General features: G+C 65.6%; 48 protein-coding genes, 2 pseudogenes and 1 riboswitch (2 of these 51 cut by a window edge). Of the genes and pseudogenes, 28 read left to right on the top strand and 22 right to left on the bottom strand.

The window, feature by feature from the left end; all coding sequences use genetic code 11:
- On the top strand, positions 1–276 hold the 3' portion of the coding sequence (locus BFE01S_RS22930) for a hydroxyisourate hydrolase (RefSeq protein WP_028227511.1). 81 nt of this gene lie to the left of the window's left edge; the window shows 276 of its 357 coding nt (coding positions 82–357); its start codon lies beyond the left edge, outside the window; it ends in the stop codon at positions 274–276.
- A 68-nt stretch (positions 277–344) separates the two neighbouring features.
- Here the strand turns inward: BFE01S_RS22930 and BFE01S_RS22925 are convergent, their stop codons facing one another.
- Positions 345–1,922, bottom strand: a complete 1,578-nt coding sequence (locus BFE01S_RS22925; RefSeq protein WP_028227510.1) for an amidase — start codon at positions 1,920–1,922, stop codon at positions 345–347.
- Between the two features lie 214 nt (positions 1,923–2,136).
- On the opposite strand from BFE01S_RS22925, the gene BFE01S_RS22920 reads away from it, so the two are divergent.
- The 3 genes and pseudogenes from BFE01S_RS22920 to BFE01S_RS43325 all read left to right on the top strand — a co-directional run bounded on the left by BFE01S_RS22920 (position 2,137) and on the right by BFE01S_RS43325 (position 4,139).
- Complete coding sequence (locus BFE01S_RS22920; RefSeq protein ID WP_028227509.1) at positions 2,137–2,382, top strand: hypothetical protein; 246 nt, start codon at positions 2,137–2,139, stop codon at positions 2,380–2,382.
- A gap of 445 nt (positions 2,383–2,827) precedes the next feature.
- Positions 2,828–3,247, top strand: a complete 420-nt coding sequence (locus BFE01S_RS22915; protein ID WP_028227508.1) for a hypothetical protein — start codon at positions 2,828–2,830, stop codon at positions 3,245–3,247.
- 126 nt (positions 3,248–3,373) lie between these two features.
- Positions 3,374–4,139, top strand: a pseudogene (locus BFE01S_RS43325) (IS5 family transposase).
- A gap of 189 nt (positions 4,140–4,328) precedes the next feature.
- On the opposite strand, the gene BFE01S_RS44520 reads toward BFE01S_RS43325, so the two are convergent.
- Positions 4,329–4,529, bottom strand: a complete 201-nt coding sequence (locus tag BFE01S_RS44520) for a hypothetical protein (RefSeq protein ID WP_042338272.1) — start codon at positions 4,527–4,529, stop codon at positions 4,329–4,331.
- 137 nt (positions 4,530–4,666) lie between these two features.
- On the bottom strand, positions 4,667–6,700 hold the full coding sequence (locus BFE01S_RS22900; RefSeq protein WP_028227506.1) for an arabinofuranosidase catalytic domain-containing protein: 2,034 nt from the start codon (positions 6,698–6,700) through the stop codon (positions 4,667–4,669).
- A 712-nt stretch (positions 6,701–7,412) separates the two neighbouring features.
- On the opposite strand from BFE01S_RS22900, the gene BFE01S_RS39785 reads away from it, so the two are divergent.
- Positions 7,413–9,329: a tetratricopeptide repeat protein gene (locus BFE01S_RS39785; protein WP_052420960.1), complete on the top strand. Its 1,917-nt coding sequence runs from the start codon at positions 7,413–7,415 to the stop codon at positions 9,327–9,329.
- A 33-nt stretch (positions 9,330–9,362) separates the two neighbouring features.
- Here BFE01S_RS39785 and BFE01S_RS22890 read toward each other — a convergent pair whose 3' ends face one another.
- The 4 genes from BFE01S_RS22890 to BFE01S_RS22875 are packed head-to-tail and all read right to left on the bottom strand — an operon-like array spanning position 9,363 to position 13,706.
- Positions 9,363–10,700: an MFS transporter gene (locus tag BFE01S_RS22890; RefSeq protein ID WP_028227505.1), complete on the bottom strand. Its 1,338-nt coding sequence runs from the start codon at positions 10,698–10,700 to the stop codon at positions 9,363–9,365.
- Between the two features lie 39 nt (positions 10,701–10,739).
- A complete protein-coding gene (gene leuD / locus BFE01S_RS22885; protein ID WP_028227504.1) occupies positions 10,740–11,378 on the bottom strand; it encodes a 3-isopropylmalate dehydratase small subunit in 639 nt (212 codons plus the stop codon).
- On the bottom strand, positions 11,371–12,789 hold the full coding sequence (gene leuC / locus BFE01S_RS22880; RefSeq protein ID WP_028227503.1) for a 3-isopropylmalate dehydratase large subunit: 1,419 nt from the start codon (positions 12,787–12,789) through the stop codon (positions 11,371–11,373). The genes leuD and leuC overlap by 8 nt, the downstream gene beginning before the upstream one ends.
- 38 nt (positions 12,790–12,827) lie before the next feature.
- A complete protein-coding gene (locus tag BFE01S_RS22875) occupies positions 12,828–13,706 on the bottom strand; it encodes an alpha/beta fold hydrolase (RefSeq protein WP_028227502.1) in 879 nt (292 codons plus the stop codon).
- Between the two features lie 109 nt (positions 13,707–13,815).
- Between BFE01S_RS22875 and BFE01S_RS22870 the strand changes: the two genes are divergently transcribed.
- Positions 13,816–14,739, top strand: a complete 924-nt coding sequence (locus BFE01S_RS22870; protein ID WP_042338271.1) for a LysR family transcriptional regulator — start codon at positions 13,816–13,818, stop codon at positions 14,737–14,739.
- A 119-nt stretch (positions 14,740–14,858) separates the two neighbouring features.
- Complete coding sequence (locus tag BFE01S_RS22865; protein ID WP_042338270.1) at positions 14,859–17,390, top strand: EAL domain-containing protein; 2,532 nt, start codon at positions 14,859–14,861, stop codon at positions 17,388–17,390.
- Between the two features lie 28 nt (positions 17,391–17,418).
- On the opposite strand, the gene BFE01S_RS39780 is transcribed toward BFE01S_RS22865, so the two are convergent.
- From BFE01S_RS39780 to BFE01S_RS45105, 5 genes are all read right to left on the bottom strand, one after another.
- A complete protein-coding gene (locus BFE01S_RS39780) occupies positions 17,419–18,987 on the bottom strand; it encodes a methyl-accepting chemotaxis protein (protein ID WP_042338268.1) in 1,569 nt (522 codons plus the stop codon).
- A gap of 242 nt (positions 18,988–19,229) precedes the next feature.
- Positions 19,230–20,141 (bottom strand): sterol desaturase family protein, encoded by a 912-nt coding sequence (locus BFE01S_RS22855; RefSeq protein WP_028227499.1) that lies wholly within the window; start codon positions 20,139–20,141, stop codon positions 19,230–19,232.
- 112 nt (positions 20,142–20,253) lie between these two features.
- The gene (locus tag BFE01S_RS22850) at positions 20,254–21,018 is read right to left on the bottom strand and encodes a LytR/AlgR family response regulator transcription factor (protein WP_028227498.1); all 765 of its coding nucleotides are present in this window, start codon (positions 21,016–21,018) and stop codon (positions 20,254–20,256) included.
- On the bottom strand, positions 21,006–22,130 hold the full coding sequence (locus BFE01S_RS22845; RefSeq protein WP_052420959.1) for a sensor histidine kinase: 1,125 nt from the start codon (positions 22,128–22,130) through the stop codon (positions 21,006–21,008). The genes BFE01S_RS22850 and BFE01S_RS22845 overlap by 13 nt, the downstream gene beginning before the upstream one ends.
- Before the next feature lie 32 nt (positions 22,131–22,162).
- Positions 22,163–22,447 carry a hypothetical protein gene (locus tag BFE01S_RS45105; protein WP_028227496.1) on the bottom strand — a complete coding sequence of 95 codons (285 nt, stop codon included), beginning with the start codon at positions 22,445–22,447 and terminating at the stop codon, positions 22,163–22,165.
- Positions 22,448–22,534: 87 nt separating this feature from the next.
- Here BFE01S_RS45105 and BFE01S_RS45930 point away from each other — a divergent pair.
- From BFE01S_RS45930 to BFE01S_RS22800, 8 genes and pseudogenes are all read left to right on the top strand, one after another.
- Positions 22,535–22,742, top strand: a pseudogene (locus BFE01S_RS45930) (carotenoid oxygenase family protein); the annotation flags it as partial.
- A gap of 107 nt (positions 22,743–22,849) precedes the next feature.
- The gene (locus tag BFE01S_RS22830) at positions 22,850–23,590 is read left to right on the top strand and encodes an IclR family transcriptional regulator (RefSeq protein ID WP_028227495.1); all 741 of its coding nucleotides are present in this window, start codon (positions 22,850–22,852) and stop codon (positions 23,588–23,590) included.
- 54 nt (positions 23,591–23,644) lie between these two features.
- On the top strand, positions 23,645–24,697 hold the full coding sequence (locus tag BFE01S_RS22825) for a cyclase family protein (protein ID WP_028227494.1): 1,053 nt from the start codon (positions 23,645–23,647) through the stop codon (positions 24,695–24,697).
- A 61-nt stretch (positions 24,698–24,758) separates the two neighbouring features.
- The gene (locus BFE01S_RS22820; RefSeq protein WP_028227493.1) at positions 24,759–25,460 is read left to right on the top strand and encodes an SDR family oxidoreductase; all 702 of its coding nucleotides are present in this window, start codon (positions 24,759–24,761) and stop codon (positions 25,458–25,460) included.
- A gap of 2 nt (positions 25,461–25,462) precedes the next feature.
- Positions 25,463–26,434, top strand: coding sequence for a 3-hydroxyacyl-CoA dehydrogenase (locus BFE01S_RS22815; RefSeq protein WP_042338267.1), 972 nt, complete (start codon positions 25,463–25,465; stop codon positions 26,432–26,434).
- Positions 26,435–26,504: 70 nt separating this feature from the next.
- Positions 26,505–27,833 (top strand): short-chain fatty acid transporter, encoded by a 1,329-nt coding sequence (locus BFE01S_RS22810; RefSeq protein WP_028227491.1) that lies wholly within the window; start codon positions 26,505–26,507, stop codon positions 27,831–27,833.
- A gap of 45 nt (positions 27,834–27,878) precedes the next feature.
- Positions 27,879–28,163 (top strand): muconolactone Delta-isomerase, encoded by a 285-nt coding sequence (catC, locus tag BFE01S_RS22805; RefSeq protein WP_028227490.1) that lies wholly within the window; start codon positions 27,879–27,881, stop codon positions 28,161–28,163.
- Positions 28,164–28,187: 24 nt separating this feature from the next.
- Entirely contained in the window at positions 28,188–28,490 is a 303-nt protein-coding gene (locus BFE01S_RS22800; RefSeq protein ID WP_028227489.1) for a YciI family protein, read from the top strand.
- Positions 28,491–28,516: 26 nt separating this feature from the next.
- Here BFE01S_RS22800 and BFE01S_RS22795 read toward each other — a convergent pair whose 3' ends face one another.
- The 7 genes from BFE01S_RS22795 to BFE01S_RS22755 form a co-directional block, all read right to left on the bottom strand.
- Entirely contained in the window at positions 28,517–29,434 is a 918-nt protein-coding gene (locus BFE01S_RS22795) for an ABC transporter ATP-binding protein (protein ID WP_028227488.1), read from the bottom strand.
- Positions 29,435–29,497: 63 nt separating this feature from the next.
- Positions 29,498–30,469 carry an ABC transporter permease gene (locus BFE01S_RS22790; RefSeq protein ID WP_028227487.1) on the bottom strand — a complete coding sequence of 324 codons (972 nt, stop codon included), beginning with the start codon at positions 30,467–30,469 and terminating at the stop codon, positions 29,498–29,500.
- A gap of 28 nt (positions 30,470–30,497) precedes the next feature.
- A complete protein-coding gene (locus BFE01S_RS22785; protein ID WP_245621174.1) occupies positions 30,498–31,544 on the bottom strand; it encodes an ABC transporter substrate-binding protein in 1,047 nt (348 codons plus the stop codon).
- Positions 31,545–31,605: 61 nt separating this feature from the next.
- Entirely contained in the window at positions 31,606–35,220 is a 3,615-nt protein-coding gene (locus BFE01S_RS39775; RefSeq protein WP_042338299.1) for a 5-oxoprolinase/urea amidolyase family protein, read from the bottom strand.
- Positions 35,220–35,873, bottom strand: coding sequence for an urea amidolyase associated protein UAAP2 (locus BFE01S_RS22775; protein WP_028227485.1), 654 nt, complete (start codon positions 35,871–35,873; stop codon positions 35,220–35,222). The genes BFE01S_RS39775 and BFE01S_RS22775 overlap by 1 nt, the downstream gene beginning before the upstream one ends.
- A gap of 10 nt (positions 35,874–35,883) precedes the next feature.
- Positions 35,884–36,660 carry an urea amidolyase associated protein UAAP1 gene (locus BFE01S_RS39770; protein ID WP_042338266.1) on the bottom strand — a complete coding sequence of 259 codons (777 nt, stop codon included), beginning with the start codon at positions 36,658–36,660 and terminating at the stop codon, positions 35,884–35,886.
- 56 nt (positions 36,661–36,716) lie between these two features.
- Positions 36,717–36,851: riboswitch (guanidine-I (ykkC/yxkD leader) on the bottom strand.
- Positions 36,852–37,332: 481 nt separating this feature from the next.
- Positions 37,333–39,075, bottom strand: coding sequence for an IlvD/Edd family dehydratase (locus tag BFE01S_RS22755; protein WP_028227484.1), 1,743 nt, complete (start codon positions 39,073–39,075; stop codon positions 37,333–37,335).
- 270 nt (positions 39,076–39,345) lie between these two features.
- On the opposite strand from BFE01S_RS22755, the gene BFE01S_RS22750 reads away from it, so the two are divergent.
- The 8 genes from BFE01S_RS22750 to BFE01S_RS22715 all read left to right on the top strand — a co-directional run bounded on the left by BFE01S_RS22750 (position 39,346) and on the right by BFE01S_RS22715 (position 48,092).
- The gene (locus BFE01S_RS22750) at positions 39,346–40,293 is read left to right on the top strand and encodes an ABC transporter substrate-binding protein (protein WP_407668241.1); all 948 of its coding nucleotides are present in this window, start codon (positions 39,346–39,348) and stop codon (positions 40,291–40,293) included.
- Between the two features lie 64 nt (positions 40,294–40,357).
- Complete coding sequence (locus BFE01S_RS22745) at positions 40,358–41,902, top strand: sugar ABC transporter ATP-binding protein (RefSeq protein WP_028227482.1); 1,545 nt, start codon at positions 40,358–40,360, stop codon at positions 41,900–41,902.
- Positions 41,899–42,939, top strand: coding sequence for an ABC transporter permease (locus tag BFE01S_RS39765; RefSeq protein ID WP_042338265.1), 1,041 nt, complete (start codon positions 41,899–41,901; stop codon positions 42,937–42,939). Before BFE01S_RS22745 ends, BFE01S_RS39765 begins: the two co-directional genes overlap by 4 nt.
- Before the next feature lie 91 nt (positions 42,940–43,030).
- Positions 43,031–44,104, top strand: a complete 1,074-nt coding sequence (yjfF, locus tag BFE01S_RS22735; protein WP_028227481.1) for a galactofuranose ABC transporter, permease protein YjfF — start codon at positions 43,031–43,033, stop codon at positions 44,102–44,104.
- A gap of 200 nt (positions 44,105–44,304) precedes the next feature.
- Positions 44,305–45,405: a sugar ABC transporter substrate-binding protein gene (locus tag BFE01S_RS22730; protein WP_028227480.1), complete on the top strand. Its 1,101-nt coding sequence runs from the start codon at positions 44,305–44,307 to the stop codon at positions 45,403–45,405.
- Entirely contained in the window at positions 45,405–46,427 is a 1,023-nt protein-coding gene (locus tag BFE01S_RS22725; protein WP_028227479.1) for an ABC transporter permease, read from the top strand. The genes BFE01S_RS22730 and BFE01S_RS22725 overlap by 1 nt, the downstream gene beginning before the upstream one ends.
- On the top strand, positions 46,424–47,302 hold the full coding sequence (locus BFE01S_RS22720; RefSeq protein WP_245621173.1) for an ATP-binding cassette domain-containing protein: 879 nt from the start codon (positions 46,424–46,426) through the stop codon (positions 47,300–47,302). The genes BFE01S_RS22725 and BFE01S_RS22720 overlap by 4 nt, the downstream gene beginning before the upstream one ends.
- Before the next feature lie 46 nt (positions 47,303–47,348).
- A complete protein-coding gene (locus BFE01S_RS22715; RefSeq protein WP_028227477.1) occupies positions 47,349–48,092 on the top strand; it encodes a FadR/GntR family transcriptional regulator in 744 nt (247 codons plus the stop codon).
- Positions 48,093–48,131: 39 nt separating this feature from the next.
- Here BFE01S_RS22715 and BFE01S_RS22710 read toward each other — a convergent pair whose 3' ends face one another.
- Complete coding sequence (locus BFE01S_RS22710; RefSeq protein ID WP_028227476.1) at positions 48,132–49,061, bottom strand: Gfo/Idh/MocA family protein; 930 nt, start codon at positions 49,059–49,061, stop codon at positions 48,132–48,134.
- Positions 49,062–49,376: 315 nt separating this feature from the next.
- On the opposite strand from BFE01S_RS22710, the gene BFE01S_RS22705 reads away from it, so the two are divergent.
- Positions 49,377–50,450, top strand: coding sequence for a transporter substrate-binding domain-containing protein (locus BFE01S_RS22705; RefSeq protein WP_169742657.1), 1,074 nt, complete (start codon positions 49,377–49,379; stop codon positions 50,448–50,450).
- Positions 50,451–50,541: 91 nt separating this feature from the next.
- On the opposite strand, the gene BFE01S_RS22700 is transcribed toward BFE01S_RS22705, so the two are convergent.
- Positions 50,542–51,441 carry an SDR family oxidoreductase gene (locus tag BFE01S_RS22700; protein ID WP_028227474.1) on the bottom strand — a complete coding sequence of 300 codons (900 nt, stop codon included), beginning with the start codon at positions 51,439–51,441 and terminating at the stop codon, positions 50,542–50,544.
- A 93-nt stretch (positions 51,442–51,534) separates the two neighbouring features.
- Here BFE01S_RS22700 and BFE01S_RS22695 point away from each other — a divergent pair, with 93 nt between their 5' ends.
- The 3 genes from BFE01S_RS22695 (at position 51,535) to BFE01S_RS22685 (ending at position 54,634) form a co-directional block, all read left to right on the top strand.
- The gene (locus BFE01S_RS22695; RefSeq protein WP_028227473.1) at positions 51,535–52,383 is read left to right on the top strand and encodes a helix-turn-helix transcriptional regulator; all 849 of its coding nucleotides are present in this window, start codon (positions 51,535–51,537) and stop codon (positions 52,381–52,383) included.
- A 203-nt stretch (positions 52,384–52,586) separates the two neighbouring features.
- Positions 52,587–53,447 (top strand): class I SAM-dependent methyltransferase, encoded by an 861-nt coding sequence (locus BFE01S_RS22690; protein ID WP_028227472.1) that lies wholly within the window; start codon positions 52,587–52,589, stop codon positions 53,445–53,447.
- Positions 53,448–53,449: 2 nt separating this feature from the next.
- Positions 53,450–54,634: a tyrosine-type recombinase/integrase gene (locus BFE01S_RS22685; protein WP_028227471.1), complete on the top strand. Its 1,185-nt coding sequence runs from the start codon at positions 53,450–53,452 to the stop codon at positions 54,632–54,634.
- A 406-nt stretch (positions 54,635–55,040) separates the two neighbouring features.
- Here BFE01S_RS22685 and BFE01S_RS39760 read toward each other — a convergent pair whose 3' ends face one another.
- Positions 55,041–56,507 carry a hypothetical protein gene (locus BFE01S_RS39760; RefSeq protein WP_052420958.1) on the bottom strand — a complete coding sequence of 489 codons (1,467 nt, stop codon included), beginning with the start codon at positions 56,505–56,507 and terminating at the stop codon, positions 55,041–55,043.
- Between the two features lie 118 nt (positions 56,508–56,625).
- Here BFE01S_RS39760 and BFE01S_RS39755 point away from each other — a divergent pair, with 118 nt between their 5' ends.
- Positions 56,626–57,671, top strand: partial view of a hypothetical protein gene (locus BFE01S_RS39755; RefSeq protein ID WP_052420957.1) — the 5' portion only. The gene runs 34 nt beyond the window's last position; 1,046 of the gene's 1,080 nt are visible here — the first part of the coding sequence; it begins with the start codon at positions 56,626–56,628; its stop codon lies beyond the right edge, outside the window.

The raw sequence follows: 57,671 nt of genomic DNA, 5'->3' as shown, positions 1-57,671 counted from the left end.
GACGGAGCCGGCCGGGTGCTGCTGTGCAGGGGGCGCATCGGCGCGAACGGTTCGCTCGGCGCCCTGGATACGCTCGCTGCGGCCTGCCTGCCCGGGGTCTATGAAATCACGCTTGGAGCGGGAGCGTGGTATTACGGTCACGGCATGGCCGATGCGGAACTGCCCTTTCTGGGCGATGTGACCTACCGCTTCGGCCTGGCCGATGCGGCACAGCACTATCACCTGCCCGTGAAGATGACACCGTGGGGGTTGTCGTGTTTTCGCGGCGGGGCTTGAGCGGCGGACAGAAACGGTAGCGCCCGGCATCGGGCGCGTTCGCCGCCGCGCCTGGCCACCGACCCAACTCAGGCCGACTCCCCCAACGGCGGCATACTCGATTGCGCGAGGAACTGCGGCTCGCGCCGCCACTGCGCCGCCTGTTCGAACGCATAGCCGTATGCGAGCAGTTTCGCTTCGCTCCACGCGGGCCCGACGAACGACAGCCCCACGGGCAAGCCGCGCACCAGTCCTGCAGGCACGGTCAGGTGCGGATACCCCGCCACCGCAGCCGGCGTCGAAAATCCGTCGCTGCCGCTGTCGCCATTGACGAAGTCCGTGAGCCACGCAGTGCCGCCGGTGGGCGCAATGATGGCATCGAGACCGTGCTGCCTGAACGCGTGATCGAGACCGTCCTCGCGCGCATGCTTCGCGCACGTGGCAAGTGCCTGGCGATAGGCGCCGCTGTCCAGATCGCCGAGCGCCTGCGCCTGAACAAACAATTCCTGGCCAAAGAACGGCATTTCGCTTGCACGGTGCGCTTCGTTGAAGGCAATCACATCGGCGAGATTCTTCACCTGCGCGTGAGGCGCGAACGTCGCGAGCCACAGCGGCAAACCGTGCTTGAACTCGTACAACAGAACGCTCTGTTCTTCGTTGCCATAGTCCACCTTCGGCAGCTCCACCGGGTCCACGATCGTCGCACCCAGCGCGATAAGCTGCGCGATGGCGCGCTCGATCTCTCCATTGACCTCGTCGTGCCCCGTGAAGTATTCGCGTGCCACACCAATGCGTGCGCCGCGCAAGGCGTTCTTGTCAAGCGCCGCCACGTAGTCGTCGGGAGGCGGCGCCTTCAGCGTAGCGGGATCGTTGCTGTCCGCGCCCGCAATCGCCGCCAGAAGGCGGGCCGCGTCGGCAACGGTGCGCGTCATCGGGCCCGCCGTATCCTGCGTGTTCGAGATCGGCACGATGCCGTCGCGGCTCACGCGGCCCACGGTCGGCTTGAGGCCGACGATGCCATTGATCGCCGCGGGCGACGTAATCGACCCGTCAGTTTCGGTGCCGATCGCCATTGCGGCGAGGCCCGCAGCCACGGCCGCCGCCGCACCGGAACTCGATCCGCTCGGATTGCGATCGAGTGCGTGCGGATTGCGGGTGAGCCCGCCGCGCCCGCTCCAGCCGCTCGTCGCACGCGTGGAGCGGATGTTCGCCCACTCGCTGAGATTCGCCTTGCCCATGATGACCGCGCCCGAATCGCGCAGGCGCGAGACGAGGAAAGCGTCGCGCGTGGCGCGGACGCCGTCTAGCGCGAGCGAGCCGGCCGTCGTGGACATCCGGTCGCCCGTGGCAATGTTGTCCTTCACCGCGAGTACCGTGCCGTGCAGCGGACCGCGCACCTTGCCGGCCTGCCGTTCGGCGTCGAGCGCCGCGGCAATCCGGTGCGCATCGGGATTCAGTTCGATGAGACTGCGCAGTTGCGGACCCTTTCGATCCAGCGCTTCGACACGCCGCAGATAGTGCGCCAGCGTCGCGCTGGCAAAGAGGGAGGGCTCGGGGGCAGCACTGTCGAAGGATGGCGCGGCGGGCAGGTTCGCGGCAGGCGCGTTGCGCGTACTGAGGGCCGCGCTCAGATACGCGAGCGAAGCGAAGAATCGGCGTCTTTGCATAAGCACAGGTGACCAGGAACGAAGCGCTGCGAGCCTAACCGAAAAAAAAGCTCCGAACAATGCCCGCCTTCGACCCACCATGCTACGGACGGAATCGGCCAACCATTCGACTTCCTGCCGCGAATCGCAGACAATCTCCCTGTATGGCCGTTCACGTCCCGGGCGCAAACCGCCCTTCGTGGCGGCCGCCAGTCACGCAGCAGGAGCCACCATCATGAAGCCTTCGTGCTTCGCCGCAGTCCTCGTCGTGTTCCTCGCCGGATGCGCCTCATCGTGGCCGCCAGCGACCACTCAAGCCGCGAATGCCGGTCCGGCGCAGACGGACACCTACCTGCTGCACGGCATCAACCCGCCGGCGTCGGCGCCGCCGAGGCTCACCGTCGGCACCAGCTATCCGGATACGCAACTGATCCTGCCGTGGTTCCTGAACGACATCATCGATTTCGTCAACTATCACTAGGTGGTGTCGTCACGAGATGGCAATCCCCATCATAAGACCCCAACTTTGCGCAACCGGATCGAACGCTGCGTCCCAAGACTCAAGCAGCTCCGCCACATCGCCACCCGATACGACAGAAAACCCGCCAATTTCTTCGCCTTCATCCAGTTAGCCTGCCTCTCCATCCGGATACCTTGAATGTCGCTTCAGCCTGGTGAGTCGGCCTGGCAGTATGAGTCCAATCAAGTAGTCACGCGCATTGCCGGCATGGTGGGTTCAGCGGCTGTATGCATTGGAGCAGGAGGAGAGTGTAGTAGCATCTCGTCTGCCACCATAGGAAGGGTAAAAAGACATGGGATGCTTTCGCTTGCCAGGAGTTCTGTCCATCGCGGCTGCATTGGCCGGTTGCGCCACGATGGATTCGCAGCAGCCCGTTTGCTTCATCGATGGAAACTTGCCTGCATGCATGGACAAGATCCAGGCCCTCCAGGCCCAAGGGAATCTGACTAAAATGACTCTCATGACGAATAAATGGTTTGGCGACACAAAGTTTGATCAGGCCCTGGTCGCCGACCATGACGCCCCCATGGACCTCCTGAAATACGACCTGGAAATTTCCAAACTCCTGCCTGAATTGGCAACGATCATAAAAACAAACAATTGGGTCGGAGCGCCAGAATGGAAGGCGAAATTTATTCCGTTGTGGGAAATGCGAGAGCAACTCAGTCAAAATGCGGATAACGTCTACATCAGTAAGCATCCCCATGTCCAAGCCAGTCCTTGCCTGAGCTTGGACGGCATCTGCAATCGTTCAGGCGGCATCGTTAATCCTGCTTCTGGGCCATCAGACGGCGAAATTTATTGGCAGCAGCAACAGGGGCAATAACATGGGCGGGGGCGCTGCCCCCTGTCTTTGCCTGGCAACAGGGATTCGATGCGCTCTCCATAGTGTCGTCGCGAGTATATGATCTCTGCGATAATCCGCGGCGAATCCTTCTTGTGATGCCGCCTCGTGCCATCTGCCGCCTACCATCGCCACGACCTGTCCGATTCCGCATGGGAATTGCTTTCACCGCATTTGCCTGGGCGCAGCGGTCAGTGGGGCGGCATTGCTCGAGACAACCGTCAATTTCTCAATGCCGTCCTTTGGATTCTGCGCACCAGCCGCCGTGGCGCGATCTTCCTCCGGACTACGGCGATTGGAAAAACACCCATCGCCGTTTTTGTCGTTGGCGCGACTGGGGCGTCCGGGAAAGGCTGCTCGAATAACTGGTCGATGAGCCCGATTTCGAATGGCTGATGATCGATGCCAGCCATATCAAAGTGCATCCGCACGCGACAGGTGCGCACGGCGGCAATGAGGATATGGAGCTCACCAAAGGGGGCTCAACACCAAGCTGCATTTGGCCGTGGATGCGCATGGTATGCCGATCCGAATCCTTATGACATCGGGTACCGTGGCGGATTGTACGCAAGCTGGCCCGCTGATCGAGGGAATGACGGCCGAATATTTGCTGGCGGACAAGGGCTACGATAGCGATGCCATCGTGAAACAGGCGCAACAACAAGGCATGCAGGTGCAGATTCCGCCGCGCAAGAATCGTAAGGACAAGCGCGCCTACGACAAGGATCTCTACAAACTGCGGCACTTGGTGGAGAATGCGTTTCTGCATTTAAAGTGGTGGCGCGGTATTGCGACGCGATATGCGAAGCGTTGCGCGTCATTCCTCGCTGCCGCGCAGATTCGGTGTCTTATGATGTGGATTGCCATCTCGTGACGACACCACCTGGCACGACGTCCCGCAATCAGCTTTAATTATTCGGTCGGCGAGTTTATCTCGTTTATTCAAGCTTACCAGCTTCGTTGAGGTGGCGAATTATTAAGGGCATTTGCGCGATGTCGTACTAGTTCCCAGTATCGGCATGGCTGCACCTTTTTAAAGGTAGATAATTTAACGGTTCGCGCATCAGTTTTTAAACATGCCGCAATAACGACGCCACATATACATAATCAGAGCATACGCAAGAATCGCCACAGTCAGTTCAATCGCCACCCATACCCCGAAGTACAAATCTTCGGGGCCGTGTACGCCGATCTGGAACCGCAGTACAACCACCCCGATTGCAATATTGATTGTTACCCGAATACGCATTAAAGGTGCCAACATCGAAAATCGTTATAGGCACCAGGGGTTCGTTGTCTACCGCCCGCGCCTGTCACGTGCCGCCCGCTCATCGCCCGCCTCCGCCGGACTCGCCCGCGCAACCGCATGCAAGCTTGTCCGGCGGATTCAGCCCGCCGCGGCTACATGTTCGAAGCCGTCTGGATCGCAAGAGCCGGGCAGTAGTGCGTCGCACTGAGATACGAGGCCTGCTGGCTGCGAACGCCGGCAGCACTCGACGTGGGCGGATCGATGAAAATGGACGCGTTGTTCGAGCCGGCCGGCGCGGTCAGCGTCATCGTCACCTTCCACCAGTTGCCTACCTTGACCGCCGAAAGCGAAGTGGCCTGCCCCGTGCCCCACGTCCCCTGCACGATGCTGCCGGTGTTCGTGTTGAGCACCCAGGCGAACTCGGTATTGCCGGAGTCGTCCGTCTGGATCGATCCGCCGGGGAATACCGTCGCGTTCGTCGTGGCCAGCACGTAGTCGGTGAAGCGATAGGTCTGCCCGCCCTGCACGCGGATCACTTCGTGAATGTTCGCCACAGACGAGCCGTTCGTGGTCGTGACGAGGGCCGCACGCTGGCTGGTGCCGTAGATGTCCGTGGCCGGTTGAGCGGTTCCGCCGTTGCTTTGGCTCCAGGCATCCGGTATGGCAAGACTCAGCGGCGAATTGACCAGGTTGCCCGCGTAGCATGTGGCAAGGTTCGGGTCCGCAGGCGGTCCGTAGTAATCCGAAATACTGGCCTGGATCGCGTTGTCGGTGGCGTCGGTGGTCGCCTTCGTGAGGATCGCGCCTTCGAAGAACTGGATCGGCGCGGCGCTGCCGTCGCCGCCCTCTCCCAGCGAAAGGCCGCCCTGCCATTGCCCGTTGAACGCGTGCCCCGCGTCGTGGCTGAAGTTGTACGCCTCGGGTGGCGCCGCATCGTAGACCGCCGTGAGTACCCCCTGTGACGCCGATCCGCCTTTCACCACAAAGATGTTGGACGCCGTGACCGGCGAGTATTTCGCCAGAACCGTGACGAACTTCTCCCTGGGCGGCTGCTGCGGTCCGTACAGATACACGCCCGCTTCCGCATCGACACCCGGCCAGTTCACGTCGAGGCCGTTGCATACGGGGTCCTTCGTGGTCGGCGACTGGTCCGTGTCGCCGTCGCAATAGCCGAACACCGCGGCAGCGCCGTCCGAAAACGCCAGCGCGAACATCTCGCCTTCGACTTCGCCATGCGCATAGGTGCTGGAGTTCGCGCTGCTTTCCATGTTGCCGTAGGTGCCGCAGCACGTGGACGACTGGCCGTAGTGCGCGCCCGCCACCATGAATTCCGCAATGTCGCTATCGCCAATCGACTGGTTCACGGTGCCGAAGCGGTTGCGGTAAGCCTCGCCCGCCAGCGTGGCGAGCGACGGAACCTGCCGGCCGTTGACGGGCACGAGCATCAGTTTGGCCGGCGCGCCATTCACGGCCGGCAGGTCGTTGCCCACGGTCAGTTGCTGCGTGGGCGCCTGCGCGGTCAGCGCGGTGGGCGGCTGCGAAAGCTGAACCGTGAGCGTTCCTCCGGTGCCGGGCAGCGTGATGGTGGCGAAGCCGTTGAGCACCGGCACGGTGGTCGGGCTTTGCGAGCCCGGGCCGCTGCTGGGCAGCGTGAGCGATTCGCTGCCGTTCTGGTTCAGCGTGAGCGTGGCGGGCACGTTGCCGAAGGCTCCGCCCTTGAGGGCCGCCACGAGATCGATCTGGTCGTAGATATAGGACACGGCGCAGGTCGTGCCGTTGCAGAACGCGTTGAGGCTCGCCAGGTTGGTCGTGCCCAGCAGTTCGCGGCTGTTGCCGCCGGGCAGCGTGCCCGACGTATAGGGGTAAATGTCCTTCACGGTGTTATCGGACGAACGCACCACCTGGAAAAGCGGTCCCGTGTAGTTCTTCGTGAGCAGGCGCGTGACGCTGTGCGCCGCCGAGCAGGGCGTGCCGGCCTGCGCGGCCGCGTCGCAGGGCAGCGGCGTCGAGCTGCCGACTTTGGCCGTCGCGCCTGTATTGGACTGTGCCGCGCTCACTGCGGGTGTCGAACTCTCGTTCGCCACACTCGATACATTGGAAGCGCCTGACGAGTCGCCGTTGCAGGCCGTCAACGCGAGAGCAGCCGACAGCATCAGCGCCGCCAGCCCAGCTAGTCTAAACGTCATGATTCCCTCCAATAAGCCAGCATCGGATTACATTTTATTAACGCAGGATTACTAAGCAATTCGCGCGTAACTGTTACCGGCGATGCGCGATGGTCCAGGAAAGGCTTACACGACTACGGGGTGCCGGGATGCATTAGGAGATATGGAGAAGCGTCAGGCGCCGGCACCTCGACCGGGGTAAGAGTAGGGGGCACCGGTGCTAATAATATTAATCATTATTACTACCGGATAGCCTTGGTAGATTCCCGTATACCGCGAAATATCGCGCAAATGCTCGATATGCGTGTGGAATATCGTGCAGTGCGACATGGCATTCGGAAAATTATTACTAATATTCTCTTGACACGAGCCGACGCCCCGCACGAGCCGCTGCCACGCTTCAGATGGAGAACCGCTCGAGGGTCTCGCGTACCTGCGTCAGCAGGGTTTAGAGCGTCTCCAGCGAAACGGAGCTTAGACCCGGCCGCAGAGCGCGAGGCACCTTGTGCGTCATCGCAGAGGACTTCGCCTTCGACGCGGCAATGCCATTGGCGGCGAGTGCGACGATGACCTTGCGGGGAGAACGTACGCAGCGGCGGTAAGCCGGATACCGGCCAATCGCGCGGGCAAGCGGACAAGCGTGCCGGACAGGCAGTAAACTGCGGCATCCAGAACCCGAAGGCGCAACTGACCACCGCCCCTTGACAGGTTCGCCCCGAAAAACCGGATTCACGTGACCGCTTCAGATACCGACGACGAAGCCCAGGCGCACCAGCTCGTGCTGCGCGGCGCAGCGCTCTATCAGGGCGGCAACGCCACCGAAGCGCGGGCGCTTTGCGTACGCGCGCATGAACTCGCGCCGCAATCGTGCGAGGCGCCGCTCTTTCTGGGATTCATGGCGCTCGGGGCTGGCGCCGTGGCAGAGGCCATCGGGTGGATCGGCCAGGCCGTTGCCGCCAACGGGGCGTTGGCGGCGGCGCATCACCTCATGGGCCAGGCCCGGCAGGCGGCCGGCCAATACGAAGCGGCCATTCCTTGCTACACCGAAGCGCTGCGGCTCCAGCCCGATTACGCGCAAGCCCTGAACGACCGCGGCAATGCTCACCGCCGCCTCGGTCACGCGGACCTCGCCCTCGCGGACTTTGAAGCTGCCGTGCGTCTTGCCCCCGGCAATGCACTTTTTCAGAGCAATCGCGGCGTCGCCTTGAGGGAACTGGGCCGTCACGAACCCGCCATCGCAGCGTTGCGCGAGGCAATTGCGCTGAATGCCGGCGATGGCACGATGCACTTCAATCTCGGCCTTGCACTCGCCGAAGCAGGCCAGCACGCACAGGCGCTTGCCAGCTACGACGAAGCATTGCGGCTGCCGGGGAGCCACGCCCTCGTCCGCTGCGCGCGCGCAGACGCATTGCGCGCGCTGGGCCAGCACGACGCCGCGCTGCACGATTACGACGAGGCGCTCGCGCTGGACGGCTCGCTCGCGGAAATCCATAACAACCGTGCGATCCTGCTGCTCTTCACGGAACGCCACGAAGAAGCCCTGGCCGGATTCGACCGGGCAATCGCGCTGAACCCGCATCATGCGGATGCGTGGTGCAATCGCGGCATGACACTCGAAGCCGGCGGCCATCACGACACCGCACTGGCATGCTACGACAAGGCAATTTCGATCTCGCCAGACCATGTATCCGCCCGGTTCAACCGGTCGCTGTGCCAGCTCACGCTCGGCAACTACGGCGAGGGCTGGCGCGAATACGCATGGCGCTGGAAAACGGAAAACCTCAGGACATCGAAGCTTGTCTCGAACAAGCCCGAATGGCGCGGCGACACTCCGCTGCCTGGCAAGCGCATCCTGGTGTATGCCGAACAGGGTCTGGGCGACACGTTGCAGTTCTGCCGTTACCTGCCGATGCTCGCCGCACGTGGGGCCACTGTTCTGGCTCGGGTTCAGGCACCGCTCGTCCCGCTCATCCGCACGATGCCAGGCATCGCACAGGCAATCGCGCCTGGCGATCCCCAGCCCGAGTTCGATTGCCATTGCGCGATGATGAGCCTGCCACTGGCGTTCGGCACCACGCTGGACACGGGGCCTTCGGCGCATCGCTATCTCGCGCCCTCCCCTGAAACGTCGCAAGCATGGGCCGCGCGCCTGGGGCCGCGCCGTGGCCTGCGTGTCGGCCTGGTCTGGGCAGGTGCCACGCAGGCCGCGAACGGACCCCGGCGCCCTTTCGACGAGCGCCGCTCGCTGCCGCTGTCGCGGCTTGCCTCGCTGAAGCGCCAGGGCGTGACGTTCTACAGCCTCCAGAAAGGCGACGCAGCGGCGGCCCAGTTGCACGACCTGCAAACACGCGGCTGGGACGGCCCGAACCTGATCGACCACACCGCCCTGCTCACCGACTTCGACGAAACCGCCGCGCTCGTCGAGCAACTCGATCTGGTCATCTCGGTCGATACCTCGGTCGCGCACCTGGCGGGCGCACTCGGCAAGCCGGTGTGGCTGCTCAACCGCTTCGACACGTGCTGGCGTTGGCTGCTCGCGCGCGAAGACAGCCCCTGGTATCCCACCCTGCGGCTTTTCAGGCAGCCCGCACCGGGCGACTGGCACAGTGTCATTGCACGGGTACGCGCCGAACTGGACCGTATGGCCTGATCCCGAGTCTGTCCCTGACCCGGGGCCTCTGCCTTAGCGCGTAACAGCCGTGTCGCCCGCCGATTGCACGCCGCCACGCCGCGCACGCATCCCGAACAGATACGACAGCACCGCCGAAACCAGCAAGGTGGCGCTGACGAAATACAGGCCCAGCGAATAGTCGCCGCTAACGTCGCGCAACCGCCCAATCACCATCGGTCCGATAGTGCCGCCGATCAGGCTGCCCATTGCATTGATCAGCGCGATGCCCGCCGCCGCCGCGGAACCGGAAAGGAACTGCGTGGGCATGCTCCAGAGCGGTGGCTTGGCCGCGTTGATGCCGAAGCTGGCAATCGAGAGCCCGACGATCATCACGACGGCGCTCGCCGCATGCCCCGCCAGCACCATGCCGATGCCGGCCGCAAGACATGCAATGGCCACATGCAGCCTGCGCTCGTTCGTCCGGTCCGAATTGCGCGCCCACACCACCATCGTGACGACGGCGAACAGATTCGGAATCGCGTTCACCAGGCCGAGTTCGAAGTAGCCGAAGCCGAAGCGGTGAATGATCATCGGCGCCCAGATGCCGATTGCGTACAACCCCGTCGATGTTCCCGCATAAACGAGTGCGAGCAGCAGCACGCGCGGATCTTTGACGGCGGCCCAGACGCTCGTCCTGCTTTGCGCGGCTTTGGCGTCGCGTTCGCGCTGCATCTCGGCGGACAGCCACAGGCGCTCGGCCGGCGCGAGCCACCGCGCGTCCTCGGGCTTGTCGGTCAGGAAGAAGAACGAGACGATGCCGAGCAGCACGGTAGGCGCGCCTTCCACGAGGAACAGCCACTGCCAGCCGTGCAGACCGGCTACGCCGTTCAGGTTCATCAACGCGCCGGAAATGGGCGAGCCGATCATGTTCGAAAGCGGCGCGGCCGTCATGAACATCGCGGTAACGAACGCGCGATGGCGCGCCGGGAACCAGAAGCTCAGGTACAGGATGATGCCCGGAAAGAAGCCCGCTTCCGCGAGACCCAGCAGGAAACGCAGCGTATAGAAGCTGGATGGCCCCGTGACGAATGCCGTGCAGGCCGAAAGAACGCCCCACAAAACCATGAGGAGTGCGATCCAGCGCCGCGCGCCCACGCGTTGCAGCGCGAGGTTGGAAGGCATGCCGGCGGCGATATAGCCCACGAAGAAGATCCCGGCGCCCACGCCGAACATGGCCTGCGTGAGCCCGATATCGTGGTTCATCGTGAGGCCCGCAAAGCCCACGTTCACGCGATTCAGAAAGCTCAGAAAATACAGGAGGATGATGAAGGGCGTGATACGCCGCGAAATCTTGCGGACGACGCTGGTTTCCAGTGCGGCGTCCGGGCTGAGAGCCGGTGTTGTGCTCATGGTTGTCTCCAGTTTATTGTAGTGTGAATGACCGCCCGCCTACGCGCCCTTCTGCTGCGCCGGCAGATCGATCCGGCACCAGGGCTGCGCGGCCCAATGGCGTGCCTCGAAGGCGTCGATCGCTGCCGCCTCGCGCAACGTCATGCCGATCATGTCGAGCCGCTCCACCAGCATCCGCTTCTGGCGCGCCGGCAACGCGAACGGATAGCGCCGCCCCGAAGGCGTCACCACCACCTCGTTTTCGACGTCGATCACGAGCTGCTTGTCGCTGCCATTCTCGATCTCGGCCACCAGCGCCTCGATCTGCGCCTGCGGCAGCGTCACCAGCAGCAGCCGGTTGTTCGCCGCATTGAAGTAGAAGATCTCGCCGTAGCTGGGCGCGATCACGGCCTCGAAGCCCGCCTGCTGCAAGCCCCATACGGCGTGTTCCCGGCTCGATCCGCAGCCGAAGTTGGCGCCCCCCAGCAGGATCTTCGCGCCGCGGTACGCCTCGCGATTCAGCACAAAGCCTTCGCGCCCGCGGCCCTCCGCGTCGAAACGCAGGTCGTGCAGCAGCCCGCGGGCGAGGCCCGAGCGGTCGATGCCAAGCAGAAACTGCTTGGGCATGATCTGGTCGGTATCCAGGTTGTTGACCGGCAGCGGGGCGGCAATGCCCGCGATCACGAACGGCTCAGCCATGAGCGAACTCCTTGCGAATATCGACGATACGGCCCGCGATCGCGGCAGCGGCGGCCATCGCCGGGCTCATCAGATGGGTTTTGCTGTCGCGCCCCTGGCGCCCTTCGAAATTGCGGTTGGTGGTCGAAGCGCAGCGCTCGCCGGGCGCGAGCACGTCGTCGTTCATCGCGAGGCACATCGAGCAGCCGGGCTGGCGCCATTCGAAGCCCGCGTCGATCAACTGCTGCGCGATACCCTCGCGTTCGGCCTGATCGCGCACGAGGCCGGAGCCCGGCACCACCATCGCCCGCACCGTCGATGCAACCTTGCGGCCGCGCACGACCGCGGCCACCGCGCGCAGGTCCTCGATCCGCGCATTCGTGCACGAGCCGATGAACACGCGGTCGATAAGCGTGCCTTCGATGGGCGCGCCGCCCGGCAGCGCGATGTAGTCGAGCGCCTTGCGCAGCGTCGCGCCGTCGAGCCCTTGCCCGTCTGCGGCGTCGGGAATGCGGCCATCCACCGGCACCGCCTGGTCGGGGCTCGTGCCCCACGTGACATACGGTGCGACCCGGGCCGCGTCGAAGCGGTGTTCGACCTCGAACGGGGCGCCTGGGTCCGAATGCAGTTGCGACCAGGCTGCGCAAGCCGCATCGAGCGTTTTTGCGTCGAGATCCCGCACCTTGCTGCGCACGTAGTCGAGCGTCGTGCGGTCCGGCGCGATGAGCGCGGCGCGCGCGCCTGCCTCCACCGTCATGTTGCACAGGGTCATGCGCGCCTCGGCGGAAAGCGCGGCAATCGCTTCGCCCGCATATTCGACCGCATATCCGCGCGCGCCCTGCGCACCGATGCGCGCGATGATATGCAGCACGAGATCCTTGGACGTGGTGCCCGCCGGCAGCGCACCGTCCACGACAATGCGCATGTCCTTCGCCACGCGATAGACGAGCGTTTGCGTGGCCAGCACATGCTCGACTTCCGAAGTGCCGATGCCGAATCCGAGCGCGCCCAGCGCGCCATACGTGGTGGTATGGCTGTCGCCGCACAGCACGACCATGCCGGGGCGGATCAGCCCGATCTCGGGCGCGACCACGTGCTCGATGCCCTGCATGGGGTCGTCGATATCGAACAGATGGATGCCTTGCTCCACGCAGTTTCGCGTGAAGTTGGCGGCCTGCTTCGCGGCATCGACAATCTCGATCGTGCGCGCGCGAACCGGCACGGGGCGCGTGGGGACGACGTGATCGACCACCCCCATCTGCTGGCGCGGGCGCCGCACGCGCAGGCCCTTTTCCTGCAAGCCCGCGAAGGCCTGCGGGCTCGTGTACTCGTTCATGATGTGCAGGTCGGCGTAGAGCAGAACGTGCTCCGCGTCGAGAATCGATACGGTATGCGAATCAACCAGTTTGCGGTAAAGCGTATGTGAGGACATGATGAAAAATTCCGGCTGAAGGGAGTCGGGCGAGCGCGTCAACGCCGCAGAAACGACAACACGCGTTCGAGAAGTGCTTGCGGTGCTTCCTCGGGAATGTAGTGGCCGCACGGCAGCGCCTCGCCCGTCACGCCCGCACTCCAGTTGCGCCATTGCGCGAGCGGATCGAAGCAGCGGCCCACTACGCCTTGCGCGCCCCACAGCGCGAGAAACGGACACGCAATGCGCTTGCCTTCGGCAAGATCCGCGCGGTCGTGTTCGAGGTCGATGGTGATCGACGCGCGATAGTCTTCGCAGATGCCGTGCGCCGTTGCCGAGTCCGAGAGGCAGCGCAGATATTCCGCATAGGCCTCGGGCGTGAACGGTGTGAGGCCGGCGCTGCGCGCGCCGATGGTCTGTTTCAGATACAGGTCGGGATTGGCGCGAATCAGCGTTTCCGGGAACGGCGCGGGGCGCACGAGGAAGAACCAGTGCCAATAGGCGCGCGCGAATTCGAATGAAGTCTCTTCGTACATCGCCACGGTGGGCGCGACGTCGAGCGTCACCAGTTGCGTCACCGCCTGCGGGTGATCGAGCGCCATGCGCGCCGCAACACGGCCGCCCCGGTCGTGCCCGATCACCGCGAACGCACCGTGGCCCAAGCTCTGCATGAGCGCCGCCTGGTCGAGCGCCATGCGGCGCTTCGAGTAGTTGGCGTGGTCGGCCTCGCCTTCGGGCTTGCCGCTGTCGCCATAGCCGCGCAGATCGGCGGCCACCACCGTGAAGCGTTCGGCCAGCGCGGGCGCGACCTTGTGCCAGATCGCGTGCGTTTGCGGGTGGCCGTGCAGCAGCAGGAGCGCCGGGCCGCGGCCGCCCTGGATGGCGCGAATCCGTACGCCGTCCACCAGCGTCGAAACGTCGGAGAATCCTTCGAACATCGTTGTCTCCCAAGATGGTTTGCAGTCTAATTGATGCCATGCACGATTGGGTTTCCTCAAAGGCAATCCGGTCGTAACTTTCAGGAACGAATCCAAAGGTTTGAAGGACATGGCAACGGACGCCTTTTCCGATCTGAATCTGTTCGCCCTCGTGGCGCGGCACCGCAATCTGGCGGCCGCCGCGCGCGAGATTGGCGTGACGCCCCCCGCGGTCAGCAAGCGGCTCGCGCAACTGGAGCGGCGCCTGGGCGTGCGGCTCATGAACCGCACGACGCGGCGGCTCTCGCTCACGCCCGAGGGCGAGCTGTATCTGGCGAGCGGCTCGCGCATCCTCGACGAGCTGGCGGAGCTGGAGCAACTCGTCACGCGTAGCCGCGGCGAGCCCACCGGCCTCCTGCGCGTGAATGCCTCGTTCGGCTTCGGGCGCACGCATGTCGCGCCGGCCGTATCCGAATTCGTCGAGCGCTTTCCGGCCATGAAGATCCAGCTTCATCTGACCGACCGGCCGCTGAGTCTCCAGGAAGAGGGCTTCGACGTCGGCATCCGCTTCGGCGAAGTGCCGGACGCGCGCATCAATGCGCGGCTGCTGGTGAAGAACCGGCGCATCGCATGCGCCTCCCCGGCGTATCTGAAACAGCATGGCAAGCCTGCCACGCCGCACGACCTCGCCCATCACGCGTGCATCGTGCTGCGCGAGAACGATTCGGCCTATGGCACCTGGCACTTCTCGCGAGGCAAGCGCGCGGAAACGGTGAAAGTGGATGGCGCGCTCTCCAGCAACGACGGCAGCATCGTGCTGGGCTGGGCGCTCGACGGTCGCGGGATCGTCGTCCGCTCGCAGTGGGAGATAGCGGGGTACATCGAACGCGGCGAACTCGTGCCGCTGCTCGCCGAGTGGGCATTGCCGAACGCCGATATCCACGCGATCTATCTGGAGCGCAACCGGCTTTCCGCCAAGCTGCGCACGTTCGTGGATTTTCTCGGCGACTACTTGCGCTCGGCGTTCGGGCAGGCAAGCGGCGATACCGTGTGACCGGCCCCCTGCGGCGTTTTGACACTCAAGCCCGCAGCCGCCCCGGCCGATATGCCGTATCGAGTTACGGCACCCTGCCCGGGGCGCCGCGCGCAACATTCTCCGCCCCCGGTTCGAGCATGATTGAGACGAGCAGCTACGCCATCCCTATTTCCCGCCTGATCGCGCGCCCGATGCTGACGTGCTCCCCTGACACGCCCGTGCGCGAAGTGGCGCGGCGCATCTTCGCCGAGCGCTGCAGTTCGATGGTGGTGATGGAAGGCGCTACGGCGCTCGGCATCTGGACCGAACAGGACGCGCTTGCCGTGGGCGACGACGCTCTCGCGCTCGAACGCCCCATCAGCGCGGTCATGAGCGCGCCGCTCCTCACGCTCGACGCCCATACGTCGCTGGGCGAAGCGGCGGTCCGCTTCAAGCAGTCCGGCATCCGCCACTTTGGCGTGATGCGCGACGGGACGTGCATCGGCGTGCTCACGCAAACCGACGTGGTGCTGAACCAGGGCGCCGAATTCTTCCTGCACCTGAAGCCCATCGAAGCCATCCACGTGCAGCCGCTCGCCCTCGTGACGGCCGGCGAGCCGCTGCTTGGCGCCATTGCGCAGATGCGCGCGCAGAAGCTCGACGCCATTGTCGTCGAATATGCGCATGACGGCTGCGTCGAGCACGGCATCCTGACCGAGCGCGACATCGTACGCCTGATTGCAGGCGATGCGCTCGGCGGCACCGTGGGCGAGCACGCAAGCCGCCCGCTGCAAACGCTCGCCGCCACCCAGAGCCTCTATGCCGCGCAGCATTTCATGTTGCGCCATCATATCCGCCACGTGGGCGTGAGCGACGACTTCGGCAATCTTGTCGGACTGCTAAGCTTTGCGGACATCCTGCAGAACATCGAAGACGAATACGTAAACGAGCTGCACAGCGCGCTGCGCGAGCGCGACGAAGCGCTGGGCCGCGCACGTTTCAGCCTGCGCATGGCGGACCGCGTGTTCGAATCGGCGCTGGAAGGCATCATGGTGACCGACCGCAACGCGAAGATCGAGCGCGTGAATCAGGCGTTCACGCGCCTCACCGGCTATAGCCAGGACGAGGTGGTGGGCCGCAACCCAAGCGTCCTGAATTCGGGCCATCAGGATACGGCGTTCTACGAAGGGCTCTGGTGCGCGCTCAAGACGAACGGACACTGGCAGGGCGAGATCTGGAACCGCCGCAAGAACGGCGAGCTCTACCTCGAATACCTCACCATTACGGGCATACGGGACAACGAAGGCGCGATCTCGCACTACGCGGGCATCTTCTCGGACATTACCCAGCGGCGCCAGACCGAAGAGCGCCTGCGTTTTCTCGCGACGCACGACGTGCTGACCGGGCTCGCGAACCGCGTGCTGTTCGAAGAGCGGCTGGAGCGCGCCATCCTCCATGCGCAGCGCGGCCAGCGCAAGTTCGCTGTGATGTATCTCGACCTCGACCGCTTCAAGCTCGTGAACGACACGCTCGGCCACAATACCGGCGACGAGGTGCTCAAGGTCGTGGCCGCACGGCTGCGATCCCGGCTGCGCGCGAGCGACACCGTGGCGCGCCTCGGCGGCGACGAATTCGCGTTCGTGCTCGAAGACATAAGCGACGTGCGCGACGTGGGCCGGCTCGCGCGCACGCTGCTCGACTCGGTGGGCGCGGCCATGGTGATCGACGGCCGCGAGATCTTCACGACGCCCAGCATCGGCATCAGCATCTACCCCGACGACGGCAGCGAGGCCGAACAACTGATGATGCGCGCCGACCAGGCGATGTACGGCGCGAAGAGCCGCGGCCGCAACGTATTCCAGTTCTTCGAGAGCACCATGACCTCGTCGGCGCTGGCGCAACTCGAAACGCTGGGCGAGCTGCACCGCGCGCTGGAGCAAAACGAATTCTGCCTCTTCTACCAGCCGCAGTACGACATTTCGACGAATCGGATCGTCGGTATCGAAGCGCTGCTGCGCTGGCAGCATCCGCAGCGCGGGATCGTTGCGCCCGGCGAATTCATCGGCATTGCCGAGCAATCGGCCCTGATCGTGCCGCTGGGCCGCTGGGTGCTGCGCGAGGCATGCCGCCAGGCGCGCGCATGGCTCGACGCGGGCTTCGAGTTCGGCCGCATCGCCGTCAACCTCTCGGCCCGGCAGTGCGTGACCGACGGCTTCCTCGCCGACCTGAGCGCCATACTCAGCGAAACCGCGCTGCCGGCCGGGCGGCTCCAGCTCGAACTGCTCGAAAGCATGGCGATGAATACGCGCGAAGAGATCGGCACGCTGCTGCGCGAGCTCATGGCGCGAAACGTGAGCCTTGCCATCGACGACTTCGGCACGGGCTACTCGTCGCTCGCCTACCTGAAAGATCTGCCGGTGGACACGCTCAAGATCGACCGGTCGTTCCTCGCGGGCGACGGAGCGCACAAGCCGGACCGCGCGATCATCCGGGCTATCTTGGCGATGGGCCGCGCGCTGGGCCTCGACGTGGTGATGGAGGGCGTGGAAACGCCGGAGCAGCTCGCTTTCCTGCGCGAGGCGGGCTGCCACCATGTGCAGGGCTATCTGCTGGCGCGGCCCCAGCCTGCGGAACAGGTGGCGGAACTGCTTCAGACCTGCACGGCGACCATCGCCGCGGCATCGGCCTGAATGCCTTTCGCATTCCTTACTTTTAAAATTAACCCATCAACACGATCACGGCATTTTCCAGCGCCTGAGCCTGCTGGTTGAGCGCAACCGAAGCCGCCGCGGACTCTTCCACCAGCGTGGCGTTCATCTGCGTGATCTGCGCAAGCTGCTCCACCGCGATCTGCGACTCTTCGATCTCCACGCTCTGGCCGCTGCTGGCTTCGGCGATCTCCGAAATGGCGTGCGTGAGTTGCGCCACGGAATGCTCCACCTTGCTCATCTCCGCACCCGCACCGGCGGCCGCCTCGGCGCTCGCCTTCATCATGTCGAGCGAACTGTCGATCAGAGACTTGATTTCACGCGCCGCGGCCTCGGATCGCTTGGCGAGCGTGCGCACCTCGCCGGCCACCACGGCAAAGCCGCGGCCGTTCTGCCCGGCCCGCGCGGCCTCCACGGCTGCATTCAAGGCCAGCAGGTTGGTCTGGAACGCAATGCCGTCGATAGTGGCCGTGATTTCCGAAATGCGCCGCGAGTGGGCCGCCAGATCTTCCGTGAGCCGCGCCGAGCGGCGCGCGGCTTCTGCTGCCGCCGATGCCGCTTCGGCGGTGCGCTGCCCTTCGCTGCTGGCGGCCTTGGCCGAATCGGCATTGTGCCGCGCGGTTTCCGTGATCTGGCCGAGCGTGGCCGTGGTCTGCTCGATGGCGCTCGCCTGCTGCTCCGTGCGCGCCGAGAGATTCGCGTTCCCATCGGCCAGTCCCGAGGACGCGTCGCGCACCTTGTCGATCGAACCGCGCGCGTCCATCAATATGCCGATCAGCTTGCCGTTCATCTGGTTGAGCAGCCGCCCGAGCAGGCGCGTATGCGTATCCCCGCACTCGCGAAAGCGATGCTGGAGTTCGCCGGCAAGGACAACGAGTGCGCTGGCATTCATCTGCGCGAGCGGGGCGAACACGTTGCGCGTGAGGTACGCCGCCATCAGCGCGCACGACAAGGCAGCCACCACCGCAATCGACCAGCCGAGCCGCTGCCCGATGGCGTGCGCAAGCAGCCCGCTGGCCGTGCAGGCAGGCACGAGCAGGATCATCAGGGCCTGCACCGCCATGATCGCGTCAAGCCGCCCGACCGCCGAAAGCCCCAGCAGACGATCAGGTATGCCAAACACGCCCTTGCGAATGGCGCGGCCGCCCTTCAACCGCCAGCGGGAATCCTCCTCGCGCCGCAAGTCGGCATAGAGACGTTGCGCCGCCTCGATTTCGGCCTCGCCCGGGCGCGTGCGCACGGACATGTATCCGGTAATCTCGCCGTCGCGCACGGCGGGCGTCACGTTCGCCAGCACCCAGTAGAAGCCGCCGTCCTTGCGCCGGTTCTTGACCATCCCCGACCATGGCCGGCCGCTCTGGATGGTGCGCCACAGGTCTTCGAAGGCCGCAGCGGGCATCTCGGGATGCCGGACGATATTTTGCGGCTGCCCCATCACTTCGTCGCGGGTGAAGCCGCTCGCGCGCAGAAAGGCGTCGTTGGCATATTCGATAACGCCGTTGCCGTCCGTCCGGGTAATGATGACCTCGTCCTGCGGCAGCACATATTCGTGGTCGTTGACCGGTACGTTGATACGCATCGTGGTGATCGGTTCGTCGTTTTTGCGCGCTCGGGCGAGGCGCGCTTACCCCTGAAATTCACGACCCGATCGAACCTTCGACCGCGGCCGTGGAAAGCGACCGCCAGTATGCCCGTGCGACAGGCCCGGCTATTTCCTCGCACTTGACGAATATCAAGATAACGCACAAGTTTGTTTTGGGCCTGCGCAGCGGCGCGGAAGCAAACGTTTCCAGTCGCGCTCGCGCGAACCGCGCCGCCGCTTTATTGCTGCTCTACGTAGCGCATGTGCGCATCGCTCCGGCGCTTGAGATCCTCCGTGGTTGCGCCGTTGCCGTCGGGCCGCCAGCCGGGCGGCTTCATCAGATAGTCCAGCGCCTCGCGTAGCGAGCGCGACGCGCGCAGGTCGCGCCACAACGCGCCCCAGTGACCGAATTCGATCGTGAGCAGGTTGTAGGTCGTCACGGGCTCCACGAGGCCGAAGCGGCACGGCACCTGCGGTTTTTCCGCAATATAGGTGCCAAAGAGCCGGTCGAAGACGATCAGGACACCGCCATAATTTCCATCGAGATAGTCGAGGTTCGCGGCATGATGCACGCGATGCGAGGAAGGCGTGTTGAGTATCCATTCGAGCGGGCCGAGACGCGGGATCCACGTGGCATGCAGCCAGAACTGATAAAGCAGATTGACTGAAAGCAGCGTCATCACGATGAGCGGCGGCATGCCGAACAACGGCGCGAGCACGAAGAACCCCGTCGAACCCGTAAGGCGGCCCGTCCAGCCCAGTCGATAAGCCGCCGAGAGATTCAGTTGATTGGGCGAATGATGAATGGCGTGCGTGCACCAGAACCAGCGCGTGCGATGCGCGCTGCGGTGGTACCAGTAATAGCAGAACTCCTGACCAATGAAGCACGCCAGCCAACCGCTCCAGTGATGCATGGGCAGCGTCCAGAGACGGTGTAGCCAGAACCAGTTCATCGTCTTGCCCCAGAACGCAAGCGGCAGCAGCCAGCGCAACGGGTATTCGCGAATCAGGAAGTCGGTCACCGAGACGGCTGAAGCCTTCCAGTCGTAGCGGCGCCAGCCGTGCCGGATGGCGAGCACAAGCGCCTCCACCAGCGAGGCGGCGAGCACGACGGCATTGGCGTATGGGAGGTACTTGAGCAGAAGAGCCATGGCTGGGCGGCAGTCGAGAGGGTGATGCCAGCCAGCGTAGATCCGCAGCCCTCGGGCCGCTATCGGCCTGGGATGAGCCGGGCCGACCGTGGGGCGAACAGGAGTGTTTGCGCTACTGGCGAAGGCGCGCCATCAGCGCTTCGCGATATTGCCGGCTGCACGGCACCTCGCCGCCGCTCTTCAGCACGACCGTGGCATCGCCCTTCGCCCGCGGTTGCACGGCGAGCACAGCGGCCACCGCCACGGCGAAACTGCGATGCGTGCGAACGAACGCGGGCGCGAGATCGCCGAGCAAAGCGGTGAGCGTGCGCCGCAGCAGCAGGCTGCGCTGCGGAAGATGGATGTCGACGTAGTTGTCGGCGGCTTCGAGCCATTCGATTTCCGCGCATCGCACCACATGCGTGATACCCCGGTCCACGATCATCAGATTCGCGGGCATGCCCACGCTCGGGCGCGCCGCGCTTTTCGCCGCGCTTTTCACCGCGTTGTTCGCCGCACCGTTCGCCGCGTTATTCGCCGTGCTCCGCCCCGGGTGGCTCAATCGCTGCACGGTGCGCGCGAGGCGCTCCGGCTCGACAGGCTTGAGCAGATAGTCAACGGCCTGGGCGTCGAAGGCACGCAAGGCGTACTGGTCGAACGCCGTTACGAAGACGAGCGCGGGGGCGTCGTCGGGCAGCGACGCGGCAACATCGAAGCCGTCCACTTCGGGCATCTGCACGTCGAGGAAAATCACGTCGGGCCGGAGTTCTCCGGCCAGCAGCAGCGCCGTGGCGCCATCCGCGGCTTCGCCCACTACCTCGACATCGGCAAACGCGCGCAGCATATGGCGCAGCTTGCTGCGCGCGGGCGCTTCGTCATCGACAATCAGTGCGCGCACGGCAAGCTCACTCCCACGATCAAACCACCGCCTGCGCGCACGCGCAAGGCGAGGCATGCCTCTGTGCCGTACAGCGACTGCATGCGGCGTTCGAGATTGCCGAGGCCCACGCCGCGCCGCTCGGGAAGCTGCTGCAGATCGCCATCGTCTTCGATCTCCAGCTCCAGCCGTCCGGCGCGGCACGCGGCGCGCACGGCGATATGCGTGACCGCGCTGCGCCGTTCGACCCCGTGCCGAAAGCAGTTTTCGAGCAGCGGCTGCAGCCCGAACGTGGGAACGCGGCACGCGTGCGCGGCCGGATCGATCTCCCAGGCAATCTGCACGCGCTCGCCAAAGCGCTGGGCCATGATCGCGGCATAGGCGCGCAGCAGCGTCAATTCGTCGGCCAGCGGCTGCTCCAGGCGCTGGCTCGCGTCGGTCGTGGCGCGCAGCAGGGTTGCGAGGCGTGTAAGCAGGGTGTCGGCGGCATCGGGATCGGAGTGAATCAGCGAAGAGATCGTATTCAGCGCGTTGAACAGGAAATGCGGCTGCAACTGCTGCGTCAACTGCGCAACCTGCATCTGCCGCGCGAGGCTCACCTGCCGCTCCGCGGTGAGGCGCTCCTCGACCCACGCACGATAGGACCTCATGCCGAAATGGATGCCGCCGAACATCGTGTAGAACAACACGAAGTTCGTCGTCTCGTAGGCCATCACTTCGCCCCACGGCCCGTGTTTGTAGGGGTGGCCGGCAAGCGCGAACACGCCGATTCTCACGGCGTACATGGCCGCGATATAGGCCACCAGTTGCAGCGGCATCCACGCCCAATGGTGCAGGAACCACTGTAGCGGCTGCTTGAGAAAGCGGTCGAACCGGTCGGCACGCCGGATCTGCACGACGGCCAGCACGGTTGCCGCCAGCGCGGACGACGTCACGTCGACAAGCGGGCGCCAGAACTGCAGCCGCCCGGTCCATAAGGACTCCTGTATGCCGAGGAGCAGCATGATGAGCCAGAACGCCACCCACAGCCACGCGAGGTGCCGCCACAGCGGTTTGGGTTCTTCGCTGCGCGGTTCGCCGGGATGTTTGCCAGGCGGTTCGCCCGGTTCTTCCAATACGTAGCTCGTGCTCATGGATTACGTTCGGTCGCGCCGGTCATCTGGTTTCATTGCGACAACCGGCAAGTGTATTCGCTGGTCCAGGTGCCGTTGTTGCATCGCTGGCAGAGGTACTGCGGGCACTGCGTGACAGTCTGGCCCGGCAAGGCGCATCGATGGACGACGGTGCCGTCGGCAACGATGTCGTGATTCGGCGTGAGACACGAACTGGCCGGCTTGACGACGACGGGCCGGGCCGGCGGCGGCGACGATCCTTCCACGTGCACGCATGCCGCGGCCACGGCACACAGGCCGATGACCGCGAAAAGCTTCAGGCAACGCATCGCGAACATGGCGCACCTCCCCTCCGGCTCGTCTCATCGCCTGTCTTGCGCGATGGGGCAATGGTACTCCGGAGGCGCGCCTGCGCACTCGAACGCTACGCCGTAACGTCCGGCGACCGGAACACCGAGCCCGTGTTCGTGCCGGGTGCCGGATTCCCCGTTGCGTCTATCGCAGCGCGACGGATACCGGTGACAGGTGGCGCTCGATGCGAGCGACCTGGGTGCCGGACCGGTGGCAACCGTGCACCTGCCCGCGCGGATTCCGGCTGGGTTTCACGGTGCGCAACTGCCGCGCGAGGATTAATTCGCGGCGAAGAATGCGCCCCGAAAAGGGGCACCCACCCCAAGCCGCCCAGGTGTTTACCCGAAAGGCTATTGTCATCATGCTATCGATATGCCGATAATATTCTCATGGATGTGAAAACTGCAGTGCGCGTCTTCGACGTGATCAACCTCTTTGCCGAAGTCCGGCAGCCCATGATCTACAGCGAGATCGCGCGTCGAACCGAGATCCCGCTGTCGAGCTGCCACGCGCTGTTGCAGACGATGGTGGCAAAAGGCTATCTGTACGCGCCGGGCGTGAAGGCCGGCTACTACCCCACGCAGCGGCTGTTGCACGTGGCGCGCGACATCTGCAGCGAGGACCCGCTCACGCTGGCCTTCCAGCCGCTCCTCTCGGCGCTGCGCGACGCCACCGGCGAAACCGCCGCGCTCGCCACGCTCGCGGGCAATCGCGTGGTCTATCTGGACGTCATGGAGTCGCGCCAGAAGATCCGCTACAGCGACGAACCGGGCGGCTTCATGACTGTCGCGAGCGCGGCGGGCAAGGCGCTGCTCGGCGCGCTCGACCCGGCGGTGCGGCGCAAGCTGCTGGACCGTTGCGAGCCGCTCTCCGTCGCCCCCGGCGGCACGGTGGTTGATCGCGCAACGTTCGAGTGCGAGATCGAGCAGGGCGTGATCGACGGCTGGCATCGCTCGACGGGCGAAAGCGTGGAGGACGTGGCGGGTCTCGCGCGCGGTTTCCGGATTCACGGCGAAGCGTTCGCGCTCGTCATCGGCGCGCCCAAGGCGCGGCTTTTGAAGAACGAGCAGAACGCGGTGAAGGCGCTGCTCGAGGTCTATGCGCAGATTCCGCCCTCGCTGCTCGCATGAGCAGCGAAGGACGCGGCGCGAGTTCGCCGTAGACCGCATGGCAGGAGACATACGATGCGTTGGAAGAACCGGCCCGAAGGGTCCAACTGGGGCGACTTCGGGCCCGACGATCAACTGGGCCGCCCGAATCTGATCGGCACGGAGCAGGTGCTCAAGGGCGCGCAGGAGATCCGCGCGGGCCTGAGCTTTTCGCTCTCGCTGCCGCTCGACTTTCCGGGCGAAAGCAAGCTCAACGTTCGGCGCCACCCGCCCGTGTTGCGCCCGACCTTTCGCGACGGCCTGCCCTACGTGAACTTCCCGTTCGCGCGCAACGAGGCCAGCGCGACCGACGTGGTCAGCGACGACCAGGTGCTGCTCTCGCTCCAGTATTCGACACAGTGGGACTCGCTCGCGCACGTGGGCGCGCGTTTCGACGCCAATGGCGACGGCGTGGCGGAAAGCGTCTACTACAACGGCTATCGCGCGAACGAGGACATCGTCGGCCCGATGGAATACCGCGCCGACGACGGATATGCGCCGCACGCCTGCGGCGGCGAACACAGCCATGCCGACGTGCTGGGCATCGAAAACCTGGCCGTGAAGGGCATGCAGGGCCGCGGCGTGCTGATCGATTTCGTCGCGCACTACGGGCGCGCGCTGCGCACCGTGGGCTACGACGATCTGATGGACGTGATTGCGAAAGACAACATCGTGGTGGAGCGCGGCGACATGCTCCTGCTGCGCACCGGCTTCGCGGAAATGATTCTCGAAATGAACCGCCAGCCCGACGAAGCGGTCCTCGCGAATCATTGCAGCGCACTCGATGGCCGCGACGAACGCCTGCTGCAATGGATTACCGATTCGGGCATCGCCGCGCTCGCCGCCGACAACTACGCGGTGGAGCGCTACCCGGCGCGCGCGCCGGCCACGCAGGGCGAGCATCCGCTGATGCCGCTGCACCACCACTGCCTGTTCAAGCTCGGCCTGCCGCTGGGCGAACTCTGGTATCTGCGCGAACTGGCCGAGTGGCTGCGCGCGCATGGCCGCTCGCGCTTCATGCTGACCGCGCCGCCGCTGCGTCTGCCCGGCGCGATGGGCTCGCCGGTCACGCCGGTCGCCACGGTCTGAGCGGCCCGGCGCATTTCATTCGCTCGCTATCGATTCCACCCTGCACCGACGCATTCCCATCATGGCAAAAGAACGAGTCTTGATTACCGGCGGCGCCGCCGGCATCGGCGCCGCGTGCGCCGCGCGCTGCGAAGCGGACGGCTATGAAGCCGTGGTCATCGACCGCGTGGGCGATGGACTGATCGCCGATCTCTCCGACGTAAAAGCCACCGCCGCCGCGCTGGCCCGCGCGCTGGAAGGCGGCCCGATCACGCGCCTCATCAACAATGTGGGCGTCGTGCTGCCCGCCGATGCACAGCACCAGACGCTCGACGAACTCGAACGCGCGTGGGCGCTCAACGTGCGCTGCGCGCAGCAGTGCATGCAGGCGCTCCTGCCCGGCATGAAAGCGGCGGGCTTCGGGCGCATCCTCAATATGTCCTCGCGCGCGGCGCTCGGCAAGGAACTGCGCACCGCCTACTCGGCGACGAAGGCCGCACTGATCGGCATGACGCGCGTCTGGGCGCTCGAACTGGGCGCCTTCGGCATCACCGCGAACGCGATCGGCCCGGGTCCCATCCGCACCGAACTCTTCGACCGCGCGAACCCGCCGGGCGCGCCGCGCACCCAAGCCATCATCGACGCCGTGCCGGTCAGGCGCGTGGGCACGCCCGACGACATCGCCCATGCTGCCTCGTATCTGCTCGACGCGCGCAGCGGCTTCGTCACGGGCCAGGTGCTGTACGTGTGCGGCGGCATGACAGTCGGCGTAGCGGGAGTGTGACGATGACCGCTCCCGCCACCCGCCGCGCCGCAATAGTCGGCGCGGGCAGCATCGGCGTTGCCTTCGCCGTGGTGTTCGCGCGCGCGGGCTGGCGCGTGCGGCTCTACGATCCCGACGCGGAGCGCCGCGCCGCCGTGCCTCGCGAGATCGCGCTGCGCCTGTCCGACCTCGCACACCACGGCTTGCTCGACGAAACCGCAAACGCCATCGCTGCGCGCGTGGAAATCGTCGATACGCTCGCTGCCGCAGCGGCCGAAGCCGACCTCGTTCAGGAATGCGCGCCCGAGCGTGCGGAAATCAAGCGCGAACTCTTCGAGCAGATGGACCGTGCCGCACCGGCGCATGCAATTCTCGCGAGCGCGTCGTCGTTTCTCGCGGCATCGAAGTTCGTCGATGCAGCGTTGCCCGGACGCGCGCGCTGCCTCGTCGCGCATCCAGGCAATCCGCCCTACCTGATCCCCGTAGTCGAAATCGTGCCGGCGCCGTTCACCTCCGACGCGGCCACGGCGCGCGCCATCGACCTCTTCAGCGAAGCCGGGCTGCGCCCCGTCACCGTGCACAAGGAAGTGGAAGGTTTCATTTTCAACCGGCTGCAAGGCGCCGTGCTGCGCGAGGCGTATTGCCTCGTGCGCGACGGCGTGGCCAGCGTGGAAGACATCGACCGTGTGATGCGCGAAGGGCTCGGCCCGCGCTGGTCCGTGATCGGCCCGTTCGAAACCGTCGATCTGAACACGCGCGGCGGGATCGCCTCGCACGCGCAGAAGATGGGGCCCGCCTATGCCCGCATGGGCGCGGAGCGCGGCCAGCACGACCCGTGGACGCCCGAACTCGTCGCGCGCGTGGAAGCCCAGCGGCGCAGCGCGCTGCCGCTCGACCAGTGGGAGGCGCGAGTGGCCTGGCGCGACCGCGAGCTCATGCGTCTCGCGCGCCACCGCAAGGAACAGAAACAGATTCAGGACAACGAAGCAGACTGAAACCCTCACCCGCTCGAACGAAACCCGAGCGCAAGATCATAACGATTACGACCAGGACAGAGACATTCGCATGCAAAAGATCACCGCCTTCTTCACGGAGCTGATGCGCCGCTATCTGCCCGATCCCTTCGTGTTCGCAATCGGCCTCACGCTGCTCACCATGGCGCTGGCCGTACTCGTGCAAGGCCAGGCCATCACGGCGCTCACCACGAGCTGGGGCAAGGGCTTCTGGGCGCTGCTCGCCTTCACCACGCAGATGGCGGTGATCCTCGCCATGGGCTATGTGCTTGCAACGGCCCCCCTCACCGACCGCTTTCTCGACCGTCTCGTCGCCCGCGTGAACGACCCGCGCATGGCCGTGATCGTCGCCACGCTGGTGGGCGGCATCGGCAGCTATCTGAACTGGGGCTTCGGCCTCGTGGTGGGCGGCATCGTTGCGCGCAAGCTCGCGCTGCGCGTGAAGGGCGTGCACTACCCGCTCATCATCGCCTCTGCCTATAGCGGCTTCACGCTCTACGGTCTCGGCCTCTCCGCGAGCATTCCGGTGCTCATCTCCACCAGGGGGCACCCGCTCGAAGCGCAGATGGGCGTCGTTCCGCTCTCCGAAACGATTTTCTCGCCCGTCATGCTCGTCACGAGCCTCGTGGTCATCGTTACGCTGCCGCTGCTCAACGCGTGGCTGCATCCCAAGGCGGGCCAGAGCGTGAAGGAAATCGACCGCAACGCCGAAGCCGCACCGAAGGCGGGCCCGGTCGCGCTCGATCTCGACGAAGGCAAGACGTTTGCGAACCGGCTCAACAACAGCCGCCTTCTGAGCTACGTGATCGGCCTGATCGGCATGGGCTATGTGGGGCTGCACTTCTACGAGGGCGGCTCGATCGACCTGAACCTCATCAACTTCTTCATCCTGTTTCTCGGCATCATCCTGCTCGGCACGCCGATCCGCTACGTCGAGAAGCTCAACGAAGGCATCCGCACCATCAGCGGCATCATCCTGCAGTATCCGTTCTACGCCGGCATCATGGCCATCATGGCGTCCTCGGGTCTCGTCAACACGTTCTCGCATGCCTTCGTGAACGTCGCGACACCCGCCACGCTGCCGTTCTGGGGCCTCGTCAGCTCGTTCTTCATCAACTTCTTCGCGCCTTCGGGCGGCGGCCACTGGGTCGTGCAGGGCCCGTTCATGATCGAGGCCGCGAAGTCGATTGGCGCTTCGGTGCCGCATACCTCGATGGCCGTCATGCTGGGCAACGCGTGGAACGATCTCGTCCAGCCGTTCTGGATTCTGCCCGCGCTGGCGCTCTCGAAGCTCAAGCTCAAGGACATCATGGGCTACACGGTCATCATGATGTTCTGGATCGGCATCGTTTATACGGTGGCGATTCTCGTCTGGGGCTGATAGCCGCCCCTCGTCCCCCTACCCGTTCATCAAGGAGCGCTACCCATGCTGTTTATCGTGCACATGCAAGTGCAGATTCCACCCGATACCGACCCGGCTTACGCCGATGCCCTCAAGGCGCAGGAAAAGGCCTTTTCGCAGAAGCTTCAGCACGAAGGCAAGTGGCGCCACCTGTGGCGCGTGGTGGGCGAGTACGCGAACTACAGCGTGTTCGACGTGGCATCGAACGACGAACTGCACACGATACTCAGTTCGCTGCCGCTCTTCCCATACATGAAGATCAGCGTGACGCCGCTCGCGCAGCACCCTTCGGCGATTGTGCCTGACTAAGTGCCGAACCCCGCGAAAACCGCCATGCCTTACCTGATCGAAACCTTCGACAAACCGGGCCACGCCCACGTGCGCGCACGCGAGCGCAGCGCGCATCTGGCGTTTCTCGAGCAGCACAAGGCCCTGCTGCTTGCCTGCGGCGCCAAGCTCAACGACGACGGCAGCGACGCAGGCGGCGGCATCTATATCGTGGACGTGGACACCCGCGAGGCCGCCGAACGTTTTATCGCCGGCGATCCGTTCACGCACGCGCGCCTCTTCGAGCGCGTGAGCATCGTGCGCTGGCGCAAAGCATATCTCGACGGGGTGAGCCACCTGCCGCGTTGAGCGCAGCGCCGCCTTCAAGACGCGCGTCATTCCACCGTGTCGTTCACATCGGTCAACCGGATCATGTGCGGCTTCACCCGCTCCTCGTCCGGCCGCTCCCCTTCCTCTTCGGGCGGATGAATGAGTGCGTCGAGCCGCGCGCGCGTTGCGAGAAATTCGGGCGAAGTGAACTGTGCGTAGCTGCGCGGGCGCGGAACCGGCACCTCGATCAACTCCTGCACCTCGCCCGGGTGCGCCTTGAGCACCAGAATGCGGTCGGCCAGAAAGATCGCCTCGTCCAGATCGTGCGTGATGAAGAAGATCGTGATATCGACGTTGCGCCAGATGTCGAGCAGATGCGCCTGCATCTTCGCGCGCGTCTGCGCGTCCAGGGCGCCGAAGGGTTCATCCATCAGCAGGATGCCGGGCCGGTTGGCGAGCGCACGCGCAATCGCCACACGCTGCTTCATGCCGCCCGAAAGCTGATGCGGGTATGCATGGGCAAACGGAGCGAGACCCACCAGATCGAGCCATTGCAGCGCCTCGCGCTCCGCCTGCGCCGCGCCCTGGCCGTTCATCCGCAGTCCGAACATCACGTTCTTCTTGACCGTGAGCCACGGAAAGAGCGTATATCCCTGGAACACCATGCCGCGATCCGCACCCGGGCCGCGCACGGCCTGCCCTTTCACCCGCACCTCGCCGCTCGTCTGCGTTTCGAGCCCGGCGAGTATGCGGATCAGCGTGGATTTGCCGCAGCCCGAAGGGCCGATCACGCAGACGAACTCGCGCCGGTGCGTGGTGATGCTGATGTCGGCGAGCGCCGTGTGCTCGCCCTGCGGCGTGACAAAGCGCTTCGTAAGATTGCGCACTTCGAGTACCGGCTCGCGTGCCTTGAGGCGCTCGAAGCGCGCGCGTACCGCATCGGACTGAAGTAGATAGTCGGGAACGGTCTGCGGATTGAACATGATGCGGGTCCTTGAAAAGCGGTGCGGAATACGTCGCGGCGGCGCAGACGCGTGAAACGCCTGCTACGCCTTCAGCGTGCGATCCCACGGAAAAAGCTTGCGCCCGACGAACGCAAGAACGAGATCCGTGCCGAGACCAATGATGCCGATCATCATGATCGCCGCGTACACGTTCTGGAAGTGCTGGTAGCGGGCCTGCTGCGTAATGTACCAGGTGATGCCCGAACTGGTACCCACGAGTTCCGCAACGATCAGATAAGTCCACGCCCAGCCGAGCAGAATGCGCTGGTCGCGGTAGAGATCGGGCAGGATGCCGGGCACCACCACGTGCGTGAGCAGCTTCAGGCGCGTGGTGCCCAGCGTCATCGCCGCTTCGAGCAAGCCGTATTCGAGCTTGCGCGTGGTATTGGCGACGATGAGCACCTGCTGGAACAGCGTGCCGATCACGATGATCGCCACCTTGGGTGCGTCGTAAATGCCGAGCACGGCCACCATCAGCGCGCCGAACGCCGGTGCGGGCAGATAGCGGAAGAACTCGAAGAACGGCTCCTGCAGGCGCGCCAGTGCGCTATAGGTGCCGCATACGATGCCCAGCGGCACGCCGGCCAGCGACGAGATGACAAAGCCCCAGAAGATGATCTGGATACTGTGCCAGAGACTCTGGTGCAGCCATACGCCGTCCTGCGAAGCCGGCGGCGTGGTGAAGGCGGTATAGAACGCCTCGAGCACTTCGTGCGGCGCCGGCAGATAGACGGGGTTCGCCGGCGTGCCTGCGGGCAACGCGGTATGCGCCTCGCGGGCATGGGCCAGTTCGTCGGCAAAGACGTCCTTGTCCACGCGCATACCGGGCTGGAAGTAATCGACGCTGCCCGGCTGCGTGACGAGCATCTGCGGATGCCAGACAAAGGGCACGTAGCTCACCACGCACCACACGAGCAGCGGCAGCACGAACGAGCCGATCCCCAGCATCCATTTGCCGCGCGGCGACAACTCGCGGCGCACTGCCAGCCATCCTGTCTGGTTGAATCCGGCCATGACGTGCTCCTTCGTTGGATCGTCCGTATTACTTGAGTGCGCTGGTGAGCGACGGATCGACGTAGGCGTTCACGTCCTGCGAAGTCTTGTACACCTGGTACTTCACGTTGAACGTGTCGGCGGCGCGGCTCGATCCGTAGATCGATCTGAAACCGTCGCCCTTCGCGTAGGCCTCCTGAGCCTCGGGTAGCGTAAGCAGCTTCGTGCCCTTGAGAAGCGGCAGATACTGCTGCGGCGTAAGGCCCACGCGTGCCGACATGATCTTCACGGCGTCGCCCTGGGTGGCCGGATCTTCGATGTAGTGCACGACGCGATACCAGACCTTCGCGAGCTTCTCGTAGTCGGCGCGGTGTGCGGCAAGGCTCACGGGATTCACCGCGAGCACGTCGTAGATCAGCCCCGGTTCGTCGGCCGAAGTAAATACCGGCCGTGCCCCCGGCACCTGGCGCAACGCTTCGCCCGCATTCGGCTGCCACGCCGCGATGGCCGCGACGTCCGACGAAGCGAGCACCTGCGGCGTTTCGTTGGTCTTCGCGTTGACGAGCGTGACGTCGCTCTCTTTCATGCCGGCGCGCTGAAGCGCGTCGAGCAGCAGCAGATGATCGACCACGCCAAATTCCACGCCGATCTTCTTGCCCTTGAGGTCCTGCATCCGGCGCGCCGGAGGCTTGGCCACCACCATGTCGTTGCCGTTCGAGTAGTCGGTGATGAGCGCCATCACGTTCTTCGCGCCGTTCGCCCCCATCGTGAGCGCATCGCCATTGGTCACGAGTACCGCGTCCAGCTTGTCGGCCGCGAACGCGTCCATCGAAGCCGCGTAGTCGAACCAGTCGAACTGCACGTCGAGGCCGGCTTCCTTGAACCAACCCTTGTCGATGGCGACCTGCCAGGCCACCCAGCCCGGCCAGTCGCTATAGCCGACGCGCAGCGGCGCCGCGCTGGCGCCCTGCGCGAGCGCGGCCAGAAGACCCGTGGCGAGCGCAAGCGCAGCCGCCGCACGGCCCAGCCGGCGGCGAACGCCGGGAAGACCGTTTTCGAATTCGGCACGGACGTAATAGAGCGAAGTCATCTTCATGGGGAATCTCCAGAACGATTGCTGCTTGGAATGGATTGGGATAACTAAAAATTTCGTCATGTCACGATTTAGCGGAAACTGCGGTGTCCGCACGTCCTGCATCGGCGGCTTCGGAATCCACGCGTATGACCATCAGGCGTTGCCCCGCCACCACCGCGTCGCCGGGCGCACAATTCAGCGTTTCGATGACGCCGTCCGCTTGCGCGCTCACCGTCACCTCCATCTTCATCGACTCGATGATCGCCACCTCCTGGCCCTCGGTCACGCGCTCGCCCTCGGCCACGAGCAGCCTCCATACGCTGCCCGAGACATCGGCGCCCACGGCTCGGCGGTCATCGCCGAGCGCGTGGCTCGCGCCGGCTGCGTCCATGCCAACGGCTTCCTGCGCACCGGGCTCGCCCGCATAGTCGGCCTGTCCCGCTGCCCGCCAGCGCTCGCGCTCCGCTTCGAACGCCGACTGCTGGCGCGCCTTGAACGCTGCGATTGAGCCGCTCTCGTCGCGCAGGAAACGCTCATAGGCACCGAGATCGAACACCGATTCCTCGATCTGCAGGCTCCGCCGCCCCGCTACGAAGTCGCGGCGCCACGCTGCGAGCTCCGCCTCGCTCACCTCGAAAAAGCGGATTTCGTCGAAGAAGCGCAACAGCCACGGCTTGCCGGCTTCGAATTCCGTGGTGGTCCCGTAGCGATTCCACATCTGCACCGTGCGGCCGACGAACTGATAGCCGCCGGGACCCTCCATGCCGTAGACGCACAGGTAAGCGCCGCCAATGCCAACCGCGTTTTCCGGCGTCCACGTGCGCGCCGGGTTGTACTTCGTCGTGACGAGCCGATGGCGCGGATCCACGGGCGTCGCCACGGGTGCGCCCAGATAAACGTCGCCGAGACCGAGTACCAGGTAACGGGCATCGAACACGATGCGCTTCACGTCTTCGATCTGATCGAGACCGTTGATGCGGCGAATGAACTCGATATTGCTCGGACACCACGGCGCATCGGGCCGCACCGATTGCATGTAGCGCTCGATGGCCACGCGCGTGGAGGGGTCGTCCCACGAAAGCGGCAGGTGCACGATGCGATTGGGTACGCGCATGGCATCCACGGCCGGCAGCGCTGCTTCGGCATCCTGAAGATGAGCGATGAGTCGATCACGAGAGAGCACGCGATGATCGAAATGGACCTGCAGCGAACGGATGCCCGGGGTGAGATCGATGATGCCGGTCAGCGGGTGCTCCGCGAGCCAGTGCATGAGCGCATGCACGCGAAAGCGCAGCTTCAGGTCCAGCACCGGCGGACCGTATTCGATCAGCAGATTGCGGTCGCCCGAGCGGCGGTACACCACGCCTACCCCATCGCCCGCCTGGCCGTCGCGATACAGCACGCATTCGTGCATGCCGGTCGAAACGACGTCCGCGGCGGCCTCGCATGGAGCCGGCACGAAGCGCACCGTGTCGCCCGGACGAAGCTGACCAAGCTTCCAGAGGTCGTCGGCAATGATCGTCACGGGGCACACGAAGCCGCCCAGGCTCGGACCGTCTGGCCCGAGGATGACGGGCATGTCGCCGGTGAAATCCACGGCACCGATCGCATAGGCGTTGTCGTGGATATTCGAAGGATGCAGGCCCGCCTCGCCGCCGTCCGGACGCGCCCACTGCGGCTTCGGCCCGATCAGGCGCACCCCCGTGCGGCTGGAGTTGTAGTGCACGGTCCAGCTCGCCTCGTAGAGCATGGCGATGTCCGCGGGCGTGAGGAAGTCGGGCGCACCGTGCGGGCCATCCAGCACCGCGAGTTCCCAGCCATGCGTGAGAGCCGGCACACGCGCCGCTTCGAGCTTCGCGCCGGTTTCGCCGCAGCCGGCGCCGGGCGCGAGGTGCAGAACATCGCCCTTGCGCAACGCGCGTCCCGCGTGACCGCCGAACCGGCCCAGCGTGAACGTGGCCTTGCTGCCCAGATAATCCGGCACCTGCAGGCCGCCCTTTACCGCGAGACACGCGCGCACGCCCGCAGCGGTCACGCCGCCCAGCTTGAGCACGCTGCCCGCCGCCGCGCGCACCACCTGCCACTGCGGCACCGGTTCGCGCTCCAGCGTGGCCGCGAGCGGCGCGCCGCCCAGCACGAACAGCGTTTCCGTATTGAAGCGCAGCGTGGCGCCGACCATCGTGAATTCGAGCCCCGCCGCATCGGGGGCATTGCCCAGCAGCGCATTGGCGAGACGAAACGACAGGTCGTCCATCGGCCCGGACGGCGGCACGCCCACATCCCAGTACCCCTGCCGCCCAGGCAACTGCTGCACGGTGGTCTGCACGCCCCCGTCGAGCACGTCGATCGTGTGTGGCGCAAACAGGAAGCGACCAAGAAAGCCGGTGGTCTGCTCACCCGCCGCGAACGTGGCCGACCCGACTATCGCGCGCAGGTAGTCGAGGTTCGTTTCAATGCCGTAAAGCTCGGTGCCCGCCAGCGCCCCGCGCAGGCGGGCGAGCGCAGCCTCGCGCGTGGCGCCGGTAGCGATGATCTTCGCGAGCAGCGGATCGTAGAACGCGCTCACTTCGGTACCCGCCTCGATCCACGTATCCACGCGTACGTCCGGTGCAAACGCAACGTGCGTGAGCTGGCCCGCAACTGGCTGGAATTGCCGGTTTGGATCTTCCGCATACACCCGCACCTGGATGCTCGCGCCGGACCTGACGAACGTATCGAGTGTATCGAGCGGTGCCAGCGTGCCTTCGGCCTGGCGGATCATCCACTCCACGAGATCGACGCCCGTCACTGCTTCGGTCACGCCGTGCTCCACCTGCAGGCGCGTATTCACTTCGAGAAAGTAAAACGCGCGCGTATCGGTGTCGAATACGAACTCCACGGTGCCCGCCGACGCGTAATGCACCCCCTTCGCCAGCCGCACGGCCGTAGCGTGCAGTGCCGCGCGCTCTTCGCCGGTCAGGCCGGGCGCGGGCGTTTCCTCGATCACTTTCTGGTTGCGCCGCTGCACCGAACAATCGCGTTCGCCGAGCGCAATCACGTTGCCCGCGCCGTCGCCGAACACCTGCACTTCGATATGGCGTGCCCGTTCGACGAATTTTTCGAGGTACACGCCCGCGTTCGCGAAGTTGCTCTCGCCCAGCCGCACGACTGAAGCGAAGGCCGCTTCGAGCTGCCCGGCGTCGCGGCACAACGACATGCCGATACCCCCGCCACCCGCCGTGCTCTTGAGCATGACCGGATAACCGAGCGACGCCGCTGCCTCCAGCGCGGCCTGCACATCAGGCAGCAGCCCCGTGCCCGGCAGCAGCGCTACGCCGTTCGCACGCGCGATCTCGCGAGCCGTATGCTTGAGCCCGAACGCCTTCATCTGCTCGGGCTTCGGCCCGATGAAGCCGATGCCGGCCTCCTCGCAGGCCGTTGCAAACGCTGCATTCTCGGAAAGAAAGCCATAGCCCGGGTGCACCGCCTGCGCGCCCGTGCGCCGGGCGGCATCGAGTATCGCTTCGGCGTTCAGATAGCTCGCGGCAACGGGCGACGGTCCGATGAAGACGGCTTCGTCCGCCAGCGTCACATGCATCGCATCGCGGTCCGCTTCGGAATACACGGCTACCGATGCGATGCCGAGCCGCCTGAGCGTGCGGATCACACGGCACGCAATCTCGCCGCGGTTGGCAATGAGAATTTTCTCGAACGCCATCACGCCTCCCATATCACGAGGCGCACCGGCGTGGGGTTGTAGCCGTTGCAGGGGTTGTTCAGTTGCGGACAGTTCGAGATCAGCACCGTCACGTCCTGCTCGGCGCGCAACTCCACATATTTGCCCGGCGCGGAGATACCGTCTTCGAACGTCAGGCTGCCCTCGCGCGTGACCGGCACGTTCATGAAAAAGTTGATGTTGCTCACGAGGTCGCGCTTCGTGAGCCCGGCGCCCGCACCACAGTGGCAATGCGTGATGGCGTTGAGGAAGCTGTCGCGGCAGCTATGCATGTGGCGCTTTTCCAGCGCGTAGCGCACGGTGTTGCTCTCCGCGGCGCACGCGCCGCCCAGCGTATCGTGGCGGCCGCAGGTATCGGCCACGATGGTCAGGAGTGCATTGTTGTGGTTCGACATCAGCACGCTGCCCGCCGTGAGATACAGATTGCCTTGCGCACGCACGGTGTCTTGCGCGCTATAGCGTTCGGCGGCGTCGGTGCTGCGGTAGAACAGTGTGTCCACCGCCTGGTTGCCCTCCAGGTCGACGATGCGCAGCGTCTCGCCGCGTTTCAGGTCGTAGAGCCACGGCTCGCCCGCGCGGAGCGTGAAGTCGTAGCGGGCCTCGCGCACGTCGCGCGTGCTTTCGATGATCGGCATGGCGGGCCCCTCAGGCGAACAGACGGTCGGTATTGAGGAAACCGCGGCCGTTTTCGGCGCATGCGGTGCGGCACGGGTCGTCGGCGGGCGCCGCCGCTTCGGCGGGATAGGCACGCCACGCGATCAGCCTCACTGGCTTCGGCGCATAGCCGCCATGCGGATCGAGCGGATGCGGCGCCGTGGAAAATGCCGCGAGCGTATTCATCTCGAAGCGCAGGTCGAACGCCGCGCCTGCTGGCGAATGCTTCGGCACGAAGGAGAGCGCGCCGTCGTCGGCCACCGCCACCTTGCTGAAGAAGTTTACGTTCGCCACCAGATCGCGTGCCCCCAGGCCGTATTTCGCGAGTTCGAGCACGAGGCTGTCGCGCCCGTTGCGGATCATTGCGTTGCGATGGGTCTGATAGTGCGTCTCGCCGTATTTGCGCGCGAAGAGCGCGGCGTCGCCCACGCCGCCCAGCGGATCGTGCCAGCCGAGCGTGTCCGCCGTGATCGATGCGATCACGCGGCCCATGTCGGTATAGAGCGCATGTCCGCGCGTGAGATGCGCGGTGTGCTGCGCTTTGAGCGTGTCCGCCATGTTGTAGCGTTCGAGCGGATCTTCCTGGCGGTGGAAAACGGCGGCGAGATTCGCGCCGCCTTCGAGATCGACGATGCGCAATGCGAGCCCGCGGCGGAGCACGCCGGACCAGTGCGCACCGGCAGGGATCACGGTTTCCCAGAGCGGTGCGGCAAGCGGCGGTAATGCAGCAAAGCCGGGGGAGAAACTAGACGAAGAGCGGGACGGCATGGAGGCTCCTGGAGGCGAAGGGAAAAAGCGTGAGAGGGCGACCGAACGACATCGCGACCTCCCGGGCTTTTATCCCTCCGTGGAGCCTCGCTACCGCCTTGCGATGAAGGTGGTTGACGAGACCGGATTGCTCTCGGACCAGGCATCGCACGCGAAATGACGCGGCGACCGGAACCCTAGCGATCCTAAGATGATGCAAATTGCTTCGCACCTCTCGACAGTCTCTTTAGCGAGTTCTGTGCCAGCAACACGCGTCACCAGGCGACAGCCTTGTGCCGTGGTGCGCAAAGCGGGTTCACCGTGAACGAGGCACGCGCGCGGCCATGGGGCACGGCGCGGTCGCCGCGCCGCAAATGGGCATACCGCGCACCGTCCCGAGGCCGGGGCACCACGATGGCGCGCGCGCGGCGCACGTGGCCGGCTCCCGGCGCGAAACCCGCGCGCCGCCTGCGTAGACCGCTCGCGATGGCACGACCGTTGCATCGTCCCCGACCACACACTCATATCGATCGGGGTCCGCCATGTCCTTCGTCGTCCGCCTGCGCCACGCGCTCCATGCTTTGCTGGCTGCGCGCTTTATCGAGTTGCAACGGCAGCCGGTTGCCATCGGCATCCGGCGTGCGCCCCGCCGCGCCCGATAGGGCACGCGATAGCGCGCCCGACACCGCTTCATCAATGCGAATGCCGCGGCACCTCCGCTCCGCGGCATCCCACGAGAAAATCGAAGTCGCACCCCTCGTCGGCCTGAAGCACGTGCCCGACATAGAGGCTGCGATAGCCGCTGCGGTCCTCGGGCGTGGCCTGCAGCGTGCGCGCCCATTCGGCGAGGCGCGCCTGCATCTCCTCCTCGCCGATCTCCACGGTAAGCGTGCCTGCCTCGCAGTCCAGCGCGATCCAGTCGCCGTCGCGCACGATCGCAAGCGGGCCGCCCGCGCGCGCCTCGGGCGCCACATGCAGCACCACCGTCCCATAGGCCGTGCCGCTCATGCGCGCATCCGAAACGCGCACCATGTCCGTCACGCCCTGGGCGAGCAGCTTGGGCGGCAGGCCCATGTTGCCCACCTCGGCCATGCCGGGATAGCCCTTGGGTCCGCAGTTCTTCATCACGAGTACCGAGTCCGCCGTCACGTCGAGTTCGGGATCGGCAATACGCTGCTTGTAATCGTCGAAACTCTCGAACACCACCGCGCGCCCGCGATGCGCGAGCAACGCAGGCGTGGCCGCGGAAGGCTTGAGCACCGCCCCCCGCGGCGCGAGATTGCCGCGCAGCACGCACAAACCGCCATCGCGCACGAGCGGCGCATCGAGCGGGCGGATGACTTCCGCATTATGAATAGGCGCCTCGCGCACGTTTTCCCAAAGCGTGCGGCCGTTTGCCGTGAGCGCGTCCGGATGCGGGATCAGCCCCGCCTCGCCTAGCCGCCGCAGCACCGCCGGCAAGCCGCCCGCGTAATAGAACTCCTCCATCAGATAACGGCCGGACGGCTGCAGATCGACGAGCGTGGGCGTGCCCCGTCCCATGCGCGTCCAGTCGTCGAGTTCGAGCGGTACGCCGATGCGCCCCGCAATCGCCTTCAGGTGAATGGCCGCATTCGTCGATCCGCCGATGGCCGCGTTGGTGCGGATCGCATTCTCGAACGCTTCGCGCGTGAGCAGCTTCGACAACCTCAAGTCCTCCAGCGCCATCTCGACGATACGCATACCTGAAAGATGCGCATGCACATAACGCCGCGCATCGACCGCCGGAATCGCCGCGCTGTGCGGCAGCGTCACGCCCAGCGCCTCGGCCATGCACGCCATGGTCGAAGCCGTGCCCATGGTGTTGCAGGTGCCCGCCGAGCGCGACATGCCCGCTTCCGCAGACATGAACTCGTGAATGGAAATGCGCCCCGCCTTCACTTCTTCGCTGAGCTGCCACACCACCGTGCCCGACCCGATGTCGCGCCCTTCATGCTTGCCGTTGAGCATCGGGCCGCCGCTCACCACGATGGCGGGCACGTCGCAACTCGCCGCGCCCATCAGCAGCGCGGGCGTGGTCTTGTCGCAGCCCACCAGCAGCACGACGGCGTCGATCGGGTTGCCGCGAATCGCTTCCTCCACGTCCATCGAAGCGAGGTTGCGCGTGAACATGGCGGTGGGCCGCAGGTTCGACTCGCCATTCGAGAACACCGGGAACTCCACGGGAAAGCCGCCGGCCTCGTACACGCCGCGCTTCACGTGCTCGGCGAGCTTGCGAAAGTGCGCGTTGCAGGGCGTGAGTTCCGACCAGGTGTTGCAGATGCCGATGATGGGCCGGCCGTCGAACTCGTGGTCGGGGATGCCCTGGTTCTTCATCCAGCTTCGGTACATGAAGCCGTTCTTGTCGGCGGCGCCGAACCAGGCGGCGGAGCGCAGCTTCCTTGCGCGAGTGCTCATGACGGGTGCCTTGCAGGTGACAATAAGTTATAAATAGCATGACTATATGAAGCATGATCACCGGGAAAACGCTAATCGAAACCCCTCTACGCCCCGCATATAGTATGTCTATTGAAGTCGGCAGGCAGGCGGCCGCTGATTTTCCGGCCGCCCGGGATGGCGCGAAATCCCCGAGGCACGAGTCCAGCCGTGACGGACTGCGGGTGTAGCGCCCTTTGAAGAAAAACAACCCAGGCTACATCGGAGACACGCATGAAACTGGCAACTCGCATGATCGCGGGCGCGCTCATGTCGGCCGCCTTCGCACTCGCGGCGGCCCCCGGACACGCTCAGGACAAGCAGATCACGCTGGGCTTTGCCCAGGTCGGCGCGGAAAGCGCGTGGCGCACCGCCAATACGGTGTCCATCAAGCAGGCCGCGAAGGACGCCGGCATCAACCTGAAGTTCTCGGACGCCCAGCAGAAGCAGGAAAACCAGATCAAGGCGATCCGCTCGTACATCGCGCAGCGAGTGGACGTGATTGCGTTCTCGCCGGTGGTGGAATCCGGCTGGGAGCCGGTGCTGGAGGAAGCAAAGCGCGCGAAGATTCCCGTGATCCTCACCGACCGCAACATCGACGTGAAGGACACCTCACTTTATGTGACGATGATCGGCTCGGACTTCATGGAAGAAGGCCGGCGCGCGGGCAGGTGGCTCGAAGAGCACTACAAGAACAACCCCGGTCCCGTCAATATCGTCGAACTGCAGGGCACCGTGGGCTCCGCGCCCGCGAACGACCGCCATGCGGGCCTGATGGAGATCATCAAGAACGATCCGAAGTTCAAGATCATCGCCTCGCAGAGCGGCGACTTCACGCTGGCGGGCGGCAAGCAGGTGATGGAGGCCTTTGCCAAGACTTACGGCAACAAGATCAACGTGGTGTACGCGCATAACGACGACATGGCGCTCGGCGCGATCCAGGCCATGGAAGAAGCCGGCATGAAGCCGGGCAAGGACGTCAGCGTGGTGTCGTTCGACGCGACCAAGGGCGGCTTCGAAGCGATGATCGCGGGCAAGATGAACGTGGATGTCGAGTGCAGCCCCCTGCTCGGACCGCAGCTCATGCAGGCCGTGAAGGACGTGGTGGCGGGCAAGGAATTGCCCAAGCGCATCGTCACGAACGAGACGGTGTTCCCGATGAACGTGGCGGCGCAGGTGCTGCCCACGCGCAAGTACTGAACGCCGGCAGCGGCGCGGTGCGCACCTTGCATTCCGTACGCACCGCGCCCACTCTCTTTTCGCTATGAGCACGACTCCCCTGCTCGAAACCCATGGCCTCTCGCGCACGTTTCCTGGCGTGCGCGCGCTGCAGAACGTCGATTTCCGCCTCTTTCCCGGCGAGGTTCATACCTTGATGGGTCAAAACGGCGCGGGCAAATCGACGCTCATCAACGTGCTCACCGGCGTGCACCGTCCCGACGCGGGCGACATTCGCCTCGCCGGCGCACCCGTGCAGTTCTCCACGCCGCAGGAAGCCGAGGCCGCCGGCATCCAGACGCTCTACCAGGAAGTCAACCTCTGCCCGAACCTCTCGGTGGCGGAAAACATTTTCGCGGGCCGCCAGCCGCGCAAGCGCGGCCTGATCGACTGGAAAACGATCCACCGGCGCGCGCAGGCCGCGCTGGCCGAACTGAACCTCGCGCTCGACGTCACGCAGTCGCTCGACACCTACCCCATCGCCATCCAGCAGATGGTGGCGATTGCGCGCGCGGTTTCGGTGGACGCGCGCATCCTGATTCTCGACGAACCGACTTCGAGCCTCGACGACAGCGAAGTCGCGCGGCTCTTCGACGTGCTGCGCAAGCTCAAGGCGTCGGGCATCGCGATCCTGTTCGTCACGCACTTTCTCGAGCAGACCTATGCGATTTCCGACCGCATCACCGTGATGCGCAACGGCGAACGCGAAGGCGAATACCTGGCGGCCGACCTGCCCGTGCAAACGCTCGTGGCGAAGATGGTGGGCCAGCAACTGGCGCACGAGCGGCTGGAGCCTTCCGCCGAGTCAGGCGAAGGCGAAGCCGAAGCGGCCGCAGCAACCGAAGCCGCCCCGGCACCTTCCGCGCCCTGGCTGAGCGCGCACGGCGTGGCACGGCGCGGCGTGCTCAATCCGCTCGACCTCGACGTGCAGCCGGGCCGGATACTGGGACTCGCGGGGCTGCTGGGCTCGGGGCGCACCGAAACGGCGCGCCTGTTGTTCGGCGCCGAGCGCGTGGATGCAGGTGCGATCTCGATAGGCGGCAAGAGCGTGAAGCTCGCCTCGCCGCGCGACGCGGTACGCCACGGCATGGCCTACTGCCCCGAGGACCGCAAGAAAGAAGGCATCGTCGCGGACCTCTCGATTCGCGAAAACATCGTGCTTGCGCTGCAGGCGCGTCGGGGGTGGTGGCGCATGATCGGGCGCGCGCGCCAGCGCGAGCTGGCGAACGAATACATCGCACAGCTCGGCATCAAGGCCCGCGATGCCGAGCAACCCATCGGCCTGCTTTCCGGCGGCAACCAGCAGAAAGTGCTGCTCGCGCGCTGGCTCGCCACCGAACCGAAGCTGCTGATTCTCGACGAACCCACGCGCGGCATCGACGTAGCCGCCAAGTTCGAGATCATGGACCGCGTTCGCGCGCTGTGCGCGAAGGGCCTGGGCATCCTCTTCATTTCCTCGGAGATCAGCGAGGTGGTGCGCGTGAGCGACCGCATCGCCGTGCTGCGCGACCGCCGCAAGGTGGCCGAACTGAACGGCCACGGGCATTCGGAAGACGAGGTGTACGACCTGATCGCAGGAGGCCGCCGATGAACCGGCTCGCCACGCTCTTCGTCGAGTCGATGAAACACCCGCTCGTGTGGCCGGCGGTGACGCTCGTATGCCTCTTTGCCGTCGACGTCGCGCATCGCGCCAACTTCCTCTCGATCACGCTGCTTTCGGGCCACCTGTTCGGCGCACCCATCGACATCCTCATGAACGCCGCACCGCTCGTGGTGGTGTCGCTCGGCATGACGCTCGTGATCGCCACGCGCGGCATCGACATTTCGGTGGGCGCCGTAGTCGCCATCGCCGGGGCCGCCGCCGCGATCGTACTCGAAGGCGATCCCTCGCGCGTAGCGGAAGCCTTCTGTGCGGCGCTTGCGGTCGGGCTGCTCGCGGGCATGTGGAACGGCCTCCTCGTCGCCTTCGTCGGCATGCAGCCCATCATCGCCACGCTGATTCTGATGGTGGCGGGGCGCGGGGTCGCCCAGTTGCTCACGGGCGGCCAGATCATTCCGATCGGCGCGCCGGGCTATCTGATGGCGGGCGGGGGCTACTTCGCACGCGTGCCCTGCGACGTGTGGATCGCGCTCGCGGTGACGATCGCCACCGCGCTGATCGTCAACCGCACGGCGCTGGGCCTCTTCATCCGCTCCATCGGCGTGAACCCGGTGGCCGCGCGCCTCGCGGGGCTTTCTTCGCAGGCGGTGGTGTTCGGCAGCTATGCGTTCTGCGGCGTCACCGCCGCCATCGCGGGCATCCTCATCAGCTCGAACGTGCGCAGCGCGGACGGCAACAACGCGGGCCTCCTGCTCGAACTCGACGCGATTCTCGCCGTCACGCTGGGCGGCACATCGCTCGCGGGCGGGCGCTTCAGTCTTGCGGGCACCGTGCTGGGCGCGCTCATCATCCAGACGCTCACCTACACCACCTATTCGATTGGCGTTCCGCCCGAGGCCACGCTCGTCGTCAAGGCCGTGGTGGTGCTATTCGTGAGCGTGATCCAGTCGCCCTCGGCGCGCTCGCTCGTTGCCCGGCAGTTGCGGCGCGCGGCCGGCGGGCGCCGGGCCGGCGCGCCCAACTATTAGGAAAACAAGCGGACAGGACAAGGAAACCGTGCGCACGAACCGCCCCGCCCTGCTCTCCACGCCGCTTGCCGCGTGCCGTCGCGCAAGCGCCCTGTTCGCGCGCTTCGTCGATCCGCGCGTGCTGCCCATCGCCGTCACGGTGCTGCTGTTCGTGGCGCTGTTCGGCTTCGGCTCGGTGATGTACACCGGTTTCTTTTCGCTGCAGGTGTTGTTCGGACTGCTGGTGGATAACGCGTTCCTGCTGATCGTCGCCATCGGCATGACGTTTGTGATCATCTCCGGCGGCATCGATCTTTCGGTGGGCGCCGTGGTCGCGCTCGCCACCATCCTGTGCGCGGTCATGGCGGAGCGCTGGCACTGGCCGCTCGTCCTGATCCTGCCAGCCGTGCTCGCATGCGGCACGCTCTATGGCGCAGCCATGGGCGCGCTGATCCACTACTTCCGCCTGCAGCCGTTCATCATCACGCTCGCGGGCATGTTCCTCGCACGCGGCACCTGCTTTCTCATCACCACCCAGTCCATCCCGATCAACGATCCGAGCTTCCACACGCTCGCCGGCTTCAGCATTCCCATCGGCAGCGGCTCGCTCACCACGGGCGCGCTCATTGCGCTCGCCACGCTCGCGGTGGCGATCGTGGTTGCGCACTTCACGCGTTTCGGCCGCAACGTCTACGCGCTCGGCGGCAACGAACGCTCGGCACTCCTGATGGGGTTGCCCGTCGCGCGCACGAGAATCGGCGTGTACGCGCTCTCGGGGTTTTGCTCCGCGCTCGGCGGCGTGGTGTTTACGCTCTACGTGCTCTCGGGCTACGGGCTCCAGGCGCAGGGCATGGAGCTCGACGCCATAGCCGCCACCGTGATCGGCGGCACGCTGCTCACGGGCGGCGTGGGTTACGTGATCGGCTCGGTGTTCGGCGTGGGCATCCTCGGCACCATCCAGACGCTCATCACCTTCGACGGCACGCTCAGTTCATGGTGGACGCGCATCGTGATCGGCGCCCTGCTCTGCGCGTTCTGCCTGCTGCAGCGCGCCACGGAACGCCACGCGGCGCGGCGCAAGTCCTCCGGCACGGGCCGGGGCGCGCCCATGGCAAAGCGCGAGCGTGCACCCGACGCGGTGCCGCTCGATCAGGCCAAGCTCGCGTCGGCGCCGCCGCGCGCCTGAGAATAGTCGGACTTAATTACGGGTATACATGGATTAGGCCCCAACAAAACGCTGCACTACCATCTTCGACGTACCGTCCGGCACGGTTCTTACGCTTCATTCATCGCAACGTCCGCAGGGACGCTGCCGCGCCGCCCGGTGCCGTCGTGAACGTGCATGAACCACGCTGCACTCACCCACGAAAATAACCGGAGGAAGACATGGCGCAGGAACGGGAAGCAGAGCAAGACCAGATCCATTCAGGCCGGCGCGGCCTGCTGCAAGGTGCGGGACTCGGCGCGGCGCTGTCGCTGCTGGGCGCGCTGGGCGGCGGCACGGGCGGCCTGATTTCGACCGCCCAGGCGGCCGAAGCGGCCTTTCCCGGGCACAAGCGGTGGAAGATCGTGTTCGTCAATCACGTCACGACAAACCCCTTCTTCGTGCCCACGCAATACGGCATTCAGGACGCATGCTCGATGTTCGGCATGGACTATCAGTGGACGGGGTCGGCCAACTCGGACGCGGGCGAAATGGTACGCGCCGTGAACGCCGCCATTGCCGCAAAGGCCGACGCAATCGCCGTGCCGATCGTCGATCCCACGGCCTTCGACAAGCCGATCCAGGCGGCGCTCGACGCAGGCATCCCCGTGTTCGCGTACAACGCCGATGCGCCGCGCGGCAAGCCGAATCCGCGCCTTGCGTACATCGGTCAGGACCTCTATCTCTCGGGCTACCAGATGGGCGAGCGCATTGCCTCGCTGATCGACAGCGGGCTCGTGGCGCTCTTCATCGCGACGCCGGGGCAGCTCAACATCCAGCCGCGGCTCGACGGCGCGAGCGACGCGATCAAGAAGTCGGGCAAGAACATCGAGGTCCAGAGCGTCGCCACGGGCGCCACGGTCAACGAGGAGCTTTCGAAGATCAAATCCTTCTATCTGGGACACCAGGACCTCAAAGGCATGTTCGCGGTCGATGCGGGCAGTACGCAGGGCGTCGCGCAGGTCATGAAGGAGTCGAACCTGCCTTCGAAGGGCGTGCACGGCGGCGGCTTCGACCTGTTGCCCACCACGGTGCAGCTCATCCACGAAGGCTTCCTCGACTTCACGATCGACCAGCAGCCTTACGTACAGGGCTTCTATACTGTGATGGAGGCGTTCGTGTTCCTTGCTTCCGGCGGCCTTGCCGGACCCGCGGACATCAACTCCGGCCTCAAGTTCGTCACGAAGGGCACGGTCGATCCGTACCTGAACACCTCGACGCGCTATGAAGGCAAGAGCAGCAAGCCGCAAATCGTCCCGATGAGCGGCGCGATCAAGTCGTGATGGGTACGGTGAACGAATCCCGCAACGCGGCGAGAAACGACGGTCCCGCGCGCCCCCCCCGGGCGCGCGGGACACTCCTTGCCGCGTGGTCCGCGGAGCTGCGCATCCTCCTCGTGGCGGTACTGCTGGCCGCCTACTTCGAGTTCGCCAACCACGACTTTCTGCTGACGAACGCCAGTCTCGTCAATCTCTCGCAATTCGTCGCGCCGGTCGCCATCATCGCGTTCGGCGAAATCATGCTGATGATCGGCGGCGACATCGATCTCTCGGCCGGCATGGTGTTCGCCTTCGCGCCGTTCATGATGGTGTTCGCCAACGACGCCGGGGCGCCCATGTGGCTCGCCGTGGTCGCCGGGCTCGTGGCGGCGGCGTTGATCGGCTTCGTGAACGGCGCGGTCACGGTGTGGCTGCGGCTGCCTTCGTTCGTGACCACGCTCGGCACGCTCTTCCTCATCAACGGCATTACACTCACGGTCTCGCGCGGCACGCCGGTCGAAACGCCGGGCTCGCCCGCGTTCGCGAACGTCATGGGCGCGTGGGGCTATAGCGAGATTCTCTGGACCGCGGGGCTCGCGTTCGTCATGCACGTGCTGTTGCGCCATACGCGCTGGGGGCTGCACACCCAGGCGGCAGGCGCGAATCCGCTGGGCGCGAGCGAAGCGGGCATCCAGGTGAACCGGCTGCGGCTCGGCAACTTCGTTCTCGCCGCCGTGCTCGCGGGCCTCACGGGCATCCTCGAAGGCTTTCGCATTACCTCGATCGACCCGCAGGCGGGCGGCAACCAGATCATGTTCCTCGCCGTCGCCGCCGCCGTGATCGGCGGCACGCCGCTCACGGGCGGCTCGGGCACGATCGTGGGCGGCCTGATCGGCGCGGCCGTGCTCGGCATTCTCAACGACGGCTTCACGCTCATCGGTATCAACGCGTTCACGTTCAACATCATCCTCGGCGCCGCGATTCTGGCCGCGATGATCTTCAATATCCACGTCGGCCGCATACGGCGCAAAGGAGGACGGCGATGAACGAGCCGCAACCGCACGCGGACGCCGGGACCGCTTCTTCGCCCCCCTCGTCCTCCTCGTCCCCCTCGTCCCCGGCGGCGGGCGCTGCCCATGCCGCGCCTGCCGCCGATGCGCCGCTCGCCCTGCGCGGCGACAAGCTCGTCAAGCGCTTCGGCGCGGTGACGGCGCTCGACGGCGTCTCGTTCACGCTCGGCCAGGGCGAGATTCTCGGCATCCTCGGCGACAACGGCGCGGGCAAGTCCACGCTCGTCAAGATCCTCACCGGGTTCCACCAGCAAACCGAAGGCACCCTCTACGTGGACGGCCAGGAAACGCTGTTACGATCCGTCGATCACGCGCGTGCCCTCGGTATCGAATGCGTTTATCAGGATCTTGCGCTCGCGAACTCGCTCAGCATCTATCACAACATGTTCCTGAACCGCGAGATCGTGCGGCGCGGCCCGTTCCGTCTGCTCGATCACCGGCAGATGCGCGAGCGCGCGGCGCAGTGTCTCGACGATATCGGCGTGCATGTGCCTTCGGTCGATCTGCCCGTGGAGCGGCTTTCGGGCGGCCAGCGCCAGGCTATCGCCGTGGCGCGCGCGGTGCATTCGAATGCGAAAATCCTGCTGCTGGACGAACCGCTCGCGGCCATGGGCGCGCGCGAAGCCGGACTGATCATCGACCTCGTTCTGCGTTTGAAGGAGAAAGGCGGTCTATCCATTATCATGATCATGCACAACTACGCGCAGACGCTCGACATTGCCGACCGTATCATGCTCATGCAGCGCGGCCGTGTGACCTTCGAGCAGCGCAGCGCGCAGACTTCGGTGCCGGAGCTGATGGATATCGTGCGGCGGGAATACCGCGCGATGCGCTCCACGAACGCGCATTGACGAGAAGAGAGGGACGCGCCTGCCGGGGCGCTCCCGCCGGGGAACCATGGATTACCGCAACCTGCAGAATCGCAAAAGCATGCACGGGCGCATCGTGCAGGAACTGGGCATGCAAATCGTCGGCGGGCGGTTTCAGCCCGGCCAGCGCCTGCCGCCCGAACCCACGCTGTGCGAGGCCTATGGCGTGAGCCGCCCGGTGCTGCGCGAAGCCACGCGCGTGCTGGTGGCGAAGGGGCTCGTGGTCTCGAAGCCGCGCGTGGGCAGCGTGGTGCGCGCGCGCGAAGACTGGCACATGCTCGACCCCGACGTGCTCTACTGGACCGTCAACAGCATTCCCGAAGGCGAATTCTTCCAGTCGCTCATGACCGTGCGCCAGGTCATCGAGCCCGCGGCCGCCGCGCTCGCCGCCATCTCAGCGAGCGACACGGACGTCGCGCGCATCGGCGCGGCCTACGCGCGCATGGAAGCCGCACGGACGGCTGCCGAACTGCTCGAGCCCGACCTGGAGTTTCACCGCGCCATCATGGCGGCCACGCACAACGACATGCTCGCCTATATCGGCAACATGCTCACGCTCGCGCTCACGGAATCGATCAAGCTCACGAGCCGCCACCCGAATACGCACGCGCTCTCGCTGCCGCGGCACAAGGCGATCTATACGGCGATCGAAAATCGCGACGCACTGGCCGCTCGCCAGGCCAGCGTCCTGCAACTCGACAATGCACGCGCCGACGCCAACTCGATCCTTGGCGGCGCGGCGCTCGAACCTCAGGCGCCCAGGCGCGACTAGCCTCGCGGTTTGGCGCCGCCTGTGCGGCGGCGGCGCCGGTTAGTGTCCGAACGGCTCCACTTCGACGTAACGGCCCAGCAGAAACGCATCGGCCACGAGCTGCAGCGGGCGCACGTCCACGTCTTCGGCACCGTGTTCGATCAGCCAGTGGAAGCGCTCGTAAAGCGCCGGATATTCGCGTTGCGGTTCGAGCGCGACGGGCTCGCCCGCTATCGTCATACGCTTGCCGCCTTCGCTGATCGCGAGCAGGCCGTCCGCGGTCTCCACATCGATTTCCCACTGCTCCACGGGGCCGTGGCGCCAGTCGAACTCGGCGCGCACGGGTACGCCGTCCGTATCGAGGCAGTCGAGCTCGGCGGCGATGGGCGTCGCGCAATCGGCGGGAATGTGCAGCGTGGCCGCGCGCAGCAGCACTTCGCGCGGCAGCATGCGCGTGACGATGGAAAGCGCGTTGATGCCCGGATCGAATACGCCCAGCCCGCCCGGCTCCCAGATCCATTGCTGGCCCGGGTGCCAGCGGCGCACATCTTCTTTCCAGCGCACGTGGACCGAGCGGATCGCGCGGTTCGCGAGCCACGCGCGCGCGGGTTCGACTGCGCTCGCGCAGCGCGAATGCCAGGTCGCGAAGAGCGTGCGCCCCTGCGCACGCGCGAGGACGCGCAGCGCCTCCACCTCGCTCACGCTCGCGCCCGGCGGTTTTTCCAGCATGACGTGCCGCCCCGCCAGCAGCGCCGCGCGCGCCTGCGCATAGCGCACCTGCGGCGGGGCGCAGAGCGATACCGCGTCGAGACCGGGTTCGGCGGCGAGCAGTGCATCAAGACCGGTGTAGTTGCGCACGCCATCGACCTTTGCGTTGCGGCTCGAGCAGGCTACGAGCGTAAAACCGGGGTTCGCGGCAATGGCGGGCAGATGCTGGTCGCGCGCAATCTTGCCGACGCCGGCAATAGCCAGCTTCCAGGAAGGGTTCATGGCGGGTTCCGGGTTCGAATGAGGCAGTTGGGTTGGGGTGGGAACGGTGCGATGCGCAACGCAAAACGAAACGTCTTGCCATTCTACGGCGCTGCCCGCGAGAGCGTATGCCCGCTTCAGCGAACCGGCCGCGGCCGGTCCCTCGACAGCGCGACACCAGCCCGCTAAAGTCGCAGCATCAGGCGTTTCCTCCCTGCAGAACAACAACACCACAAGGACGGATCGACGTTCATGAAAGCATGCGGTTTGGCGGACTCGAATCGGGCCGTGCAGGGCGCGCGGCATCCTGGCGTCACGACTCGCTGGCGCGCATGCGTGCGCACCTGGCTCCTGCTGCTGATCGCGCTCGCGAGCCTCCCTTGCGCCCACGCGCAGCAGTCCGGCGCAACGGTACGGGTGGGCACCTTCATCATCGCCCCGTTCGTGATGCAGCAAAACGGCCAGCTCACCGGCTTCTCGATCGATTTGTGGACCGAGATCGCCTCGCGCCTGCATCTGCAAACCCGCTACGACATCGCGCCCAGCGTCAACGCGCTGTTCCAGACGCTGCGCACCGGCCAGGACGACGTGGCCGTCTCGGGGCTTTTCTATAGCGTCGAGCGCGACCGCGAGTTCGACTTCTCGTATCCGATCATGGAGGCCGGCCTGCGCGTGATGGTGCGCGACACGGGCGAGACCGAAGAAGCCACGCCGCTGCGCAGTCTCGGCAGGTTGCTGGTGTCCCGCACCACGCTGCTGTGGTTTGCCGCAGCGGTCGTGCTGACCGTGATCGCCGCGCATCTCGTCTGGATCGTGGACTGGCTGCACGCGCGCCGCCGTGGCGAGCGAGAGCCCTATTTCCCCGCCATCTTCCGCGCGCTCTACTGGTCGGGCTCCACGCTGCTCACCCAGGCCGACGAGCCGCGGCGCCTGTGGATCTCGCGCGGCATGGCGCTGATCTGGATGTTCGTCGGCATCGTATTCGTGGCGTCGTACACGGCGGAACTCACGACGAACCTGACCGTGCAGCATATTCGCGGCGCGATCGACGGCCCCAACGATCTCGCCAACAAGACCGTCGCCACGCTGGCCGGCAGTTCGGCCGTGCCGTGGCTGCAGGATCACGGCGCGCAGGTTCGCGAGTACGCGCGCAACCGCGACACTTTCCTGGCGCTTGCGGGCGGCGAGGTGGATGCCGTGGTGCTCGGCTCGGCGGGACTCGGCTACGTCGCTTCGCACGAGGGTAAGGGCCGCGTCAAGCTGGTGGGGCCGGAGTTCAACCCGAATGACGTGGGCTTCGTCTTCCCGGTCAACAGCACGCTGCGCCGCCGCGTGGACGGCGCCCTGCTGGCCATGCGCGAGGACGGCACGTATCAACGGATCTACAACAAGTGGTTCGGCGAGGAGTGATGCCTTGCGCCGAACCCTTCCCTATTGAATCGCAGTCCTGATCGATCCGGTTTCCACGCGCCGCTTCGCCGCGCATGGCGGCCCGTTTTCGTCAGGCGCCCGCAGCGAAGTAGCCCGGCTGATCGAGGTCCTCCAGCAGCGTTGGCTGCTCCGGCTGCCAGCCCAGCAAGGCGCGGGTGCGCTGGCTGGAACTCGGGCAGTCGATGCCGACGAAGCGCGCGAACCAGCCGAAATGCGCCTCGGCTTCTTCGGGCTTGATCGCCACCACCGGAAGATTCAGGCGACGCCCGATCACCTCGGCAATCTGCCGCAACGGCACGCCCTGTTCGGCAATCGCATGGAAAGGCCCGCCGCGCGCGCCATGCTCCAGCGCGAGCCGGTAGACGCGCGCCGCATCGAACCGATGCACCGCGGGCCAACGGTTCTGCCCTTCGCCCACATAAGCGGCCACGCCCTTCTCCCGTGCGATGGCAATGAGTCGCGGCACGAAGCCGTGGTCGCCCAGCCCATGCACCGTGGGCGCGAGACGAACGGCGCTTACGGGCACGCCACGCGCGGCGAATGCGCCAGCGATCGCTTCGGGGGCGCGCGGAAACGCGGGAATGATGGCGTGGGGCGGGTCCTCCTCCGTCGTGACGCGCCCCGGTGCGAGCAGCGCAATGCCCGACGAAACGATGAGCGGCCGCCCCGAGCCTTCGAGCGCCCCGCCCAGCGCCTCGATGGCGCGCCGCTCCTGCTCGCAGTTCTCGGCGAACTTCGAGAAGTCGTGGTTGAAGGCCGTGTGGATCACGCCATCCGACTGCGCCGCGGCCTGGCGCAGCACGTCGAGATCGTCGAGCGTACCGCGGCAAACCTCGGCCCCCGCCGCCGCAAGCGCCGCGGCGCCCGGCTCCGAACGCGCGAGACCCACCACCCGATGTCCCGCCGCGAGCAGATCCTTGACCACGGCCGAGCCTACCCAGCCCGTGGCACCGGTTACGAATACACGCATGATGAAGTCCTCCAGGGTTAGCGTGAGGCTAATATCGATGCGCGTCTTATCGTGGTAAAGTAGTGGCGTTATCGTGTTATAAAAAGTAACAGGATGAGCGATTCCAGTGGCAACCCCCGCCAGCTCGGCGACTACCTGAAAGACCGCCGCTCGAAACTCGACCCGGCAGCGTTCGGCTTTTCCTCGACGCGCCGGCGCACGCCAGGCCTGCGTCGCGAGGAAGTGGCGCAGCGCGCCAATATCAGCCCGGCCTGGTACACCTGGCTCGAACAGGGGCGCGGCGGCGCACCGTCCGTCGACGTGCTCGACCGCATTGCCAACGCCCTGATGCTCACGAGCACCGAGCGCGAGCATCTCTTTCTGCTCGGCCTCGGCCACCCGCCCGAAGCGCATTACCAGAACGACGAAGGCGTTACGCCGCGGCTGCAGCACGTGCTCGATACGATGAATCCGTGCCCCGCGCTCATCCGCACGGCAACGTGGTCTGTGGTGGCCTGGAACCGCGCGGCCACCGTGCTGCTGGTGGACTATGGCACGATGCAGCCCGCGCAGCGCAACGTGCTGCGCCACATGTTCCTCGATCCTCGCGCGCGGGCCCTGCAGTACGACTGGGAGAGCGTGGCGCGATTCATGGTGGGCGCGTTCCGGGTGGACGTGGTGCGCGCCGGCGCCACATCGGCTGTGAGCGACCTCGTGGACGAACTCCGCCGCGAAAGCCCGGAGTTCGAGGCCATGTGGCGCGACACGGTGATCCCCACGCGGCACGAAGCCGTGAAGCGCATTCGCCATCCCGTGTTCGGCCCATTCGCATTCGAGTATTCGGCCTTCGCGGTCGATGGCCGGCAGGACCTTACCCTCGTGGTGTACAACCCGGCCACGCCCGCAGACGCCGCGAAGATCAGCGCCGCACTCAATAGCGCGCCGGCGCTGGAATCGGCCTGAATTTTGTCGGCCTGAGCGGAACCGTTCATGACCCGGCCCGGCGTGGCGGCATGCCGCTCACCGCACGCGCATGGGGCGCACACGGGGCGCACCGCCGACACCGCGCTCCAGCCCGAGCCCATGGGGATGCGCGCCAGCACATCGCGGGGCCCGGTTAGAGGAAAATGAGCCCGCCTATCGTCCAGGCGTCCAAGGAGCCCTGCATGACCGATACCCCACGCGCCGAACCGGACAGTACCGCCATCCGCGTCGCGCTCTGGCGTGCCCTGCACGCCGAAGCCGACCCCGCGCCGCACGTGCTCGACGACACGCTCGGCCTGCGCCTCGCCGCGCCGCCCGAAGGCTGGCGCGAACGCCCGGACATGGATCTCGCCGGCACGCGCGGCTATCGCGCATCGATCGTCGCGCGTGCACGCCTGATCGAGGACCTGGTGGCCGACGAAGCGGCGCGCGGCGTCGCGCAGTACGTCATACTCGGCGCGGGCCTCGATACGTTCGCGCAGCGCCGGCCCGAAGCGGCCGCGCGGCTCACGGTGTTCGAAGTGGATCAACCGGGCCCGCAGGCGTGGAAGCGCGAGCGGCTGAACGCGCTCGGCTATGGCGTACCGGACGCATTGCGCCTCGTGCCCGTGAACTTCGAAGCCGGCGAATCGTGGTGGACGCGGCTCGTCGAGGCAGGCTTTGCGACCGGCAAGCCCGCGGTCATCGCCTCGACCGGGGTTTCGATGTACCTCACGCGCGAGGCCAATCTCGCGACGCTGCGCCAGATCGCGCAACTCGCGCCTGGCTCCACGCTCGCCATGACCTTTCTCCTGCCGCTCGAACTGATCCCGGACCCCGCCGAGCGCGCCCTGCACGAATCTGTCTATGCGCGCGCCCGCGCAGCCGGCACGCCGTTCGTCAGCTTCTTCAGCCCGGACGAAATGCTCTCGCTCGCACGCGAAGCCGGATTCCGCGAAGCGCGGCATATCGGCACCGGCGAACTCACGCAGCGCTACTTTGCAGGGCGCAGCGACGGCCTGAAACCGGCCAGCGGCGAATCGTTCCTGATCGCCACGACCTGAACATGCCGACCACCCCACTTGCGCCGCGCCCGCTCGACACGCTCAACGCCCTCGACCTGCCCGCGAACCTGGACGGCCGCGACGGCATCAATCGCGCGCCGGGCCGCATGCAGATCGCGGCAAGCAACGACCTCGACGCGGTGCGTGCGTGGCTCGCCCGGGTCGCCGATTCGAAAGCCACCTTCGAGAACTATCGCAAGGAAGCGGAACGGCTGCTGCTGTGGTCAATCGTGCAACTGGGCAAGCCGCTTTCGTCGCTCACGCACGAAGACATGCTTGCCTACCAGCGCTTCATTGCCGACCCGCAGCCCGCCTCGCGCTGGGTTGCGGGCGGCGGGCGCAAGCATCCGCGCGACGACCCGCGCTGGCGCCCGTTTTATGGGCCGCTTGCGCCCACGAGCCAGCGCCAGGCCATGGTGATCCTCAACGCGCTCTTCTCATGGCTCGTGAGTGCGGGCTACCTCGCGGGCAATCCACTGTCGCTCTCGCGCCAGCGCGCACGCCGAGCGGCGCCGCGCATCACGCGCTACCTCGAACGCGATCTCTGGAACGAGGTGAAGGCCTACGTCGAAAAACTGCCGCGCGACACCGCGCGCGAGCGCGAACGCCACAGCCGCGCGCGGTGGCTGCTCACGCTGCTCTATCTGGGCGGCCTGCGCATTTCCGAGGTGGGAGCCAACACGATGGGCGACTTCTTCGCGCGCCGCGATGCCTCCGGCGAAGAGCGCTGGTGGCTCGAAGTGCTGGGCAAAGGCGAGCGCACGCGGCTCGTGCCCGCCACCGCCGAACTGATGACCGAACTCGCGCGCTACCGCCGCGAGCGCGAACTCCCGCCCCTGCCGTCGCCGCGCGAAGAAACGCCGCTCGTGCTGCCGCTCGGCCAGCAGACGAAGCCGCTCACGCGCGCGGCACTGCATACGATCGTAAAAGGCATCTTTGCCGGGGCGGCAGCGCGGTTGCGCGAGCAAGGCGGCGAGCAGGCCGCGCGCGCCGCGCAACTCGAACGCGCCTCCGCACACTGGCTGCGGCATAGCGCGGGTTCGCACATGGCGGACGGCGAACTCGATCTGCGTTTGGTGCGCGACAATCTTGGGCATGCGTCGCTGACCACGACGAGCCTCTATCTGCATAGCGACGACGACCGCCGCCATCGCGAAACAGAGGACAAACACCGTATCGACTGGTAATGCGGTGCCACGGGCCAAGTGAGCGCGGTAGAGAAGAAAATCCGTATTTTCCGCACTCAACCTTGTACGACGCGTGCCGTTATACCAGTCATGGAACGAGGCAGCGGGACGATCGACTTGCCCCCGCGGCCACGGGCCATACCCTGTCCCATGTAATTGCAGTCAGGGACCACACGCAGAGCCAACCTTCAGCGCCGGAGGCGGTACTCCGGCGCGCTTTTCTTTTGCGTGACGTGGGTGGTGATAATTAACGCGACGATTGCCTTGACTTTCGAGTCATGCTCTCCAGTTGCAAAGTTGCACAAATAATTCCTCGCATCGTACAACTCTGTTCGCCGGCAGCGTCGTTCATCACCGGCACGGTGCTGCCCGTGGATGGCGGCTATCTGGTTGCGTAACGCAGCACTCACGGCGCGGTGCCACTGTTCGCACGCGCGCTCTTGCCGCGCAGGAATTCCAGCCTCAAGGCCGAGCGCAGCGCTTTCAACGAAGGCGTGCCGTCGCTTCCCGATGCCGCGCTCTGCGCCGCATTGCCATCGGTCCAGTAACGCACGTGCGAAAGCAGCGTGCCGTCCAGCCGCTTGCCCGTCGAGGGCACCACGGCAACATCGCGGACGCCCGTTCCCAGCACGCCATTAATCGGTCCTCCTATCAGATCACCGAAGATCCAGCGCCGGTAGGGAAAGTACAGGTTCGTCCAGCGGGTGCAGCAGAACGGGGCGCCATGGTGAGCCACCCGCACGCTGCGAACGATCGTTTCGGCACCCTGCTGGATGCGGTAGCGCGTTTCATAGCCCAGCGTGTCGTTGCCGGCAGGCGGGCAGCATGGATATTCGTGCTGCACTTTCCTGCGCTTGAAATCCTCTTCGTTGTCGGCCATGAGGAACTGCGCATGCGTCAACGGCGAGCCGAGCGTGACGAAATCGGTCACGAGCCACGGCACGCCAATCGCGCGAAACTCCGACCACAGTCGATGCTGGGCTTGCTGGAACGATTCGATCGCCGCGCGCGTGGGCGGCCCGGCGTCGAGCTTCGCGGCCTCCTGCTCGAACGCCTTCAGTTCAGGCTGCTTTTGCGGATGAGGCGTCCCGGGCTGGCGCAGGTCGCTCCACAGGTTGCGGATGATATCGAAGCCGATCACCGAACCCAGACTGTGCCCGACAATCACGATCCGGCTGTACTTGCCCGACTCGTGCAGCGAGCGCACGAGCTTGATCCCTTCGCTGCGGATCTTGTTTCTCGCCTCGATGTTGCCCGGGTTGGGCGTGAGGTAGCGCGCGGCGTCCGCCACATAGCCAAGCACGACGTACGAGGCAATCGACTGCAGAATGAACGTGAGCACGCCACCCGCGAAAATCCACTTGCCTAACCAGTCGAACAGATGCGAGCCCGAAGTGGCATCGACCCAGGACCCCGCAACGAGCAGAACGATCGCAAACACCAGCAAACCCCAACTCGCGAACCACGCGGGCCGCAGCGCGGACACGACGGACGAGGGGCGTCGAAACAGAAGCCACAGCATCCATCTGAACACCTGGCTGTATTTCGAGCCCTCCATGTGGTGCGCCCAGTAGTACTCGTAGAAGTCCGTCTGGGGGCGGCCCTCCTGCCGGCTGGCCGGTGCCTGCAGGCGCCGGGTTTCCAGCAGATCGCCCATGGCGTCCGGCTTGCTGCGGTACTTGGTGTCGTAGCCCGAAACATCCGTGAGCACCGCATCGACAAAGCCGCGCAGCGTGTCCATGGGGCGCTGCTCGCCTATGCCGTGGATCACCACCACGGCCTGGCGGATACGCCGCCCGTCGTCGCTGACGGCCTGCACCTGCGCGTCGCCGCTGCCGGCCGCCGGCGCAGCCGTACCTGGAGATGGCTCCATGCTCCTGCTCCCCGTGAGTCTTCCCGCTACCTGAATTCTTCCCGTTCCTGAACTAGATTAAATACGAAAACGGCGTTCAACGGCATTGCCGCGATCCTCCACCACGAGGTCTTCCGCCATGACGCAGGCACCAGTACCGGACCAGACGATCCGCGACAGCAACGGGCGCGTGTTGCTATTCAGTTGCGACGACTTCGTCAACGACATCTGCCTCGGCAATTCGTGCTTTATCTGCGGCGCCGCGCCTGGCACCAAAGAATTCAATTACGAGCATGTCGTGCCGCGCTGGGTGCTTCGGCACTACAAGCTCTTCGGCGCGGAAATGACGCTGCCCAACGGCGAATTTCACCACTACGACAGCTACGGTGTGCCCTGCTGCAAGGACTGCAACAGCTTCCTCGGCGACCACGTGGAAATACCCGTTTCGCGCCTGTTGAAGGGGCGCTTCGACCAGGTGGCCGCCCGGCTCGACGACAAGGCCATGCTGCTGCTTTTCATCTGGCTCAATCTCCTCTTCGTCAAGACTCACCTGAAAGACCGGCTCCTGCCGGTTCATCGCGATTCGCGCAAGGGAAGCGGCAAGATTGCCGACGCCTATGACTGGCCCGACCTTCATCATATTCACGCGGTTGCGCGGGCACCGTTCGTGGGCACCGAAGTGGGCCGTGCTGTCATCGGATCGATTGCCATCTTTCCGGTCACCGATCTGAGGGCAGGCGAAACCTTCGACTGGATCGATCTCACGGCGGGACAGACCGTGGCGATACGCGCGGGCGAGACCGGCATTGTCGCGGTGCTCAACGACGCGAAGATGGCCCAATGGGCGATTGCTCACATTCTCCACAGCATCGACGGACCTTTGACCACCACCCAGCTTAGAGAGTTGGCCGCCCGCATGGCCGTGGCCAATATGGACCTGAAGAACCGGCCTGTCTTCGGAACAGCGCTATCGAAAGAAGCGCCGCACAACGTTCGGCTCTGGGTCGAGACCGATCCGCAGCCGGCCTTCAACGACTTCGATCCGTCCCGGTTCGGCACGATCATGGCGTTCGCGCTGCGCGATCTGCTCGACCGCCTGGAGATCGGCGGCGACCGGGGCGCCGACAAGATACGCGCGCATCTGCTGACCGGCCGCGTCACGTTCATCGGCGACGAGCATGGCCG

Origin of the sequence: Paraburkholderia ferrariae NBRC 106233 (assembly GCF_000685035.1) — a bacterium.
Classification (GTDB): domain Bacteria; phylum Pseudomonadota; class Gammaproteobacteria; order Burkholderiales; family Burkholderiaceae; genus Paraburkholderia; species Paraburkholderia ferrariae.
This window is presented reverse-complemented; position numbering and strand designations above follow the sequence as displayed.

Coding starts and splice junctions, on each gene's coding strand:
- BFE01S_RS22830 (WP_028227495.1), top strand. CDS start 22,850: ATGGATGTGAAAACTGCAGTGCGCGTCTTCGACGTGATCAACCTCTTT.
- leuC (WP_028227503.1), bottom strand. CDS start 12,789: ATGTCCTCACATACGCTTTACCGCAAACTGGTTGATTCGCATACCGTA.
- BFE01S_RS22845 (WP_052420959.1), bottom strand. CDS start 22,130: ATGAGCACGAGCTACGTATTGGAAGAACCGGGCGAACCGCCTGGCAAA.
- BFE01S_RS22825 (WP_028227494.1), top strand. CDS start 23,645: ATGCGTTGGAAGAACCGGCCCGAAGGGTCCAACTGGGGCGACTTCGGG.
- BFE01S_RS22710 (WP_028227476.1), bottom strand. CDS start 49,061: ATGAACCCTTCCTGGAAGCTGGCTATTGCCGGCGTCGGCAAGATTGCG.
- BFE01S_RS22730 (WP_028227480.1), top strand. CDS start 44,305: ATGGCGCAGGAACGGGAAGCAGAGCAAGACCAGATCCATTCAGGCCGG.
- BFE01S_RS22820 (WP_028227493.1), top strand. CDS start 24,759: ATGGCAAAAGAACGAGTCTTGATTACCGGCGGCGCCGCCGGCATCGGC.
- BFE01S_RS22855 (WP_028227499.1), bottom strand. CDS start 20,141: ATGGCTCTTCTGCTCAAGTACCTCCCATACGCCAATGCCGTCGTGCTC.
- BFE01S_RS22815 (WP_042338267.1), top strand. CDS start 25,463: ATGACCGCTCCCGCCACCCGCCGCGCCGCAATAGTCGGCGCGGGCAGC.
- BFE01S_RS22875 (WP_028227502.1), bottom strand. CDS start 13,706: ATGTTCGAAGGATTCTCCGACGTTTCGACGCTGGTGGACGGCGTACGG.
- BFE01S_RS22925 (WP_028227510.1), bottom strand. CDS start 1,922: ATGCAAAGACGCCGATTCTTCGCTTCGCTCGCGTATCTGAGCGCGGCC.
- BFE01S_RS22785 (WP_245621174.1), bottom strand. CDS start 31,544: ATGAAGATGACTTCGCTCTATTACGTCCGTGCCGAATTCGAAAACGGT.
- catC (WP_028227490.1), top strand. CDS start 27,879: ATGCTGTTTATCGTGCACATGCAAGTGCAGATTCCACCCGATACCGAC.
- BFE01S_RS22870 (WP_042338271.1), top strand. CDS start 13,816: ATGGCAACGGACGCCTTTTCCGATCTGAATCTGTTCGCCCTCGTGGCG.
- BFE01S_RS39760 (WP_052420958.1), bottom strand. CDS start 56,507: ATGGAGCCATCTCCAGGTACGGCTGCGCCGGCGGCCGGCAGCGGCGAC.
- BFE01S_RS39765 (WP_042338265.1), top strand. CDS start 41,899: ATGAACCGGCTCGCCACGCTCTTCGTCGAGTCGATGAAACACCCGCTC.
- BFE01S_RS22695 (WP_028227473.1), top strand. CDS start 51,535: ATGAGCGATTCCAGTGGCAACCCCCGCCAGCTCGGCGACTACCTGAAA.
- BFE01S_RS22685 (WP_028227471.1), top strand. CDS start 53,450: ATGCCGACCACCCCACTTGCGCCGCGCCCGCTCGACACGCTCAACGCC.
- BFE01S_RS22800 (WP_028227489.1), top strand. CDS start 28,188: ATGCCTTACCTGATCGAAACCTTCGACAAACCGGGCCACGCCCACGTG.
- BFE01S_RS22790 (WP_028227487.1), bottom strand. CDS start 30,469: ATGGCCGGATTCAACCAGACAGGATGGCTGGCAGTGCGCCGCGAGTTG.
- BFE01S_RS22775 (WP_028227485.1), bottom strand. CDS start 35,873: ATGCCGATCATCGAAAGCACGCGCGACGTGCGCGAGGCCCGCTACGAC.
- BFE01S_RS22690 (WP_028227472.1), top strand. CDS start 52,587: ATGACCGATACCCCACGCGCCGAACCGGACAGTACCGCCATCCGCGTC.
- BFE01S_RS22920 (WP_028227509.1), top strand. CDS start 2,137: ATGAAGCCTTCGTGCTTCGCCGCAGTCCTCGTCGTGTTCCTCGCCGGA.
- BFE01S_RS22720 (WP_245621173.1), top strand. CDS start 46,424: ATGAACGAGCCGCAACCGCACGCGGACGCCGGGACCGCTTCTTCGCCC.
- BFE01S_RS39770 (WP_042338266.1), bottom strand. CDS start 36,660: ATGCCGTCCCGCTCTTCGTCTAGTTTCTCCCCCGGCTTTGCTGCATTA.
- BFE01S_RS22865 (WP_042338270.1), top strand. CDS start 14,859: ATGATTGAGACGAGCAGCTACGCCATCCCTATTTCCCGCCTGATCGCG.
- BFE01S_RS22755 (WP_028227484.1), bottom strand. CDS start 39,075: ATGAGCACTCGCGCAAGGAAGCTGCGCTCCGCCGCCTGGTTCGGCGCC.
- BFE01S_RS45105 (WP_028227496.1), bottom strand. CDS start 22,447: ATGTTCGCGATGCGTTGCCTGAAGCTTTTCGCGGTCATCGGCCTGTGT.
- BFE01S_RS44520 (WP_042338272.1), bottom strand. CDS start 4,529: ATGTTGGCACCTTTAATGCGTATTCGGGTAACAATCAATATTGCAATC.
- BFE01S_RS22715 (WP_028227477.1), top strand. CDS start 47,349: ATGGATTACCGCAACCTGCAGAATCGCAAAAGCATGCACGGGCGCATC.
- leuD (WP_028227504.1), bottom strand. CDS start 11,378: ATGGCTGAGCCGTTCGTGATCGCGGGCATTGCCGCCCCGCTGCCGGTC.
- BFE01S_RS22890 (WP_028227505.1), bottom strand. CDS start 10,700: ATGAGCACAACACCGGCTCTCAGCCCGGACGCCGCACTGGAAACCAGC.
- BFE01S_RS39775 (WP_042338299.1), bottom strand. CDS start 35,220: ATGGCGTTCGAGAAAATTCTCATTGCCAACCGCGGCGAGATTGCGTGC.
- BFE01S_RS22915 (WP_028227508.1), top strand. CDS start 2,828: ATGGACAAGATCCAGGCCCTCCAGGCCCAAGGGAATCTGACTAAAATG.
- BFE01S_RS22745 (WP_028227482.1), top strand. CDS start 40,358: ATGAGCACGACTCCCCTGCTCGAAACCCATGGCCTCTCGCGCACGTTT.
- BFE01S_RS39780 (WP_042338268.1), bottom strand. CDS start 18,987: ATGCGTATCAACGTACCGGTCAACGACCACGAATATGTGCTGCCGCAG.
- BFE01S_RS22725 (WP_028227479.1), top strand. CDS start 45,405: ATGGGTACGGTGAACGAATCCCGCAACGCGGCGAGAAACGACGGTCCC.
- BFE01S_RS22810 (WP_028227491.1), top strand. CDS start 26,505: ATGCAAAAGATCACCGCCTTCTTCACGGAGCTGATGCGCCGCTATCTG.
- BFE01S_RS22795 (WP_028227488.1), bottom strand. CDS start 29,434: ATGTTCAATCCGCAGACCGTTCCCGACTATCTACTTCAGTCCGATGCG.
- BFE01S_RS22700 (WP_028227474.1), bottom strand. CDS start 51,441: ATGCGTGTATTCGTAACCGGTGCCACGGGCTGGGTAGGCTCGGCCGTG.
- BFE01S_RS22750 (WP_407668241.1), top strand. CDS start 39,346: ATGATCGCGGGCGCGCTCATGTCGGCCGCCTTCGCACTCGCGGCGGCC.
- BFE01S_RS22900 (WP_028227506.1), bottom strand. CDS start 6,700: ATGACGTTTAGACTAGCTGGGCTGGCGGCGCTGATGCTGTCGGCTGCT.